Genomic DNA, 55,068 nt, shown 5'->3' on the forward strand with positions numbered 1-55,068 from the left:
TGCGCTGCGGCGCCCCATTCCTCACGGCCGTCGATGAGGTTGTTGTAGCTGCCATCTACCGTGCGAAGACCATAGGGGAGAAGATGAGGCTGCAATGCTGCGCCCGGCGCGGCATTCGGGTCAACCCCGCCAGCCTCGGCCACGAGCTTGGCCAAATCCTCGCCACCAGCATGTGCCTCGGCAATCTTGATTTGCTTGAGAATGAATTCCAGATCGTGCTTGACCAGATTGACCATTTACCTTTTCCCCCTGGCTGTTGTTAACGGGCACGCCGAAAACAAATTCGGCCATCCGAGACATGCCGCCTACTAAGTCGAAGAAAAGGGTGGTTTGATATATCGGAAGGTACTTCGATTATTCGGTACTTTGGGTCCGGCGGAGGTGAGTACTTTGAGCCGAGCATTAACAGTACTAAGGTCCGTTGGACGTCTGACTGATCCACGCCGGATGAGCCTTGCCCTGCAGTTCACTATCGTGGGCGCCATCGTCACCATTGCCGCCATGACCGTGCTCGGCCTCTGGGTGGCAGACAACACACGCAACGGCATGCTGCGCAGTTCGGCTTTTGCAAGCGCCATCCTGATGAAGAGCGTTTTTTCTCCCTATGTCTCGGCCATTGCTGCGACCGGTACGATCACGCCGGAACAGAAAGACGAACTCGATCAACTCTATGCCCAAACCCTGTCCGATGCCGGCCTGTGGTCGATCAAGCTCTGGAACCCGCAAGGCGACATCGTCTATCTCTCAAACGAAGTGCTGATCCCCGAAGAAGTTGGCCCCGGCCGTATCGCCCGGGCAGCGGCGGGTGAAATCGTCGTCAATTTCGAAGAGGGATATAACCACCCGGACCTGCGCACGCCGTTCATCGAAATCTACGTGCCGCTCTACGCTGATGGCTTCAGCTCGGTCACTGCCGTTGGCGAGTTCCACCAGGAAGCCTCGATCCTGCAATCCGCCGTCGCCGAGTCCTATGCGCGCTCCTGGATGGAGGTCGGTATCGTCGGCCTTGCGATGATCGTGACCCTTTACGCCGTGGTGCTTCGCGGCAGCCGCACCATCGTTCGCCAGCAAACCGCTCTGCAGGCGGCGGCGCGCCTTTCAGCAGACTCGGCGCGCCAGAACGAGCAATTGCGTATCGACTCCGACGAAACCCGCCTCCGCGCGGCCGAAGTCAATGAACAGCTCCTCGGTCGCGTTGGCGCCGACCTGCATGATGGCCCCATACAGGTCTTGAGCGTCCTCAACTTCAAGCTCACCCATTTGCTTTCGAGCAAAAGCAAGGGTCAGCAAGATGCCTGGAAAGACCCGGCACTGATCGAAACCAGGCTTCGCAACAGCCTCGATGGTCTGATTGGTCTGGCGAGCCAGGCGCTCGAAGAACTTCGTGGCATCTCCGCCGATCTGGTTCTGCCCGAATTGGCCGATCTGACCATCGACGGCACGATCGCCCTGGCAGTCTCCCGCCACGAGGCACTCACCGGTCTGGCCGTACAGTACTGGCCGGCCAGCGTGCCTCCGCACGCCTCGCATCTTATCAAGACCTGCATCTATCGGGTTGTGCAGGAAGCGCTAAACAATTCGGCCCGCTATGCCGGGGGCAGGGGACAAAAGGTCACCGCCGCGGCGGACGGCGCTGAAATCGTCCTCGAAATCTCGGATAGTGGACCGGGCATGGGACAGGTCAGGGTCGAGAGCGAAGATCGCCGGGGCCTTGGCCTCCTTGGCATGACCAATCGGATCAACGCTGTCGGTGGCGCCCTCGAAATTACCGCGCCCCCCGGCGGAGGCACGCTCATCCGCGCCACCATTCCCTTGGCCGGTGTCGAAACCCCCAACTGGCCTTAGTTGAAATCCTTGAGCTTTCGAGCCGCGATGACGACCTCGACCCGGTTGCGCGCATTGAGCTTGATCATCAGCGAAGACATGTAATTCTTGATAGTCTGCTCGCCTACGGACAGGGCCAACGCAATCTCCTTATTGGTCTTGGCCTCAAGCAGATGCTTGATGATCTGCTGCTCGCGCACATTGAGCCGGATTTCGCTTACTGGCCCGCGCGACTTGTCGCGTAACAGCGCCATGACCTCGCCAAAATACTTCCGCGTGACATAGAGCTCGCCCCGCAGCACAGATTGCACGGCTTCGAAGAGATCATCGAAGCTGTTCCCCTTGAGCACGAAGCCCATCGCCCCCGCATCGAGCACCTTGATCGCCGATTGCACGCTCGAATAAGCGGTCAGCACCACAACCTTGGTGGGCGCGGCCTTGGTGGTGATCTCCCTGATCGCCTGGACCACGTCCCCTGGCATGCTAAGATCGATGAATATGACATCCGGCCGATATTGCATCGCCAGCGCTGTCGCTTCATCGGCGGTCGCACCCACCCCGATAACCTCGAAATCAGTCTCGTCGGAAAAGATCGATGTCATGCCGTGGAGAACAGCAGGGTGATCGTCCACGAAGGCCAGACTGATCGGACGTTGCTTTGTTTCTGTTTCCATCAAGGCCTCCCTGACCACCCCGTGAAAAACACCTGAGACGGTAAGGCAGAGTCAATTACGAAGGTCTGACGGAATGCTCAGGATGGCGCGAAAGAACTGGTAAGAGCCGTTCCCAATTCTGTGCGGACCCGCTCACCCGCATAAGCTGAGGCCTATATTGGCTTCCTGAGGTGGCGATAAAGCCTTTGAGATACCGGATGGTGCGCAAAAACAGAGGGGCAAGGGGGGGCAGACGGTCATGTCGTCGCCAGTATGGCATCCCTGGCTATGTCGCCTCGCGTGAGAGCACTTCCTTGTGCGCGGCCATACATGCCGAAGCTGGCCGGCTTGCTGGTTTGGCGCTCCTTGCTCATCGTGCCGATCAGTTTTAGCGGCTGACGCTGACGTGTCGCGTCGAGGCGGCTGATGTTGGGCAGTTCGCAGCGAATACAGGGCTCGACCATGTGAATAGCGGCATCGGTAAATGTGAGCGCGGAGCAGCGTTCTTCAGCAAAGGCTTCGTGGTAGCCGCCCAGCACAACATTTGGTCGAAGACGCTCGACTTCGATTGGGGCATGGGCAAGCTCAGCCATGCGCTTGTTCAGTACCTCAAGAGAGCGCAGCGAAACCGTGTGTACGGGGTTGAGCCCGCCCCAGCGATGCGCCAGTCCGCCGATGCGCACCAAACGGCAGGAGTGGTTCAAGAAGGCGGAAAGCCACGCCGCCGCATCGGTGCCGGCATCGACGGAATCGAACTCATAGCCATATTGCGTGATCGCCATCGGAGTGCCCGGGTACTCGCGGTCGATGGTAATGCTGTCACCGTCCGGCTGACGTAAGGTCAGGTGGCCGCTCTCAAGTGTGGCGCTCAGCAGCGTCATGCGCGGCAGGTCGCCCTGCCACAGCATCTTGCCGTCAAGATCAACCACCAGCCACTCCCGGTCGCCGGCAAAGGAGCCGCCCTCGGTGATTGTCACCTGGCTCACCTTCATGCCGCCCAGGGACTTGACCGGGTAGATCCAGAGGTCGGCGATCGAAAAATCATTCATGCGTCAGTGACCGTAATGATCTTCCAGCGCCCTGATCTCCATGCGCAGGCCCGTCCATTCGTCGGACGGGTGATCGGCGTCGTAGATCAGGGTGAAGTTGCCCTGGTAGCCAGCGTCATCGGCGATGGTCAGCACCCGCTCGAGATCGTGCTGGTCGAGTTTGCCATCGGCAAAAACCGGGTTGAGGTAGCAGAGTTCGGCGGGGGGGAAAATGCCGGCGAGATCGGCGTATTTGCGCTCCCCCCGCCAGTTGCCCGTGTCGACATTGAGCCCCACCGCACCGTCGAGCTTGCCGAACAGCGTGTGGACATCCCCAGGACGATCAAGCAGATCGAACCAGTTCTCAACGAGGATGCGGACCGCGGAGCCGCTGTTGCGCTGCGCCAGGGTTCGCAGGTGCTGCGCGGAACGCTCCAATGCTTCAGGGCTTGCTGGCTGGCGGCCGGCGATGACGCGGGCAAATTTTGCGCCAAGCCGTTCAGCGATTTCGAGCCAGTGGCTTGTCCAGTCGAGATCGCGCTGGCCATTGACTGGGTCGGTGATGTCGCCGGCATCGATCTGCAACATCTGCAAGGCGACGTCGGAGGTGGCCAGAGAGGCTCTCAGCTCATCGAGGTAGATGGGGTCGAGGCTGCGCAGATGGAACGAACAGATATCGACCAGTCCGATGTCGAGGTGACGCCGCAGTGCCGAGGGAACGCCGAGCAGCGAATCCTCGCCTTCGCCCCAGGTTGGCTCGCCCTCGGGCACGGCCAGTGTCACCAGATCATGCGGATAGCTGACGCCAAGGTATCGATGCAGCGACCAGGTGGAAACGGCAATGCGCTCGCGGATGCTCATTTGGCGCGCTGTCCGAACAGCACTGCCTGGGCATCCTTGTCTTCGGCCAGGTTGGGGATCGACGCTTCATCGATGTTGATGGCGTAGGCGCGCTGGATGGCAGGCCGCGCATTTACCGCTTCGCGCCAGCGCATGACGTTGGGGAAGTCGGCCGGGTCCATGGTCTGGCGCTCGAGATCGTTGGCCCAGCCGATAGTGGCGATGTCTGCGATCGAGTAATCCCCGGCGATATAGTCGCGCTCTTCGAGCTGCCGATTCAGCACGCCGTAAAGCCGATGCGTCTCATTGACGTAGCGGTTGATTGCGTAAGGCACCTTTTCCGGCGCGTAATGGACGAAATGATTGTTCTGTCCCAGCATCGGGCCGAAGCCGCCGACCTGCCAGAAGAGCCACTCGTCAACTTTGGTCTTTGCGCGCAGCTCGGCAGGGTAGAATTGGCCGAACTTGCTGCCGAGATACTGAAGGATCGCCCCGGATTCAAAGATCGAGATCGGCGCGCCATCCGAGCCTTCGGGATCGACGATGGCCGGGATCTTATTGTTGGGGGAGATGGCCAAAAACTCGGGCTTCAGCTGGTCGCCCTTGCCGATATGGATGACGCGAATGGTGTAGGGAACGCCCAGTTCCTCGAGCATCATCGAGACCTTGTGGCCGTTGGGCGTGCGGAAATAATAAAGCGCGATCGGCTGGGTCTGGGTGACCATGGGAGGCGTCCTCAGCTTATTGGGCAGCGGCCTGATCGGCCAGGATTTCGGGTTTGGCGACGAGATGGATCACCGTTGCCGGCCACTCTTCGTCATAGCCGGAAGCGGCGATGATGCGGCGGAATGCTTCCCGCTTGCCCTCGCCGAGCAGGATCATGCCTGCCGCACGTGCCTTGGCAATGGTGCCGACACCCACAGAAACGCCCTGCAGCGGCACTTCGGAAAGGTCGCGGAACTGCGGAAAGGTCAGGAGATTGTCACGTCGCGTTTGTTCGGCGAGCGTCACGATGCGCGAGCCGCCATCGGCCGGACTATTGGGCGGGTTGAAGGCCACGTGGCCGTCTCCAGCGCCCGAAGCGAGGAGGAAATAGTCAACGCCACCGGCCGCTTCGATGCGGGCATCATATTGATCGGCACGATCGGGGTCGGGGAACCAGATATTTTCTTCGGTCAGCTGCCACTCAGCGGGGAGAGCGGCGTTCAGCTGGTCGGCAATATCGGCGCGCGCGAAGCGGTGGCAGGAGAAATGCGCATCCGCCGGCGCATTGGTGGGGCGGCCATCGGCTGCGGTGACGAGGTATTCGTCCATCATCACCAGCACCAGGTTGGAAATGTCTTGCGGCGCTTGAGCCAGAAGCGCGGCCATTTGATCATAAACTGGCTTGGGGGAGCGCCCCGACGGGCAGCCGAGCAGGAAACGGCGACCGTCCGCGCGTGCGTCGGCGATGCCGTTCAGAAGCTTCCGTGCCAGGTGATGGCCAAGGCTTTCGGCATCGGGGAAAATTTGCGGGGTCATGACAGTCCGTTCGTTTGGGCGGCAGGCAGGCTAGCGCAGGGAGATGGTCTTTGGCTGGCGAGTAGAGGCCACTTCATAGAGCGCAGCGATACAGGCGAAGTTGAAACGCAGGCGGTGCTGGCTCAGCGCCAAGCTTGGGCGCCCCTGCACGAGGTCGACGAAGCTATGAAGGGGCATGCTGTTCCAGGCGTCGGCTGTGCCGAGCTCGAAACGCTCAGTGGTAGCGACGGCGCGTCCCTCCGTATCGGTGTGGGTGGTGAGGCTCATCACCCGGTCATGCTGAAAGCCGACCCAGTTCCACGCTATGCTGGCCGTCGCGCCATCGAGCTCCATGATGTCGCGTTCCTGGCCGTGCAGGCCGTTGCCACGCTCATAGGCGAGGTTGAAGACGGTACCATCCTCGAGCGTCACCAGCATGCTGGCGCCGGCATGGGACTCGACGTCAAAAGGAACGTCCTGCGGGTCGAGCGCTGTGGACGGCGCCGCGATCCAGGCATTGAGAATTTCTATTTTGCTGGGGCGGATGACATCGAACAGCGTGGTGAAATCGTAGACGCCCCAATCGAGCAAGGCGCCGCCACCGCTTTTTTCGCGATGCAGGAACCACTTGCTGCTCGGCTGATATTCAACGCCCGGACGGCTGCGGCTCCGCCGATTGATCAGTGTGCCGTGGTAGATCTTGCCAAGCTGCCCCGAGCGGAGGATCTCCCGCGCCCGTTCCAGCTGCGGCTGGCCGAGGAACCGCACACTGCAATCACCCAGATGCTTGCCGGCGCGCTGCGCGGCCTCGAGCATGCTGTCGAGTTCGGCAAGATCGCGTCCCAACGGCTTTTCGCAAAGCACATGGCGGCCCGAAGCAAAGCCCTTGAGAGTCATCGGCGCATGCAGCCACGGCGGCACTGCAACCACGACAATATCGTCGGGCTCGGCCGCCATGCTCAACATCTCGTCGGCATCGGCAAAGGCCGTGGCATCGGGATTGACCGCGGTGAAAGCCTCCAACGCCTCAGCACTCGGATCGGCCACAAAGAGCACGATATCGTCTAACGCGCGCGACGCTGCGGCATGAGCCCGGGCAATGACGCCGGCGCCTATAATGAAAAGTCGTTGAGCCATCGTAGTCCCCGACGTGCCTAGAGGCGCCGTTCTGTTGCTTTGGAAAAGAGCGAAATCTGCCGGAGGTCAAAGCTCAGCGACACCTCGCGGCCCAGCCCGCGCGCTGCTTCCGGGGTGAGGCGCGCTGCCATGCGCTTGTTGGCAAGCTCGAACCAGGCCAGCGTATCGGCGCCCAGCGGTTCGACAACCAGAATAGGCGCCCTGATGGCAAAGGCCGCATCTGGCGCGTCGATAAGAACATGCTCCGGACGTATGCCGAGCACGATCTCTTCCCCATCGGCCGGGGAAGCGAGGAACGGGTAATTGTCAACCGGCACCGTGTGGCCCTCGATGGTGGCGGTGAGGCCGGCGGCAGTCTTTTGCAGCCGGGCAGGCAGCAGGTTCATTGGCGGGGAGCCGACGAAGTCAGCGACGAAGAGGCTGGCGGGGCGGTTATAGACCTCATCGGGCGAAGCATATTGTTCGATCACGCCGCCATGCATCACCGCGATGCGGGTGGCCAGCGTCATGGCTTCGACCTGGTCATGGGTCACATAGATGAAGGTTACCCCGAGCTTTTGGTGGAGGTTCTTGATCTCCACGCGCATCTCGGTGCGCAGCTTGGCATCAAGGTTGGACAGCGGCTCGTCGAAGAGAAAAAGGTCGGCCTTTCGCACCAGAGCGCGGCCGATGGCGATGCGCTGGCGCTGGCCACCGGAGAGCTGGGACGGCTTGCGATCGAGCAGTGGCTCGATCTGGAGAAGCTGGGCTGCCCATTGCACGCGCTCGACGATCTCGGCCTTGGGCGTCTTGGCGACTTCGAGCCCGAACGACATGTTCTGCCGCACGGTCATGTTGGGATAGAGCGCATAGGACTGGAACACCATGCCGATATTGCGCTCGGCCGGTTCGTAATCGGTGACGTCCTCGCCGTCGAAGAGGATGCGTCCGCTCTGCAGATCATCCAGGCCGGCGATGGAGGCGAGCAAAGTGGATTTGCCGCATCCAGATGGTCCAAGCAGCACGGCGAACTCGCCCGGCTGCACGTCGAGCGAAACGTCCTTGAGCACGGTCAGAGCGCCGTAGCTGCGGCGGACTTTGTCGATGGTTACACCAGCCATGGGATCATCCTTTCACCGCGCCAGCGGTGATGCCGCGGACGAAATAGCGTCCGGAGAAGAGGTAGAGGAGCAGCGGCGGCAGTGCCGTGAGCAGGGTCGCCGCCATGTTGACGTTGTATTCGGGCAGACCGATCCTGGTGCCGACCAAGGTGGCGAGCTCCACCGTCATCGGCAGGTTTTCGCGGCCGGCGAAGATCAGGCTCAGAAGGTAGTCGTTCCAGACGCCGGTCAGCGACAGGATCAGTGCCACGACGATGATATTCTGGCTCATCGGCAAGATGATGCGGAAGAAGATAGTGAAGAACCCGGCGCCGTCGACGCGGGCGGCCTTGATCAGCTCGGGGGGTAGCGAGACGTAGAAGTTGCGGAAGATCAGCGTCAGGATCGGCAGACCGAAGAGCACGTGGACGATGATCACCGCCGGCAGGGTGCCATAGATGCCGGCCATCGAAGCCATGCGCACTAGGGGATAGATCATGACCTGGAAGGGGATGAAGGCGCCCAGCATCAGGAGCGCCAGCATGGCGCCGCTCCATTTGATCCGCCATTGCGACAGGGCATAGCCGTTGATCGCTGCAATCAGGATCGAAAGAAAGGTCGATGGGACCATGATCTTGATCGAATTCCAGACCCCGCCGCTGATGCCGTCGCATTCGCGGCCGATACAGGCAGTGCTCCAGGCCTTCACCCAAGCTGAGAAATCGAGCGCCTGCGGCAGGTCAAAGATCGAGCCGGAGCGGATTTCCTCGGCTGTCTTGAGCGAGGTGGAGATCATGATGAAGAGCGGGATGGCGAAGAACAGCGCCGCGATGATCAGAAAGGCATAGATGCCGATCTGGCCGATCTCGGCCGAGGTCTTGCGCTTGCGGCGGCGGACGGCAATGGGGTGTCCGGTGGCTGCTGTATCGAGCGTTTGCACGGTCATGCTTCAACCACCTTGCGACGGCCGAGCAAGGCCGAGATCCCGAGAATTGCGAGAACCGACAGCAGCATCAGCACTGCAGCCGCCGAGGCGCGGCCGATATTGGCACGGTCGAAAAGATTGTCGACCACGAACTTGGCCGGAACGTCGGTGGCATAGCCTGGTCCGCCGCCGGTCATGGCGACAATCAGCTCATAGCTCTTGATGACGTCCATCGAGAGCAGCACGACGCAGGTGACGATTACGGGCTTGAGCATCGGCAGGATCACCCGGCGATACATGGTGGTCTTGGGAATGCCTTCGACCCGCGCGGCGCGCCAGATTTCTCCGTCGACCGAGCGCAGGCCGGCAAACATGATCGCCATCATCAGCCCGGCCGCGTGCCAGACGCCGGCGATCACCAGCGTATAGATGGCCATGTCCGGACGGGTCAGCCAGTCGAAAGTAAAATCGGACACGCCCATGTCACGCACGAATTGCTGCAGGCCCGTGGTGGGATTGAGGAACCACTGCCAGGCAAGGCCGGTGACGATGAAGCTAAGGGCGATCGGATAAAGGAAAATGGTCTGGAAGACGTTCTGCGCGCGGATGCCTTGATCGAGCGCTATGGCGAGGAGGGTGCCAAAGGCCAGTGAACAGGCAATGTAAAGGAAGCCGAACACGAACATATTGGTGTAGGCCGTGTGCCAGCGGTCCATGCCGAACAGTTTGATATACTGGTCGAAGCCGGCAAAGTTATATTGCGGCAGCATGCCCGACGTCGTGAACGAAATCACAAAGGTCCAGAGTATCGAGCCATAAAAGCCTATCGCGCAGAGCAGGATGGTCGGTACCAGCACGAGCTTGGCGACCGTCTGCGCGGTTAATTTCCGTTGCCTGGCCATGAATACCTCTAAGGGAACCGGCGCACCCGAAGGGCGCGCCGGCAGGGAGGAGCTTATTCTTCGGTGCCGATGATGGCAGCGAACTGCTGGGCGGCGTCTTCCGGCGTTACGCTCGGATTGGCCCAGAAGTTGGCGAGGAAGTCCTGAATCTGCCCCCAGTTGTCGGAAGACACGCTGGCGCCCATGGTGGCGAGACCGCCCTCATCGGGATTGGCCAGGGCTTCCGCCGCAATCTGGGTGCAGCTCGAGAGACCGCTGCTATCCGCATCGGCGCGCGGCGGAACGGCGCCCTTGAGGCGGGCGAACTCGGTCTGCACGGCCGGATCCATCATCACTTCGATGAAAAGATCCTGTCCGGCCAGGGCGGCGGGATCGCTGACGATGGGGAATTCGAAGCCTGCGCCTTCGACGATGACGGCGTTGCTCCCCGGGGTCAGGGCGCAATCCCATTGGGTACCCTGTTCAAGGCCCATATTCTCGAGCTCGGCACCGGCCCAGCTGCCCATGACCTGAACGGCCGCCTGGCCTTCGGCGACGAGATTGAGGGTGTCGTTCCAGGCACGGTTGGCGGAGCCAGGATCGCCGGCATCGGCGAGGCCACGCAGGGTCGTGAAGGCGGCGAGCATTTCAGGTCCGGCGGCCATTTGGGCATCGTGCTCCATCACCACGGAGCGGTAGAGATCGGCGCCACCGGCATCAAGGATGACGCTCGAGAACAGGATGCCGAGCTGCCAGCCCTGGGCGCCGGTTGCCATGGGAATAAAGCCCGCTTCGCGGATGGCGGGTGCCTGTTCGAGGAATTCGCTCCAGGTGGACGGGACTTCGAAACCCGCTGCTTCAAACACCGGCGGGGAGAACCACATCAAGTTCTGCGTTTCGAGGCCAATCGGCAGGGCGTAGAGCTTGCCATCGGCTGAGGTCGAGATGTCGACCATGACCTGGGTGACCTGGTCGAGGCCGTTGGCTGTCGCGACATCGGTGACGTCGCGCAGAGCGCCCTGGTCACCCAGCTCGAGCGCGCCCGGACCCATGGCGAGGAACGCGACGCCGGGCGGGTTGCCGCCAGCGATGCGGCTCATCATCATGGCGCTGGCGTCACCGCCGCCGCCCGGAGCCGCGGAATCGATCCATTCGCCGCCGCGGGCGGTGACTTCGTCGGCCAGAACCTTGATGGCGGCGGATTCGGCGCCGGCTGTCAGCCAGTGAACCACGTCTACCACAGGTTTATCCTGTGCCTGTGCGGTGGTGGCAGCCAGCAAGGACAGAGCCGAAACAGCGAGAACTGATTTCTTCATAGTCATACCTCCCTTTCCTCCGATCGGTTTTTTGATACGTGAGGTACGTTACCGTAGGCGGGGTATTTTGAGATGACAAGCCGACTTACGATTATTTTTTGCGCGGTCGCTGAAGCGTGAAACTCAGCCCGGCAAGGTTTCGGCGATGCTGATTTCGATGGCGGTGTGGGTGATTTGACTCACCGGCTGCAGGCGCGCCTTGAAGCGATTGAGCATCTGCAGGGCCCGCGTAACCTGGATTTCGGGATTCTGGTTGATCGCCGCATCGATGGTGCCATCACGCAGGAACGGCGCCAGCGAGCCGAAGATGTCATGCGCCACCATGGTCACATTTGCTGCGCGGCCACTTTCGCGCAGAGCACTCGCCACGCCGAGTTGACCCCCACCGGCGACATAGATGCCTGATAGGTCCTGACGCTCGGACAGCATGATCTGGGCTACTTCATAGCTATGGGCGTCGTCTTCGACATTCCACACCGAGGGCAGGGGGCGCATGGTGGGAAAACGCGCCTTGGCGACTTCGAGAAAGCCGGCCTGGCGCTGGATGATGTCGGTGTAAAGAGGGGTGCCCGCAAAGACCGCTACGTGGCCGCCGCCCGAGCCGAGAAAGCGGCCGAGCAGGGCGGCGGCGGCGCGGCCGCCGGCGTAGTTGTCGATGCCGACATAGGCCTGGCGATTGCATCCAAGGACGTCGGATACAAGCGTCACGACCGGCGTTCCCGAGGCTTCGAGCCGGTTGACTGCCTCCACAACCAAAGGATGCTGCAGGCCCAGCAGTGCGATGCCCTCCGGGCGCCCGCGCATATCGTCGAGCTGGCGCGCAAGGGAAGCCGGATCGAGTTCATCGACGATGCAGGCGCGCGGCGCCACGCGAAAGGCTTCAAAGCTTTCGCGCGCTGCGTCGACGCTTTCCACGAGGAGCGACATGAAAGGATTGGAGGGCTTTGGCAGTACTACATCGAGCGCAACGGACGCACGGCGCGACAGGGTCTGTGCGGCGGGATTGGGCTTCCAGTTCAGCCGTTCGGCGGCCTGGAGCACGCGTTCGGCAGTCTTTTGCGCCACGCCCTTGCGACCGTTGACGGCACGATCGGCCGTAGCAATGGACACACCGGCTGCGGCGGCGATGTCGAAAATGGTCGCTGGTGGCTTTGCGTCTTCGCTCATCTTGGAAGACATCCCTGATCACGGCGCCAATGTTGCGCCGGTAACGCTCTCGGTGCAAGCATGTTCAGACCCTTCGAACCGGAGTTCCCTGTGCCGAATGTTGCAGTCCTTGTCGGAAGTCTCAAGCGCGAGTCCCTCAATCTGAAGCTGGCGCGTGAAATCGGGCGGTTGGCCGGCACGCGTTTGCAGCTGGATTATCTCAAGGCTGGCGACTTGCCCATGTTCAACGAAGATCTTGAAGCGGATCGGCCACCGGCGGTCGGCGCATTCAAGCAGGCCGTCGCCGACGCCGATGCGGTTCTTGTGCTGACGCCGGAACATAACCGCTCCATGCCGGCACTGGTCAAGAATGCCATCAACTGGGGATCGCGTCCGTTCAGCGATAATTGCTAGCGCGGCAAGCCTTGCGGGCTCATCGGCATCAGCCCGAGCCGCACCGGCACTGCGGTGGCGCAGCCGCACTTACGCTCGATCATCGTCAATCTGGGCATGCTGGCAATGAGCGCGCCAGAGGCCTATCTCGTCCATCACGATGGCCTGTTCGGCACGGACGGCCAGCTGACCGATCCGCGCACGGAAAGCTTTCTCGCCCATTATGTCGACAATTTCGTCGACTCGGTCGGCCGCTTCAGCCGACGCCGAGGGGAGCGACGCCACTGGCGCTGTTTTCAGCGAAGCGTTTGAAGGACACCGGATTGTCGTGTTCCATCACTGCGATGCTTGAACGCGTCTTCTCGATCGACGGCCAGAGAGCGGCCCAGGGCATGGTGCCGTGGCCGACATCGGTCCAGCCTTGTTCTTCAGGCAGGTCATCATCGGCAGCCATGTCCTTCATGTGAATGGCAACGATGCGCTCGGCATTGCGCTCGATAAAGGCTGCCGCATCGACGCCGCCCCTGACGGCCCAGGCGACGTCCAGCTCGAGCCCGATCAGCGGACTGGCTGCGAGCAGTGCGTCAATGGGTAGGCTGCCATCGGGCAGAGAGACAAATTCGAAATCATGGTTGTGCCAGGCAAAGTGCAGGCCGGCGTGCCTAAGGCCTTCGGCGACAGGCACCAGCCGTTCTCCGAAAGCGATCCAGCCGGCGCGGTCGATCGGCCGGTCGCCCGGCACAAGATATGGCGCGATCACCAGCTGCATGTTCAACTGCCGCGCGATGTCGATGGCGCGGGGCAGGTCGTTTTCGAGCATGGAAAGATCGAAATGACCGCTCGGCGCCGCCACGCCATGTGCATCGAGCGCGGTCTTGAAAGCCTCAAGCTCGGTGTAGATGGGCCCATAGGGTTCGACATTGCGGTAGCCGAGAGCCGCCAGCGCCGCGATCTGGTCTGCAACGGGGGGAAAGTTGCGGGACGAATAAAGCTGAAACGAAAGTTTCACTGCAAGAACTCCGAAAACGCATCGTGCGACAGCGCGTGGGTATGAAAGAATTCGGCCGGGGGAAGAGTTTGGGCAAGACGGTGCTCGACGGCGGCATCGACGCTCACGTCGAGCATCTGCAGCGCGATGGTGACGGCGCCCTTGACCGGTTCGCTGCGGCTCGGCACTACCGTGATCTGCGGCATCGCGGCATGAAGCGTCTCGATGATGCGGTTGCGCAGAAGGGGCGACGGATGCCGGAACACGCCGCCTGCCAGGAGCAAGTTGATGGGCTTGCCGACGATATCCACCTTGCGCGCTGCGGCGATGGCGATCTCCGCATAGGCAGTGCCATAGTCATCGAGGAGCTTGCGCGTCGCCGCATCGCCCCCATCGGCCGCGTCGAAAATGAGCGGCATCAAACCCGCCACATAGTCCGGCTGGGTCTGGTTGCGGCCGGTAAAGGTGTGCAGCAGTTGCTCGACGCTTTTCATCCGGAAATAGCGCAAGGCGGGTTCGGTGAGGCTGGTCGGCGGGTCGATACCCATTTCGGCGCGGTAAAGCAGCTGAAGGGCGGCATGGCTCATCTCGCTGCCGCCCTGGCGCAATTGCCAGAAGCTTGAATGCCAGACATCGCCCTGTTCGTTACGGCTGCCGATGGCGGCGCCCGTGCCGCAGATGATGACGATGGCATTGCCGTCAGGTACGTCTGAACTCAACGCGCCAACCGCATCATTGACGATGCGCATGTTGGAGCCCAGCCCACGCTGGTGCAAGGCGTCGTTCCAATAGGCAAAGTCCTCCGGCCAGTCGCAGCCGCACAGGCTGAAGGCGGCGGCAGAAAGGTCCGCTGCCGTTACGTTGGCCGCGGCACAGGCACGGCTCACGGCAAGCTCCACTTCGTCGACGGCATGAGGATTGACGTAGATGTCGCAATTGCCTGCCCGGCCATAGCCGAGCACCTGGCCCCGGTCGTCGGCAATGACGGCGATGGTCTTGGTACCGCCGCCATCGACGCCGACGACAAAGCGCGCTTCCGTTTGGCTCATGCGAGGAGCCGCTCAGGAAGGTAGGCACGATGCGCATCGGCCAGGTCGTCGTAAAGGGCTTCGGCCTTGGTGAGCGACATGACCAGTGGATTGCTGGCCAGCGCCTGGATCGCCTGGTGGCGGTCGCCCTCCCAGGCCGCCCGTGCCGTGGCCGCCTGATACTCGCCCAGCATCTGGACAAGACCCGCGACCTGCGCCGGAACGGCACCCGAGGCGATCGGGGTTGCACCGTGCTTGTCGACAAAACCGGGGACCTCGACGACCATGTCATCGGGCAGGTTGGAGATTGCGCCGCGATTAGGGACATTAACAGGCCAGACCTCGCCCTTGTCGTTGAACATGGCGTCCATCACGTCGATGGCGATCTCCAGGAGCTCCATGCCGCCACGTGCCAGGTCGGGGTTGAGAACCGGTGTCCTGGAGGATGCGAGCTCCTCATAGTGCTGCCAAAAGCGCGGTACGTCGCGCATGATGTCCTGTGCCCTGGTGGTTGCAGCACTCTGCAATTCTTCGAGGATTTCGTCCTTGAAGTAATAGTACTTGAAATATTGAGCCGGGATGGAGTTCTGCGCCACGGTCATGTGCAGCAGGCGCCGTTGCTGCGCCGTGAGTTCGTTGCCGCCGCGCTTGGCTTCCCAAGCGTCCCGGACCTTTTCGATAAAGTCTTCGCCATCATAAAGGTGACGCGTCGACCAGGAGGCGTGATTGAGCCCGATCATCGTCGTATCGAGCTTTTTCGGATCGAGCCCCGCCGCCTCGGCAACTTCGGCCGGGAAAATGATCGGACCTTCACAAAGCGAGATCACCCTTTGGTCGGTAAATTGGGTCACCGCCTGGGCAACGATGTTGACCGGGTTGGTATAATTGAAAAGCATGGCCTTTGGCGCCACACGCTGCATGTCGGCGACGAGATCCTTGATCACTGCGATGGAGCGCAGGGCCATGAAGAAGCCGCCGGGACCCTGAGTTTCCTGGCCGATCACGCCGTGCTTGAGCGGAATGGATTCATCGAGATAGCGCGCCTCGAAGCCGCCGGGACGAAAACTCGACAGCACCGCGTCGCAATCGGTGAGGCCAGCGGCGCGATCCGTGGTCGCCGAAAAGCGGATGTCGACGCCCTGGTAGTCGGCCATGTTCTGAGCCAGGCGGCGAACGATATCGAGACGTTCGGCATCGATGTCGATCAGAACGATCTCGGAGCCGGCAAAATCATCGCCGTGATTGAGCCATCCCGCGATACATCCAGGCGCGCGAGTGCTGCCCCCGCCCACATATCCGATCTTAATGCCAGCCAAGTCGATCCCCTCCCGAGATAACACCGGTAACGTACCCGGTCCGGCCAATCTATTGCTAGATGGGCTTTAGTCAACTGCTGACGTCATGGCCTTAGTCCCTTGCGGAAATGAGGCCGCGTCACTGATCAGGTGCTGGACCTCATTGCACCTCACTGAGGCGCTCAGCGACCTGCCGTCTTAATCTTCGGGAATGATGTGCCCGTAACCGGAGACGTGCAATTGGACCATGTCGGCGGGGTTGATGTGATGCGCGGTCGTAAAAATGTCGATCGGTTGGTCGAGCCCTGGACAGGCGATCTTCAACCGCCAGGATGAGCCTTGGTAGAGCCGGCTCAGCACGGTGGCTTGTGGACCCTCGCTGGTGCCGGCCTCGGCAGGCGAGACGGTCAATTGCTCGGGACGAAGTAAAATGCTGGCGTGGCGCGGTTCGGTCGCAGCGACGCGGATGGCGCCCAAGACGGTGTGCGCAAAGCCGTCGCGGATATCTCCGTCGAGGACGATGGCCGAGCCCAGAAATCGTGCAGTGGCTGCGGTATTTGGACGGTCGTAGAGGCGTTGCGGCGGGCCGGCGTCGGCGACGCGGCCGGCCTGCATGACGACAAGATGGTCGGCAAAGGCCAGCGCTTCGGACTGGTCGTGCGTCACAAGGATCGAGGCGATGCCAGCCTCGCGCAACACAGTCTCGACCATGTCGCGCAAGTTTTCCCGCAGGCCGGCATCAAGTGCTGAAAACGGCTCGTCCAGCAGCATCAATGCCGGTTGCTGCGCCAGGGCGCGAGCAAGCGCGACACGCTGCTGCTGGCCCCCGGACAGCTCGTGCGGGCGACGGCTTTTCATGCTTGTGGGAAGGCCGACGCGGGCCAGGAGTTCATCGATCCGCACAAGGCGCTCGGTGGCGCGGCGTGGCATGGCAAAGCCGATATTGCCGGCGACGCTCATATGGGGAAAGAGCGCGCCTTCCTGTGCCACATAGGCAATGTTGCGCTGGTGCGGCGGAACGGTCGCGAGCGGCTGGCCATCGAGAGTGATGCTGCCGCTGTCGGGACGCTCGAAGCCGGCGATCAGGCGAAGCAGGGTGGTCTTGCCCGATCCCGATGGACCGACGATCACGGTGCGGCGGCCTGCGGGGGCCACGATGCCGATGTCGGACACGGCCTGCTGATCGCCGTAGGATTTGGAGACGCCGACAAGTTGCAGCATGGTCAGGCCTGGCTCATGTGATCGGCACCGCCATGCAGCAGCACGACAAGTGGTACCGAGAGCAGGACCATCAGCAGCGCATAGGGCGCCGCCATGGCGAGGTCGAGTTCGCTCGTATAGGCCCAAAAGCGCATGGCCAGCGTTCGCGTGCCATTGGGTGCGAGCATGAGCGTAGCGGTGAGTTCGGTGGTGATCCCCAGGCCGACAAGCGCTGCGCTGGCCAGGGCGCCCGGGGCGGCAAGGCGAATGGTCGTGTGCCAGATGGCGGAGAGGGGAGGGCGTCCGAGGCTTGTAGCTGCGCGTTCGAGCTCGACAGGCGCCTGGGCAATGCTGGTGCGGAGGCCCACAAGGGCGCGTGGCAAGAACATCAGCACATAGGCAAGGAGCAGGGTTGCAACGGTCTGGTAGAGGGGCAGCGAAATGTTCACGGTGACTGTCACCAGCGCAAGGGCGATGATGATACCGGGCAAGGCGCCAACGTAGGAATGCGATGCCTCCAGCAGCTTTTGCAGCCGGCTCGGCGCGCGCACGGTCAGCCAGGCGATGGGCAGGGCCGCAATAGTCGTCAGCGCAGCCCCGGACAGGGTAAGTAGGGCGGTTTGGCCTAGTGCCGGGAGGATGAAGTCGAAGCGCCAGATGTCGGCACCTCCTGAGGCAAGCCAGCCCAGAAGCGTCCATGCAGGAACGGCGAGAGACAAGAGGGCGAACAATCCGCATAGGGTCAGCGCGGGCCATGTCCAGCGGCCAAGCGTGCTGCGGCGCCTGCTGCGGGCGGCACCGGCACCGACGCGAGCATAGCGTTCCTGCCCACGAAGGCGGGTTTCGAGGCCGAACAGGATCAGACAGAGGAGGACGAGGACGCCGCCGAGCAGGTTGGTTGAGGGGCCGTTGCCGACCGACTGGAACTGGTCGACGATCACGGTGGCAAACGTGTCGAAGCGGGTGAGGACGAAAAGCCCATACTCGGCCAGGAGGTGCAGGCCGATCAGCAGCGCCCCGCCCATGATGGCCAGCCGCAGCTGTGGCAGCACAACGCGCAAAAAGACGTTCGGCGGCGACTTGCCCATCGACTGTGCGGTTTCTTCCAGAGCGGGATCGAGCCGACGCAGCTGGGCGGCGATCGGCAGATAGATGAAGGGCAGGTAGGCAAGAATGGAGACGAGGGCGGCGGCGGCCAGGCCATGGAAACGCGGCGCAAAAGCGCTCCATGCGTAAGAGTGAACAAAGGCGGGTACCGCCAGCGGCGCAACCATGATCCAGGACCAGAACCGTGCGAAGGGAATGTCGGTGCGCTCGATCAGCCAGGCAAAGGCCAGCGCCAGGAGCGCCGACACAGGAAGCACGATCGCCAGCAAGGCCGAGGTGTTGAGCAGGAGGGCGCCCACCTTGGGCCGGAGCACGAGGTGGGCGATCGCCTGCCAGCCGCTGGTCAGGGCGACATAGAGCACGAAGGCCAAGGGCATAAGGCTGAGGAGGCCAGTCACCACCGCGGCACAGAGGATAAATGAAGGTCCTTCCCTGCGCGCTCGCGGTGTAGGAATTGCGCGGATCGACTGCGGGTCGGTGGTGACGGTCATGACGAGGACCGCCTAGAGCAGTCCGGCAACCGTCATAAGCTCGGCGGCCTTGACCGTATCGAGCTGGGTGGGGTCGATCTGCGGCGCCCCAAGGTCGTTCAGTGGGGGTAGGGCGGCGTTGGATTCATGACCCACGCCGACCGCATATTCGTAGGAGGTGCCGTCCCGCAGCACATCCTGACCCTTGGTGGTTATGAAGCGGAGGAAAGCCTCTGCTTCCTCCTTGTGCTGGCTGGAAGCAAGCACGCCGCCGCCTGAGATGGAGACAAAGGCGCCTGGGTCGCTGTTGCCAAAATAATGCAGCGAGGTGTTGGCGCTGCTTTCGCTGGTGCCCGCCTGATCGCCGAACCAGTAATAGTGGTAGATCAGCGCGCCATCGACTTCGCCGTTGTTGGCAGCGGCCAGCGCAGCGCGATTGCCGCGGACGATGACGGCATTGGCCGCCATGCCCTGGAGCCATTCGAGCGTCGCAGCTTCCCCCTCGAGCACGAGATAGGCGGCGACGATTGCCTGAAAATCGGCGCCGCTCGGCGATGCGGCCCAGCGACCCTGCCAAGCCGCATCGGCAAGCTCGTCCATGGTCTTGGGAAGATCGGCTGCAGCGAGGCTATCCTTGTTGTAGGCAAAGACGGTGGAGCGCGCAGCGATACCGGTCCAATTGCCATTCTCGGGCCGAAACTGCGCCGGTACGGCCTCCAAGATGTCTTGAGGCAGGGGTTCGAAGAGACCGGCATTATCCACCAGCACCATGCCCGGAGAGTTTTCCGTGAGGAAAACGTCGGCGGGCGAATTAGCGCCTTCCTGAAGGATCTGGTTGGCGACTTCAAGATCGGATCCCTGCCGGATGATGACGGGAATGCCGGTTTCTTCCGTAAAACTGGTGGCCCATTCCTGCGCCAGCGTTTCGTGCTGGGCGTTATAGACAGTGATCGGCCCCTCCTGCGCGAGAGCCGAGGAAACACCGAGCGCCAGAAGCGCCACCGAAGCCAAGAAAGCCTGCCTGATCATTGTGCATCCAAGGCGCCAGACCGCCGGTCGCAAAGTTGATGCGCAGTGTCTAATTTGAAGTGGAGCAGATGTCCACGCCCAGTTGCTTTCCTAAGGTGAGAAGCGTACTCAGCTTTGCCAATTTCACCCGAGGAGTGGTTGATGCCTTCGATCGACAAGCGCTGGCTGCGCGGTCTTACCATAACTCTTGCCGTGTCGGTTTCGCCCATGGCGGTACAAGCGCAGGCGCCGGCCGATGCGGATGTGTTGAGCAATTACGCCGACCTGGCCCTTGCCGGCTACGAGGATAGCCTTGCTACCGCAAAGGCGCTCGATGTCGCGATAGACGCCTTGATTGCCGATCCGAGTGAGCAAACCCTCGAGGCTGCGCGCAATGCCTGGAAAGCGGCGCGCATTCCCTATCAGCAGACCGAGGCTTTCCGTTTCGGCAATCCGATCGTCGATGAATGGGAAGGCCGCGTGAATGCCTGGCCGCTCGACGAAGGGCTGATCGACTATGTCGCCACAAGCTATGGCACCGAAAGCGACAGCAATGCCCTTTATGTGGCCAATGTCATCGCCAACCCGGACATTACCATCGACGGAGCGGCAGTGGACGCTTCCGATATTACGCCCAAATTGCTGCGCGACGCGCTCCAGGAAGCTGCAGGCGTCGAGTCCAATGTGGCGACCGGCTACCATGCCATCGAATTTTTGCTCTGGGGCCAAGACCTCAACGGCACCGAGGCTGGCGCCGGCGAGCGCCCCTTCACCGATTACTCCAGCGCCGATCACGCCGATCGCCGCTCTGCATACCTCAAAGCGGCTTCCACCCTTCTGGTGAGCGACCTGGAAGAAATGGTGGGCAACTGGGAAGCGGGCGGAGCTGCCCGCGAGGCGCTTCCCGAGCTCGGCATTTCTGCCATCCTCACCGGCATGGGATCGCTCAGCTTTGGCGAGCTGGCCGGCGAGCGCATGAAGCTTGGCCTCCTGCTCCATGATCCGGAAGAAGAGCATGACTGCTTCTCGGACAATACGCATGTGTCCCATCTTGAGGATGCCCGCGGCATTCAGAACGTTTATCTGGGCAAGTATGTGCGCGTCGACGGATCGGTGGTTGAAGGGCCATCCTTGTCCGATGTCATCGCGGCGAAGGACGAGGCGCTCGACACCGAGATCAAGGCGCTGCTCGACGACACCATGACCAAGATGGAGGTCATGGCAGATCGTGCCGAAGCCGGTGAGGCCTATGACCAGCAGATCGGCGAAGGCAACCAGGAAGGCAATGCGGTGGTGCAGGCCGCGATCGACGGCCTGATCGCCCAGACCCGCGGCATTGAACGCGCAGTGGCCCTGCTGGAGCTGTCGGATGTCACGATCGAGGACAGCGATTCTCTTTCGGATCCCGACGCCGTGTTCCAGTAGGCGCTCTGCTCAAGAGGCCCGGGCCGCGCCCGGGTCCGCAAACTCCGGTTGCCCGCATGCATCTTCGCCTCACCCTTGCGCTGATCGCCGTTCTGGCAGGCGGACTGGTGTTTGCCGATGAGTACGGCACGCGCCCCGACCTCAGCAGCGAGGACCTGGCGCGCGTCCGATCCGTGACCGCAGCGACAACCGATTTTTCAGCGCCGGAAAAGTTCGAGACCAATCCCGCCGGCGCAGGGACAACGCGGTTCTCCGTCAATCAGGACGCGTTCAGCCATTTTCTGGACAATCTCAGCTTCGAGCAGGAAGAACAGTTCAAGCTGGGCAATGCGCTGTTTCGCAAGATCTGGGTGAGTTCTCCCAGTTCTACCCAGGCCTCGGATGGGCTCGGGCCCCTGTTCAACGCGCGCGGCTGCCAGAGCTGTCACATCAAGGACGGTCGGGGGCATCCCCCGTTTGAGGGGCAGGCCGAGAACGTTTCGATGTTCCTCCGTCTTTCCGTGCCGCCGACCGATCCCGACCCGCGCCTCGCCATGGATGGCGTCATTGCCGGGGAAGTGGGCGACCCGACCTATGGCCTGCAGCTGCAGGACTTTGCCGTGCCGGGCCTAAAGGCCGAGGGGCGCATGGTCATCGACTATGCCGACATGCCAGTGACCTTGGGCGACGGTACGGTCGTGACGCTGCGCAAGCCGAGCTATTCCGTGGCCGATCTTGCCTATGGGCCGCTGGCAGACGATGTGATGATCTCGCCGCGCATCGCCAACACGATGATCGGACTCGGTCTGGTCGAGGCTATTCCCCAGGAAGACATTCTCGCCCATGCCGATCCCGAAGATCGCGACGGCGATGGTGTTTCAGGGCGTCCGAACTGGACCGTAGCGCCCGAACGCAACGAGACCGCGCTGGGGCGTTTCGGCTGGAAGGCGGGCATGGCCACGATCCGGAGCCAGTCCGCCGCCGCCTTTGCCGGCGACATCGGCATTTCGACCCCGCTGATCGATCTACCCCATGGCGATTGCACCGAGAAGCAGCCGGAGTGCCTGGTTTTGCCCACCGGCGAGCAGCCGCGCCTAGGCGAGGGGGAGGCGCCCGATCCGGTCCTTGATCTGGTCACCTTTTATGCCGGGACCCTGGGTGTGCCGGAGCGACGGAATGTCGGTGACGAACAAATTCTGGCTGGCAAGGCGGCCTTTTACCAGGCTGGCTGCGCCAGTTGCCATGTGCCCAAATTCGTCACCAGCAAGCTTGCCGAGAATCCGGCGCATCGCTTCCAGCTGATCTGGCCCTATTCGGACTTCCTGCTCCACGACATGGGCGCAGGCCTTGCCGATGGGCGTCCCGAAGGACAGGCGGACGGCAGCGAGTGGCGCACCCCACCCCTTTGGGGCATCGGGCTCACCGAGACGGTTTCCGGCCACACATTCTTCCTCCATGATGGGAGGGCGCGAAGCCTCACCGAAGCCATCCTCTGGCATGGCGGCGAAGCGCAGGCGGCGCGCGACAGCTTTGCAGCCATGAGCGAAACGCAACGCGCCGACCTTTTGGCGTTCCTGGGATCCCTTTGATGCGCATAGTTGCCGCCATCCTCGCCGCCCTCTTGCTCATGACGCCCGCTGCCGCGCAGGTCGTTTCCCCCTCTGAAATGCTGCGCTCCAGCGTTTCCAACTTTATCCGGCCCCAGACCAAGGCTTTCGCGCTGCGCACGGCCGAGCTTTCGAAGGCCATGTATATCCTTTGCGAGAACGGTAATCTTGGCGGAGCACGGGAAGCCTTCGCATCGGCCGCGTCGGCCTATGCCCGCGTCGAATTTCTTCGGATCGGTCCGCTCATGGAGGCGAACCGCGCCGAGCGCATTTTGTTTTTCCCGGACCGAAAGGGCATCGGCCTCCGCCAAATCCAGCAACTCCTCGCGGAAAAGGAGCTTGCCGCCACCACTGTGCCGGCTCTCCAGGGCAAAAGCGTTGCCGTTCAGGGGTTGGGTGCCTTGGAGGTCGTGCTGTTCGGCACCGGCTCCGAGACAATCACCACGTCCGACGGTGCCTTCCGTTGCGCCTACGGCGCGGCCATCGCCAAGAACCTGGAAGAAATGGCCAGTGAAATCGCCGCCAGCTGGGCAGCTCCTGAGGGCATTGCCACGCGCCTGGCACAACCTGATGCGGCCTATGCCGACTACCGGACAACTACGGAATCGCTCGAGGCTGTGGTTGGCCTTGTGTCGCACGGCATCGAAAACATACGCGACACGAGGATCAATCCCGTCATTGCCAATGCGGATCGGCAGGCCAATTCGAAACAGGCCTTGTTCTGGCGTTCCGGCCTCACCATGGCCATGCTCGAGGCCAATGTTGAAGGGCTGCGCGCCTTGGTTGAGCTCTCCAGTGTCGTCACCGATCCGGCGCTGCTCGCGGAGATCACAAGCGCTTTCGATCGCGCCGAGACTGCCATAAGTGAAGTGACGTTGCCGATCGACCAGGCTGTCGCCGATCCCGAGCAGGCAGGAGCCCTCGCCGATCTGGTCGCCGCAACGCAGGATCTGCAGCGCCTTATTGGCGAAGACCTCTCGGCCACGCTCGGGCTGAGCGTCGGCTTTTCGTCGCTGGACGGAGACTGAGCATGTGGCAGCGCCGCGCCTTTCTCAAGTCTGCCGGCGCCGGCTTCATCGCCAGCCTCATGCCACGCCAGCTACTGGCCCTCGAAGGCAATGACCTGGTTTTCGCCAGCGCCATCCAGACGGCAAGCGGCGGCTATGGTGCGGTGTTGCTGGGCGAGCGTGGCGACGTCATCTCTACCATCGACCTGCCGGATCGCGGCCACGACATTACCGTAAGCCGGGACGCTGGACGCGGCGTCGTCTTTGCCCGGCAACCAGGCACGTTCGCGCTGATTTTCGATGCCAGCGGGCGTGAAGCGCCGCAAACGCTCACCAGCGCCGAAGGCCGGCACTTTTTCGGCCACGGCGTTTATTCGCCCGACGGACGCCTGCTTTATGCCACCGAAAGCGACTTCGAAGCCGCAAGGGGCGTCATCGGCGTTTACGACGCCACCGACCGCTATCGGCGTATCGGGGAATTTCCCACCTATGGCACCGGTCCCCATGAAATGCTGCTGATGCCGGACGGCGTCACATTCGTGGTGGCCAATGGCGGGATCGAAACGCATCCAGACTATGGCCGTGCCGAGCTCAACCTTGACACAATGGATCCATCCATTGCCTTCATCGACCGCCGCGACGGTGCGCTGGTGGGTCAGTTGCGGCTCGATGCCGGGTTGCATCAGCTTTCGATCCGCCACATGGCGGTGGACGGAAAAGATCGCGTCTGGTTCGGGTGTCAGTACAAGGGATCGCCCAGCGATACGCCGCAGCTGGTCGGCTATGCGACGATGGATGGCGACATCCGTCTCGTCGAACTGCCGTCTGCCGTCCTTAGCGACTTGCGCAACTATGTCGGATCGGTGGCTGTCTCGGCGGATGGCAACACAGTGGCCGTGTCATCCCCCGAGGGCGATCTACTGGTCACTTTGGACGTCGAGCAGCAGCGTCCGGCGTTGGTCGAAACGCTGCGCAATGGCTGCGGCCTCGCCCCGGACCGCACCGGTTTTGTCGCGACCAGCGGCAAGGGCGAGATGATCGGCATCGGCGGGGCAGAGCGGCAACCGCGGCAGTTCGACTTCCTTTTCGACAATCACCTCCTGCGGATATAGGCCAGACCTGACCTCCAACGCGCTGTCTTGAGCCATCCGTTTGGTTACAGATCTGCCTCTACGCGGACTTCGAATGACGCTGCTGGCGGCCCCCACCAGGCTTCGCTCACCTCACATCAGGCCTTCGGCGGCGAGGTCGGACCAGAGCGCATCGGGCACGTCCGTGTTCAGGCTCGCAAGGTTCCGCTCAAGATTGCGCGCGTTCGAGACACCTAGGAGAACCGAGGCGACCACCTCATTGCGCAGCGGAAAATGGAGGGCTGCCGTCGCCAGCGGCACTCCGTGCGACGCGCAGACGCGCTCGATGTGCTGCGCCTTGGCGATGACCTCTTCCGATGCCGGGGCGTAGTTGAACATCGCGCCCGGCTTGGGCCCCGTGGCCAAGATGCCGGAATTGAACACGCCGCCGACGACGAGGCTGGCGCCGCGCTGGCGGCAGGCTTCCAACAGCGGTGCGGCGCTGTCGTGGTCGAGCAGCGAATAGCGCCCGGCAAGGAGAAAGCAGTCGAGATCGGCGTGTTCGAACGCGTCGAGGCAGACCTGCACCTCGTTGACGCCGAGGCCGATGGCTTTGACGAGACCCTGCTCGCGCAGCTCGACCATGGCCTTGAGGCCGCCGTCGAAGGCGATCGGCTGCCAATGCGCATTGGCATCGCCATGGGTGTCGGTGCCGATGTCGTGCATGTAGAGCACGTCGATCTGGTCGAGGCCGAGCCGCTGAAGGCTGTCCTCGAAGGAGCGCATGACGCCGTCATAGCTATAGTCGTATTCCTGCTCGAAGGGCAGGGGATCGGCAAAGCCATAGTCGGTCATGGTGCGGCCGCGTAGCGGCGTCAGCAAGCGCCCGACCTTGGTCGAGAGCACATAGCTGTCGCGCGGTTTCTGCCGCAGGAAGTCGCCCAGGCGGCGTTCGCTGAGGCCATGACCATAGCGAGGCGCCGTGTCGAAGAAGCGGATGCCGGCATCCCATGAGCCATGGAGCGTCGCTTCGGCATCGTCGCGGCTGGCAGGCTTGAAGAGGTTGCCGATGCCGCCACCGCCAAAGCTGATGGCGGTGACATCGAGGCCGGTGCGGCCGAGCGGGCGGGTTTGCATGGGATCAGCCTTTGAATTCATTGGCGGCAATGGATTGGGGCTTCATCTCGATCGAGAAACCCGGCAGCTTGGGCGGCATATAGGCGGCGTTTTCGATGACGCAGGGCTCAAGAAAATGCTCATGGAGGTGATCGACATATTCGATCACGCGGCCGTCCTTGGTGCCGGAAACGACCAGGTAGTCGATCATCGAAAGGTGCTGCACATATTCGCATAGGCCCACGCCGCCGGCATGCGGCCATACCGCCTTGCCGTATTTGGCGGCCATCAGCAGCACCGAGAGCACTTCGTTCAAGCCCCCGATGCGGCAGGCATCGATCTGGACGATGTCGATGGCGTCGCGAGTGATGAACTGCTTGAAAAGAATGCGGTTCTGGCACATTTCGCCAGTCGCGACTTTGACCGGCGCGACGCCGTCGCGGATTTTTCGATGGCCCTCAACATCGTCCGGGCTGGTCGGCTCTTCGATGAAGAAGGGCTCGAAACGTTTGAGTTCGTTCACCCAATCGATGGCCTGGTCGACTTCCCAAACCTGGTTGGCGTCGATCATCAAGTATCGATCCGGACCCATGATCGAGCGCACGATTTCGAGGCGACGGATGTCATCCGCAAGATCGCGACCAACCTTCATCTTGATATGGTTGAAGCCGGCTTCGACGGCTTCGGTCGCAAGGCGGGTCAGCTTCTCGTTGGAATAGCCGAGCCAGCCGGCCGAGGTCGTGTAACAGCTATAGCCCTCGGCCCGGAGCGTTGCGATCCGCTCTGCCTTCCCGGCTTCCGCCTTGCGGAAAATGGCGAGCGCCTCCTCGGGCGTGATGGCGTCGGTGAGGTAGCGGAAGTCGATGATGGAAACGAGCTGATCGGGGCTCATCTCGGCGACATAGAGCCAGACAGGCTTGCGGACTTCCTTGGCGAGCAGGTCCCAGACGGCGTTGACGACGGCGCCGGTGGCAAGGTGCATGGCGCCCTTGTCGGGGCCGATCCAGCGCAGCTGGCTGTCGCCGGTAATGTGGCGCCAGAAGCGGCCCGGATCTTGGGCAATCCAGTCGAGATCGAGGCCGACTACGCGATCTGTCAGCGCCTTGATCGCCGCTACCACAACCTCGTTGCCGCGGCCGATAGTGAAGGTCAGCCCGTGACCCTCGAGGTCGCTATCGGTCTCCAGGATGACATAGGCGGCCGAATAGTCCGGATCGGGGTTCATGGCGTCCGAGCCATCGAGCGACGCCGAGGTCGGAAAACGCAGGTCGTGGGTCTTGATACTGGTGATCTTGGTCATGATTGCGCTTTGGGTGCCACGACCTCGTGGTTCGACAGGCTCACCATGAGGTCTACTTCGGGGTCACGATTGATTTGAAAGACCTCATCCTGAGCCTGTCGAAGGACGAGGTCTGGGTGCGATGTCACGCCGTCCATCCACCATCGATGATGTGGACCTGGCCGGTCGTATAGGTTGCTCCCGCCAGGTAGACCGCAAGGTCGGCGACCTCTTCCGGGCGGGCGATGCGGCCGATGGGCTGGCGCGCGATGAAAGCTTTTCGGGCGCCCTCGAAGTCGCCGGTCGCGGTCCAGCGCTCGTGGAGGCTCGGGCTGTCGACCGTGCCGGGGCAAATGGCGTTCACGCGAATATTGCTGGTCGTGTAGTCGGCAGCGATCGACTTGGTGAGGCCGACCACGGCGGCCTTGGAAATTGTATAGGCGGCGCGGTTGGGCACGCCTTTGATCGAAGACGCAACCGTTGCCATGTTGATGATGGCGCCATCCTTGCGCTCCAGCATCTGCGGCAGGATGGCCTTGATCGTCCTGATCTGCGCGCGGACATTAAGGTCCAATGCAAAATCGAGATCGCTGTCGCTCATGTCGAGCAGCGCGCCGTTATGCACGACGCCGGCGCAGTTGAAGAGCACGTCGATGCGGCCGATCTCCGCAACGGCCGCGCGCACAGCCTCGTCGGACAAGACATCGAGCCGGAGCGTCGTGACATTGGGCAGGCCTTCGAGCGCCGCAAGCTTTTCGGCATTGATGTCGGTGGCGATCACCTTGGCACCTGCCTCGGCGAAGGCGCGGACCGAGGCTTCGCCGATGCCTTGCGCTGCAGCGGTAATGAAGACGATTTTTCCGGTGAGGTCGGCCATGATGATCCTGGAAGAAAACCGGGCAGCGCGATGCTGCCCGGCCTTGGAGACGATATTAGTCGTAGAGAACCGCGGCGATTTCCGGGTCGGCCATGTTGGACTTGTCGTAGTAGTTGAAGCCCGAGTCGATAATGGCGGGGAGGGTTTCGCCCTTGAGCGCGCCGATCGCAGCCTTGACGGTTTCGTAGCCGATGCCGACCGGGTTCTGGGTGATGGCGCCAGCCATGGCACCGGACTCGATGAAGCCCTTCTGGGCAGCGCCCGAGTCGAAGCCGATGACGACGATGTTGCTGCCCAGTTCGGTCTTGCCGTTGACGACACCGATGGCCGAGCCTTCATTGGCGCCGAAGATGCCCTTGAGGTCGGGGTTGGCAAGGAGGATCGACTTGGTGATTTCGGTGGACTGCAGCTGGTCGCCGCCACCGTACTGAACGCTCACCACTTCGATATTGGGATGGGCTTCCTTGATGCGGTTGACGAAGCCATCGACGCGGTCGATGCCGGTGCGGCTGGTCTGGTCGTGGGCAACCACGGCAACCTTGCCTTCGTCGCCGATCAGTTCGGCCATCTTGTCGGCGGCAAGCGCTGCGGCGGCAACGTTGTCGGTGGTGACGGTGGTGACCGGGATATCGCTATCGACGCCACTATCGAAGGCGATGATCGGGATATTGGCGGACTGCGCCTGCTGCAGCTGCGGCGTTGCGGCCTGGCTGTCGAGGGCGGCAAGGCCGATGGCGTCGGGCTGGCGGGACAGGGCTGCGGCCAGCATGTCGAGCTGACGATCGACCTGGGTTTCGGTTTCCGGGCCTTCAAAGGTCACGGTCACGCCGAACTCTTCCGCCGCCTGGTCGGCGCCGGCCTTCACGGCCTGCCAGAACTGGTGCTGGAAGCCCTTGGAGATGATGGCGATGTCGTAGTTTTCCTGCGCGAAGGTCGTGCCGCTGGCGGCGGCCAGCATGGCGACGGCGCTGATGGCGCCAAGCAGGGTGCGGCGGGTGAGCATGGTTTTCCTCCCAGATGCTGCGTTGAAGCGTTTGCCTATTTTCTTGTTCTTGTTGGCGCCGGAGCGCTGTTGGTGGTTCGGCGCCTAAAGTGCGCGGCGCCGCAGTATGTCGGCATAGACGGCCAGGATGATGATGCAGCCGGTCACCACCGTCTGCCATTCCTGAGCCACCGATAGGATGCGCAGGCCATTGGCCAGCACGGAGATGATGAGCGCGCCGATCAGCGTGCCCAGAACGGTGCCGCGGCCGCCCGACAGCGAGGTGCCGCCGATAACCACGGCCGCGATGGCATCGAGCTCATAGCCTTGGCCGAGCGCAGGCTGCGCCGAATTGAGGCGGCTGGCGATCAGGAGACCGGCAACGCCGCAGATGGCGCCGGTCACCGAATAAACCGCGATCTTCCACCGATCGATGTTGACGCCGGAAAGACGCACCGCCTCTTCATTGCTGCCGAGCGCAAAGGTGTAGCGGCCGAGCGCGGTCTTGGAGAGCACAAAGGCGGCGATCAGCGCCACGGCAAAAAGCACCAGCACGCCATTGGGCAGCGGCACGGCGGGGAAGATCTGCCCGATAAAGGAGCCCAGGGCGATCTGGTTGAAGCCGGGCGTGTCGTTGAAATAGATGGGCTTGGTGCCCGAGATCACCAGCGACAGGCCCTTGAGGATCAGCATCATGCCCAGGGTGGCGATAAAGGGCGGCACCTTGAGCTTGGCGATGATGGTGCCCGAAACGAGGCCGCTGGCAGCGCCGGCAAGGATTGCGCCCAAAATGCCCACCGGCAGCGGCAGGCCCCAATAGGTGAGGATGACACCCGCAACGACCGCGCAAAAGGTCATCAGCGTACCGACCGAAAGATCGATGCCACCGGTGATGATCACCAGCGTCGCGGCGATAGCAAGCACGCCATTGACCGAGGTCGCCTGCAGGATCGCGAGGATATTCTGCGTCTGCAGGAAGTTCGGAGAGGCTAGCGAGAAGGCGACGATCAGCGCGATCAGGCCCGAAAAGGCGAGCAGCCGATGGAAGGCGCCGGAAATGCGGGGACCGGTCTTGGCGGCCGGGGCGGGGGCGGTGGTGTCGGTCATGCTGGTGCTCCCGAAAGGCGGACGGCGGCAAGAAGGGTGAGACGGCTAGCTGGCATGACGCACCGCCATTGCCGGTTCGCGCAGGGTCGCAAGACCCATGATTTCTTCCTGGCTGGCGCCGCCGGGCAGGATGCCGGTGAGGCGGCCCTCGCACATGACGGCGATGCGGTGCGACAGGCGCAGCACTTCGGGCAGCTCGGAGGAGATCACGATGATGGCCTTGCCCTGGGCGGCCAGAGCATTGAGCAGCTTGTAGATTTCCGACTTGGCGCCGACGTCGATGCCGCGCGTCGGTTCGTCGAAAATCAGGATGTCGCAGTCGCGCAGGAGCCACTTGGCGATCACGACCTTCTGCTGGTTGCCGCCCGAAAGGAGCCGCGCTTCCTGCGTGTCGCTAGGCGTCTTGATCGCGAGCTGGCGGATATAGCTCACCGCCTCGCGCTGCATGCCGGCTTCATCGAGCACGCCAATGGGGCTGGTGAAGCGCTCGAGACTGGCCAGCGCCACATTGTTGCGAACGTCGAGGCCGGTGGCGAGGCCGAAGTGCTTGCGATCCTCGGAAAGGTAGCCGATGCCGGCGGCGACGGCATCCTTGGGCGTCGAAATGCTGGCCCGCTGCCCATGCACGAAAATCTCGCCGCTTTCGCGCCGGTCGGCTCCGAAAATAGCGCGCGCGACCTCGGTGCGACCCGCGCCCATCAGACCGGCAAAACCGAGGATTTCGCCCTTCCGCACGGCAAAACTGACGTCACGGATTTCTCGGCCGCGGTTGAGGTTGCGCACTTCGAGCGCCACCGGCTGGCTTGCCGTATCGGGGATCACCAGGGCGTCGTTGGAAAGCGTTCTGCCCACCATCATCGAGATGATGGTTTCGATCGGCGTTTCGGCGCCCGGCACGGTGCCGACATATTCGCCGTCGCGCATGATGGTGACGCGGTCGGAGATGCGCTTGATCTCGTCCATCTTGTGGGAAATGTAGACGACGCCCACACCCTCGGCCTTGAGGCGGTTGATGATGGCAAAAAGCTCGGCAATTTCGGCGTCGTTCAGCGCCGCCGTCGGCTCGTCCATGATCAGGACGCGCGAGCGATAGGACAGGGCCTTGGCAATCTCGACCATCTGCTGCTTGGCAATGGTCAGCGTCTCGACCTTGACCGTCGGCTCGAGCTTCAGATTCATCGACTGGAAGATCGCGGCGGCGTCGCGATTGAGCTGGCCTTCATCGAGGATGCCGAAGCGGCGCGGCTCGCGGCCGATAAAAATGTTCTGCGCCGCCGTCAGGTCGCGCATCAGCGCCAGTTCCTGATGGATGATGCCTATCCCTAAGTCCTGTGCCTGGCGCGGTGAGCTGATCTCCACCGGCTGCCCGTTCAGAAGAACCGTGCCGGCATCGCGGGAGTAGACGCCCGAGAGGATCTTCATCAGCGTCGACTTGCCGGCGCCGTTCTCGCCCATCAGGGCGTGCACTTCGCCGGGCAGGAGTTCGAAACGGGCTTTGGACAGCGCGCGGACGCCGGGGAAGGATTTGTCGATCTCGGTCATCACGACCAGCGGCTGCACACCGGCATCCGTGGACATGGATCGCTCCTGACCTGACATCCTATCCTCCCAAGGTCCGCGGCATCTCTTATGGAGCCGTCTTGACGTTTCCGAGTGAATTTCAAATCGATCAGGCTGTCAAGTGGTCATACCAGTAGACCAGCGCGAAACTCTGCGCTAAGGTTTGGGAGAGACGGCAACGACTGTCTCGGGGGAGCAATGAAACTTCAAGCCGTTTCCAACCGCAAACTTTATATCCAGATCGCCGACCAGATCCGGGACCAGATCCTCTTGGGTGCGGTCGAAGCTGGCCAGCAATTGCCGTCCGAGCGTGATCTCGCCACGAGCCTTAACGTGTCGCGGCCGACGGTGCGCGAGGCGCTGATCGCGCTGGAAGTTGCCGGTTTTGTCGAGGTGCGGGTCGGCGTCGGTGCCTTTGTGCGCGACCAGGGCAAGGCCGGTGCGGCCCTCCCGGACGAAAACCATTCTCCCCTCGAAATCATGAAGGTGCGGCGCTTGCTCGAGCCGGAAGCGGCGGTGCTCGCCAGCCAGCATATCTCGGCCGAGGGCAAGGCTCGCCTAAACTTGAGCATCGAGCGCCTGGGCGCCGACAAGGCCAAAGGTCTTTGGTCCACCGAAAGCGACCGCATGATGCACATGACCATTGCCGACGCGTCCGGCAATTCCGTGCTGCGCGAGATGCTGGACCTGCTCTGGAATTCCCGCTCCGAAGTGGTCGACACGCGCTTTCATGAACATCTGGGCGCCATGGCCGAGGTGCGCGAACAAATCTTTATCGACCACAGCAAGGTGGTCGAGGCCATCGTTCACGGCGACGCCGATGCGGCGCGGGATGCCATGGCCGACCACCTCGATTTTGTCACCGCCGCAATGATGAAGGCGTGGGACTGAGCTTAGACGAAAGAGTTTTGCCATGCAGGCGCTACGCATCACCAAGCCCGGACTGGCGGAAATCGCCGAGATCGACGTGCCCGTTCCTGCTCAAGGCGAAGTGGCCATCGACGTGGCCTATGTCGGCTATTGCGGCTCGGACCTCACTTCCTATCGCGGCCTCAACCCGCTGGTGAGCTATCCGCGCGTTCCTGGGCACGAGATTGCCGGCACGGTCGCTGCAGTCGGATCGGGCGTCGACGGGCTCTCCGTCGGCCAGTCGGTGACGGTGATCCCCTATTTTAATTGCGGCCAGTGCAAAGCCTGCCGCGGCGGAAAGCCCAATGCCTGCGCCAACAACCAGACCATGGGCGTGCAGCGCGAAGGCGCCATGACCGGCCGCGTCGTCGTTCCCGCCGGCAAGGTCCTGCCCGTCTATGGCATGGCGCTGCGGGACCTCGCGCTGATTGAACCCTGTGCCGTCGGTTTTCACGCCGTGCGCCGCGCCGCTGTGACGAATGGCGAGACCGTCTTGGTGCTGGGCTGTGGCATGATCGGGCTCGGCATCATCATGGGTGCCCTGCGCGCCGGGGCGACCGTCATCGCCGCCGACCTCAGCCCCGGCAAGCTCGAAACTGCCAAGGCGCTGGGCGCCGCTCATGTGTTGGAAGGTGGCCCGGGCCTTGGCGACCGCTTGCGTGCCCTGGTGCCGGAAGGGCCGGACGTGGTCATTGAAGCCGTCGGCGCCGAGGCGACTTTTCTTCAGGCTGTGGACCTCGTCGCCTCAACGGGACGGGTCGTTTATGTCGGCTATGCCAAGGCGCCGATCGCTTATGACACCAAGGTGTTTTTGACCAAGGAGCTCGACATCCGCGGCTCGCGCAACGCCTTGCCCGTGGATTTCCAAGCCGTCATCGAATGGCTCAGCGCCCATCCTGGTGCCGGCGATCTCGTGGTTTCGGAGACGGTAAGCCTTGAGGATGCCCCCCGCGCCCTTGAAGCCTGGCATCAGGCGCCGGGCGACTTTACCAAGGTCATGGTCAAGCTCGGCGGCGCATAGCGGCTGGCACATCTCTCTGAGTGGCTGTAGCGTAGCGACACGCACGGGGGAGGATCCATGCTGGACGTTGCGGCTATCGAGAAAACAGGCATTGCCGTTGCGGCGCTGCCCTATGACGTGGGGCTCGATCCAGACGATCCGGCGTCGGTGTTCACGCTGCTCTCATTGGGCTTCGAACAAGGCGTACCCGGCGCGCTCCTCACCATTATCGACATTTCCGGTGGCGCGCCGCGCGGGCTCGGGGCGCAGATGGCGGTTCTGGCCGATGGCCGCTATTGCGGCTACGTTTCGGGCGGCTGTGTAGAAGCGGCGGTCGCGGCCGAAGCCATACGCGCCATCGAAGCCGGGAGAGACGAAATCCTGCGCTTCGGTACGGGTTCGAAGTTCATCGACATTCGCCTGCCCTGCGGCGGCAGCATCGATGTCCATGTCCATGTACGGCCTGATGCGGAGATCATCGCAGAAGCGCTGAAGCTCCTTGCCGCGCGCAAGACCTTTTCGCTTCGTCTCGACACCGCTTCGAGTAGCGCCAAGCTCGTGCCGCATTCGGCGCCGCGGGCGCGTAGCGAATGGCAGGCGCCCGTCTTCGTTCGCCACTACCATCCGCTGACGCAGCTTTTGCTGATTGGCGAAGGACACGAACTGGTGGCGCTGGCCCGTCTTGGCTGCGCCGCCGGGCTGCCGGTTTGCGCCTATATGACGGCGGCAGCCGGCTCGGATCAGGTTCGAGCTTTTGGCTCTACTGTCACGTTTCTCGATGGCGCCGACCTGCCCGAGCTGCCTGCCGATCCCTTCACCGCCATCGTCTTTCTGCTGCACGACCGGTTCAAGGAAATGCGGCTTCTCGAAAGCGCGCTCGGCTACGATCCCTTCTATGTCGGCGCCCTGGGCAGCCGCCGCACCCATGCCGCACGGGTGTCACGGCTCGAGGCCGCTGGCGTCAGCGACAGCCGCATCGCAGCACTCAATGGCCCCATCGGACTTTTCGGGCCGACCCGCACCGCCTCAGCCCTGGCAATTTCGGTGCTGGGCGAAATCACCGATGCCCGCGTGCGGCTGGATGGTTGAGCCAAGCCAGGGCGCCGTCGTGGTCCTCGCGGCCGGCCTCTCCCGCCGCTTCGGAGCCGACGACAAGCTCCTGGCCGATCTCGATGGCCGGCCTCTCGCCCAGCATTGCGCGGAAACCCTTTCCCGCCTCGCTTTCGCTCACCACATCGCCGTCTGCCAGGATAGTACGCCGATCACCACCCTTTTCGCCGAGAGCGGCTTTACCGTCGTCATCAACCCCGACAGTGCCCAGGGACAGGCCTCATCCCTTGCAGTCGGTGTTGCAGAAGCTGCCAGTCATGGTGCCAGTTTCGTGCTGATCTGCCTCGCCGACATGCCCTTCATCACCGCCGAGCACCTGCTCCGCCTGCTTGACGCCCTGGACCAAAGCCCCAGTGGCATCGCCGCGTCGGCTCACCCAGACCTCGCGCCCACCCCACCGGCGATCTTCGCCGCACAGCATTTCCCGGAACTGACGGCCCTCACTGGCGACCAGGGCGCCCGCGACCTCTTGCGCAAGGCTCAAATCGTCATCGCCGGAGAAGGCGAACTTGCCGACTTCGACACCCCAGCCGACTTCGGCTAGCGCCGCACAGCCGGGGTCTCGATCGTCAGCCCGTTGCTGCGCCAGCGTTCGAAGACTTCGAGGTCGATATAGTCCTGCGATCCCGCCGCATAAGGCTCGGCGCGCACCGCCTCGTTGCACCAGGCGAACATGCGGTGGGTCGATCCCATGGTCTGCCAGAGATTGCGGTAGATGGGAAAACCATTGGTCTGCCCCTCGCTGATCGGCTCGGCCCGCAAATGGTTGCCGACATTGTCTTCGTGGCAATTGGCGCAGGAAAGGTTGAGCTGTCCGCGGCGCTGGTAGAAGAACGCTCGCCCACGCTCCAGGGACTCGGCGGCCGGCCCGACAACCGCAAGCGAAATCGGCAGACCTGCAGATTGGTTGGAGACAAAGGCCGTCAGCGACAGCAGGTCTTCGGACTCGTAAGGAAGGGGCTCGGCTCCCTGCCGCGCCGAGCGGCACTGGTTGATCTGCCCTTCGATATTGACCATGCGGCCAAGTTCTTCGGAATAGGCAGGATAGCGCGGCGCCACCCCGCGCATCGAGACGCTCGCGTCGCCATGGCAATCGGCGCAGGACCGGTTGCTGGTTCCCGCCGCCGTCTCCCAGAGCGTTGCGCCCTGGTCCACCCAAAGGAGGCCGGGATTGGCAAAATCATCGTCCTGCAGCTGCTGCAATTCCGGGGTCAGGAACGAATAGCCCGAGCGTGGCTCACTGTGCGGCGCTGCATCGACCAGGCCGATAGCGGCAACAAGACCCACAGCAAGCGCGATCGCCGGGACGAAGTTCATGTCACTTCCAGCGTCTCGCTGGCTTCCGTCACCGTGCCATGCTGGTCCTGCCACCAGAAATCGACCGGGCCGGTCTTTGTCGCTTTGAGGTAAAACGAAAAATACGGATTGGCCGACAGCCCCGGCTCGAGCTGGACGCGGAAAATCTCCTGCCCGTCATAGGTGCAAGCAAATTCAGTGACGATGTCGACCGGGATCGCGGTGCCTTGCGAGTTGAGCCGAAAGCCGTTTTCCATCGGATGCTGGATAATGGCGCGGATCTCGATGATGTCGCCGGCCTTGGCCGTCTTGGGAACGCGAATGCGGGTATTGGGCATCGTGCCTCCTAGAACCGGATCTGGAGGGTGTCGCAGGCACCCACCGTGACGAGGACGCGCGATTGCGCCTGCCACACCGAGCCGTCGCTCATTTCCGCCATGACCAGCACATCCTGCGTGCCGTTGAGGCGAATATTGGTGCTGAATTGCGCCTTGGGCGCGGCGGGGCCGAAGTTCATGGTGGCCAGCAACGCGCGCGGATTGCGGGTCGAGAGCATGACCACGCGCCTGACCCGGTCGGTCTCCGTCATGGGGCTATCGACCAGGACCTGGATCGGCACCGTATTGCCGGTTTCAGCCAGCGGCGGCAGCACCATGGTGATGCGCCCGTCCTGGCGCGGCGCGTCGCCGAATAGCTCGCTGACCGCTTGTGCCACCAATTCGTCATCGGCGCGCACCGGCACAGCAACAAGCGCCAGGGTGGCAACCAGTCCGGTCAGCACGGTGCGGCGGTTCGGGGCGGGGCTCATGACGGGCGGCTCATTTCAAGGTCAGCAAAAAGGCGATGAGGTCTTCGACCTCTTGCGCATCAAGGATCGGCTTGCCCGCATATCGTGGATCGACGCGGGTAAAGCCCTCAGTAGAATGATAGGCGGGCATAAGCGTGTCCGGCGCAATCACCCGCGGATCAACAATGCGTTGACGCAGCTCGCCTTCGCTCAGCCGCGAGCCCACGCCATCGAGCGAGGGCCCAATGTCGCCGGACGAGCCCGGCGTCAGCTCCGGAATGGTCACGTCATGGCAGATCAGGCAATTGCCCATGTCGGAATTGACCGCCACCGCCTTGCCCCGCGCCGCATCGCCCGGCACCGCGGTCAGCGGCTCGGCGATCTCCTGCGCCCCGGCAGAAGCGCCGAGTGCTGTCAGCATCAAAATGGCTAGCCGAACATTTCGGCGGTGATGGTGTCGTACCATGCGTGCGTGTACTCTGCCTCCAGCGCGTGCTGCTCCAGCGAAGCCTCCAGTGGGGTGGTGCGCCCATCGGTATAGACCCCGGTGAGCGCTCCGTCGGTCACGGCAAAAACATCCGAGATCGAAAAGCCGTAATCGGCATCGGCGAGGCTATAGCAGACATTGATCAGCTTGCTCGGCACCGGCTCAGTCCCCGCAATCGCGGCAAGAATGGCCGCCCCACAGGCCTTGGCCTGGCTGTTGGCGCTGAACCCCGACTTGGGCATGCCGCCAGCGATCGAGGCGTCGCCCAGAACATAGATGTCCGGATGAACCGCCGACTCGAATGTCACCGGATCCACCGTGCAATAGCCCTGTCCGGCATCGAGCCCCGAGCTGATGGCGATCTCGCCGGCGCGCTGGGCGGGGATAATGTTCGCGACGTCGGGCTGGTAATCGTCGAAGCTGGTCGAGACGGTCATCGTCGAAGGATCGACGCTCATCACGAGGCCCGATTGCGAACCGGGGATCCATTCCACCATGCCGGGATAAAGGCGCTCCCAGGCCTCCTCAAACAAGGGCTGCTTGGAGAAGGTCTCGTTGGCGTCGAGGATCAGGACCTTCGACTTCGGCTTGTTGCGCGACAGGTAATCGGCGATCAGCGAAGCGCGCTCGTAAGGCCCCGGCGGGCAGCGGAAGGGTGGCGCCGGCACGCCGATCACCACGACGCCGCCGTCATCCATGGCTTCAAGCTGCGACCGCAAAAGCGTGGTCTGCGCCCCGGCCTGCCAGGCATGCGGCATGATCTGCGCTGCCTCTTGGTCATAGCCTTCCACGCTCCCCCAGATCATCTGCACGCCCGGCGAGACCACGAGGAAATCGTAGGACAGCACATCCCCACCCGTGAGGGTAACGCTCTTGCCCTCCGGATCGATCGAGGCCGCCGTGTCATGCACGACCTCGACCCCGGCGGCGCGAACGCCATCATAGCCGAAGGTGATCTGGTCCATGTCCCAGAGTCCGGCAATGACGCCATTGCTCGAGGGGCAGGTGACGAATTCGGTATCCCGCTCCACCAGCGTTACCGCAAGATCGGGACTGTGGCGCTTGAGATAGCGCACCAGCGACGTGCCGCCAAAGCCACCGCCGATGACCACGATCCTGGCCGCGCTGGCGCCGTGGGCCGGTCCGATCAAGGCTGGCATGGCAAGGAGGGCAGATGCGCCCGAAACGAACTGGCGACGGGAGAGCGTCATGGCGTTTCCAATCCACCGAAATAGTTGGCCAAGGCGGCGATCTCGTCATCGCTATAGCCGCGCGCCAGACGGTTCATGATGGTTGCCGGTGCCTTCTGCTCACGAAAGGCCAGCATCTGCGCCACAAAATCATCGGGGTCGCGGACCGCAATAGCGGGGATCGCGCCGCCGCCGCGCCCGCCGAGTCCGTGGCAGGAGGAGCAGGCATCCGCCAGGCGTTCCCCATTCACTGCCTCGTCAGCGATAGCCAGGCTTGGCGAAGCCAATGCCATGGCCAACACGATCCAAAGCACAAGTCGGCTATACATGCGAACGGTCCTCCACCTCGCGCCATGCTACGTCCGTCTCGACGGATGCGCCAGCGCCTGAATGGATCAAATCTAGCGATATGTTCGCGAAGAAATATCGGCAGGTGAGTAGAGTAAAATTTGCTCTATACTTGTTCTGCACTTTGTTTGCGCCAGCGCATTTTTCACTCGCACACTAGATTCGTTCTCAGAACGCTTCTAATCTACTCGTGCAAACCGCCGCATAACGGCGACCTGTTGAGGAGGTGCAAAATGGCTGTTTCATTATCTATTAATGGCGAAATCAAAGAGGTCGACGCCGACCCGCAGACCCCGCTGCTTTGGGTACTTCGAGATCATCTTAACATGACCGGCACCAAGTTCGGCTGCGGCATCGCCCAGTGCGGCGCCTGCACTGTTCATGTCGATGGCGCGGCCGTTCGCTCGTGCCAATATCCGCTCGAAGCCGCGGTCGGAAGCGAGATCAAGACCATCGAGGGCCTCAGCCCCGACAGCTCCCATCCGCTCCAGAAATATTGGGTGGAAATGAACGTGCCGCAATGCGGCTATTGCCAATCCGGCATGCTGATGGCTGCTGCGGCTTTGCTCGAAGAGATCCCCGAGCCGACCGACGAAGACATCGAGGCCTATGTCGACAATATCTGCCGCTGCGGGACCTATACGCGCGTTCGCGCGGCGATCCACAAGGCAGCTGCAGACATGAAGGCGTGAGGAGGCTTGTCATGAACGAGATCGTCAAACTCAACCGCCGCAAATTCCTGATTTCCTCCGCCGCGCTCGGCGGCGCCATGGTCATCGGCACCAAGGCCATGGCCGCTTCGGTCGACTCTCAGCCCTGGGACAAGGCCAATGCCTCAGGCTCCGCAGAATTTACCCCCTGGCTCACCATCAATGCCGATGGCTCGGTGGTGGTCCGTGTCACCGCCGTCGATATCGGGCAGGGGACGCTGACGCAGGTCGCCGGCTATGTTTATGAAGAGCTGTCCCCGGCCTGGGACATGATCAAGCCGGAATACGCCTCGACCAATCGCGACTTCCTCGAGAACAATGTCTACTCGACCCCCGGCGGCGCCCTGGCCTATTTCAGCGGTCGCTCCACCGGCCCGGCACGCATGGACACCTATCTCCAGGTTGCCGCCAGCGCCCGCGAGCGCCTCAAGGCTGCCGCTGCCGCCAAGTGGGGCGTCGATGCTGGCGAGATCACCGTCAAGGATGGCGTCATCAGCCATGCCGGCTCAAGCAACAGCGCCCAAATGGGCGAGTTAATCGCCGAGGCAGCCGAGATCGAGCTCGAAGCCGAGCCCGCGATCAAGGACCAGAGCGAATGGACGTTCCTGGGCAAGAAGGCTCCCGCCAAGGTGCAACTGCCCAAGATCGTCAATGGTACCCTCACCTATGGCATCGACGTTCGCCCCGAAGGCATGGTCTATGCGGCCATTCGCCAGTCGCCGGTCATGGGTGGCAAGCTCGTTAGCTATGACGAAGCCGCGATCAAGGACATGCCCGGCGTTCTGGCCGTGGTGACGGTCGATCCGGGCGAAAACGTTCCGACCGATCTCACCCCACCGTTCCCGTTCGGCGTCTCGACCGCCCAGCATGCCGTGGCAGTCATAGCCGAGCATTACTGGCAGGCGCGCACGGCGCTCGATGCCCTGCCGATCGTTTGGGATGACGGTCCGGGTGCCCAGTGGAAGACCACCGAGCAGATGAACGAGGCCGCCATGGCCGCCGTTCAGCAGACCGGCGCCAAGATCGAGACCAGCGTCGGCGACTTTGAAGCGGTTTTCGCCGATGCCGACGATGCCGACATGATCGAAGCGGATTACCTGACGCCCTATTGCGAACAGGCCCCGCTCGAGCCGCTCAACGGCACCTGCCTCGTCACGCCCGATCGGGTCGACTTCTGGCACCCGTCGCAGCATTCGCAGATGGCCTACATGGTGGCCGCGGACGAAACCGGCGTCGCGCCGGAAAACGTCTTCTTCCACCAGACCTTTGTGGGCGGCGGCTTTGGCCGGCGCGTCTTCTCGGACGATGCCCGCATGGTCGTCGCCGTCGCCAAGAAATATCCCGGCAAGCCGGTGCAGGTCATCTGGTCGCGCGAGGAAGCCACCCGCCAGGGTCGCTATCGCCCGCTGATGGCGGCAAAGCTCAAGGCGTCGCTAGGCGCAGACGGCATGCCGACCGCACTTCTGGGCCGCATGTCGGGTGGTCCAGGCTTCTTCGTATCGGGCATGCCCGACACGGCGCTGACCGGCATCATGAAGAATGTGCAGATCGAATCTCAGACGGTGCCGTTCCACATTCTGACCGGCCCCTATCGCGGCCCGGGCTACAACTCCAACGCCTTCTTCGTCGAAACCTTTATCGATGAATGCGCGGTCAAGGCCGGCATTGATCCGATGGAATACCGGATCAAGCTTTACGGCCAGTGGCCCGATGTCGGCTGGGTCAAGTGCCTCGAAGAGGTCAAGGCCAAGTCCGGCTGGGGCGAAACCCTGCCCAAGGGCCAGGGCCGCGGCGTTGCCATCGGCAATTGGGGCATGGGCGGCAAGCCTGACGAAGGCACGACGGTCGCAACCGTCGCCAAGGTCGAAGTCAGCCAGGACGGCGAGCTCAAGATCCTGCAGCTCGACGTTGCTTTTGATACCGGCCGCATCGTCAATGAAGACGCGGTGCGCACCGAGCTCGAGGGCGGCACCATGTTCGGCCTCAACATGTCGGTAAACGAAGGGCTCAACATCGAGGATGGCCGCATCGTCGAAGGTAATTTCGACGAGTACCCGATGATCCGCATGGCCGACCTGCCGACGCAGATCAACGTGCACTTTGGTGGCCTCACCAATGCGCCGCGCTTCTTCGAAATCGGCGAACCGCCCACCGGCGTTGTCGGTCCTGCGGTTGGCAATGCGATCTTCCAGGCAACCGGCAAGCGCATTCGCAGCACGCCGTTCCGCCTGCACGATCTGAGCTGGAGCTAAGCGCTCTCAAAGTATTAGGCCGGCAGCATCGTGCTGCCGGCTTTTTCATGACCTGACTTTGTGCTGGAACCTCGCGGTCACCGGGCAATTGTCCAAGCAACGCAACTTTCATTCCGAGGTCTGCAAATGCTTGTCGCACGAAACGCCATGTTCGCCGTCAGTCTTGGTTTGATGCTGGCCGGCCTTCCTCAACTGGCGATCGCCCAGGTCGACCCCAATACACCTGCCGGTGTTCAGGACGCTGCTCCCGCCGGCGGCCTCACCGTCCAGGAAGGCGTCACCACCGAAGCCACCAAATGCCCGGATGGCTCCGAGCCGGTTCTCAACGACGGCATGGCCGGCACCACGGAGTCGCCCGCAGAGCCCACGGCGGAAGCCGATCAAGCACCGACCGAAACCTCCGTGACCGTTCCCGCTAGCGAAACCCTGGCGGAGGACGAAAACCCGGCCGGTGAAAACGAGCCCTATCTTTGCCCCGACACGGACTCGCAAACCACTGGCGCTGACGCCGACAGCGAAGACGCGGTAAAAGGCCCGGTGACCCCCTCGACCAACTAGCGGCGCCTCCGACGCGAGCAGACCTCCGGCCCATCATTGACGGGCCGGAGTGAATCGACCAACGCTGCCGCCCTGATGGCAAACCTCGTCTACTACTCGTCCAGCTCTGAAAACACGCATCGCTTCGTGCAAAAGCTCGGTATGCCGAGCACGCGGCTGCCGGTCGATGCCGCGTCGGAGCCGCCGATGGTCGACGAACCCTTCGTCCTCGTGCTGCCCACCTATGGGGGCGGCGACGGTAAGGGCGCGGTGCCCAAGCCGGTTATCCGCTTTCTCAACAACAAGACCAATCGCGAGTTGATCCGCGGCGTCATCGCGGCCGGCAACACCAATTTCGGCACCGGCTATGCCCTAGCCGGCGACATCGTGGCGCAAAAATGCGCCGTGCCGCTGCTTTATCGCTTCGAGCTTTTGGGTACGGCGGAAGACGTCGTCGCGGTCAGGGACGGGCTCGCCCGTTTCTGGGCTCAGACCGGCTCGGGCACGATGGTTGCGACGATGGACGCATCCAAGGCCTCGTAATCGGCCAGGCCGATCTTTTCGTAAAGCTCGGCACGGGTCTGCATTTCTCCGACTATGGCCTGGGTCGAGCCATCGCGGGCCAGCGTTGCATAAAGCTTTTCCTGCGCCTTGTTGGCGACGCGCAGCGACGACACCGGCCAGATCACCATGCGATAGCCCATGGCTTCGAATTCGCTGGCGGTAAAGAACGGCGTGCGGCCGAACTCGGTCATATTGGCAAGGAGCGGGACGCCGGGCATGCGGGCGGCAAATTCGCGGAACATGTCGGCCGTAGTCAGCGCCTCGGGGAAGATCGCGTCGGCGCCCGCTTCCATATACATCTTGGCGCGGGCAACGGCGCCGTCCATGCCTTCGCTCGCTGCCGCATCGGTACGAGCGACGATATAAAGATGACGGCGCGCCCGGGCGGCAGCGGCGACCTTGGCGGCCATGTCATGGGCCGTCGCGAGCTTCTTATCGTTGAGATGGCCGCATTTTTTGGGCAGCAACTGGTCTTCGATATGGACGGCGCCGGCGCCGGCATCCTCAAATGTGCGCACCATATGCATGACGTTGAGCGCTTCGCCATAACCGGTATCGCCATCGACAAGCAGCGGCAGTCCGCTCGACCGTGCGATCTGGCGGATGAAGAAGCTCACTTCATCGACGGTGATGATCCCAAGATCGGGCAGGCCCATCGAGGCGGTCATCGCGGCGCCCGAAAGGTAGAGCGCCTCGAAGCCCGCCGCCTTGGCCTGGAGGCTTGCCATGCCATTATGGGCGCCGGGAAGCTTCAAGATGCCGCCGCGTTCAATCAGGGCGCGGAAACGTTCGCCGGCTGGGGCGGTGGGGAGGTCAGCGGAAACGAGATAGGGCATCGGTGTGTCTCAGCGGCGATCGATTGGAATGAATTCGAGGTCTTCGGGGCCGGTATAATTGGCCGAGGGGCGGATGATCTTATTGTCCTCGCGCTGCTCGATCACATGCGCGGCCCAGCCTGCGGTGCGGGCGATGACGAAGAGCGGGGTGAACATGGCGGTCGGCACGCCCATGGCATTGTAGGAAACGGCGCTGAACCAATCGAGATTGGGGAACATCTTCTTGGCATCGGCCATCGTCGTCTCGATGCGCTCGGCAATGTCGAACAGCCTTGTCGTGCCTGCGGTTTCCGAAAGCGAACGCGCCACGTCCTTGATCACTACGTTGCGGGGGTCCGAGATCGTATAGACCGGATGGCCGAAGCCGATGATGACTTCCCTGGCCTCGACCCGGGCGCGGATGTCGGCCTCGGCTTCGTCGGCCGTCCTGTAGCGTTTCTGGATATCGAAGGCGACTTCGTTGGCGCCGCCATGCTTGGGGCCGCGCAGCGCGCCGATGGCGCCGGCGATCGCCGAATACATGTCCGAGCCGGTGCCGGCGATGGTGCGGGCGGTGAAGGTCGAGGCGTTGAACTCGTGCTCGGCATAAAGGATCAGCGAGACGTTCATAGCCTGTTCATGCGAGGGGTCCTGGACCCCTCCATGCAAGAGCGTCAGAAAATGCCCGCCGATGGTTTTGTCGACAGTTTCTGTTTCGATGCGCCGGCCGTTATGGGCGAAGTGGTACCAGTAGAGCAGCATCGAGCCGGTCGACGCCAGGAGCTTGTCGGCAATGTCGCGGGCGCCGCTGCCGTTATGGTCATGCGCCTCAGGCAGCACGCAACCGAGAACCGAGACCCCGGTGCGCAAGACATCCATCGGATGCGTCGCCGCCGGCAAGACTTCGAGCGCACGCTTGACCACGTCCGGCAGGCCACGCAGAGCCTGCAATTTGCGCTCGTAAGCCGCCAATTCTTGCCGGTTTGGCAGGGTTCCGTGCACCAGAAGATGGGCGACTTCCTCGAAACTGCATTGCCGCGCCAGGTCCAGGATGTCGTAGCCGCGATAGTGAAGATCGTTGCCGCTGCGGCCAACGGTGCAGAGCGCCGTGTTGCCGGCAACGACGCCGGAGAGGGCCACCGATTTCTTGGGCTTGAACGCAGTCATGGACACCGATCCTCGCACATTTTTTGTCAACAGAACGATTGAACTCAGGCTCTAACTTATCATAGGCTAGCCGACAAGACGGGATTATGTCGACAAAAGACCCGTTCGCAAGGAGGATTCAATGAAGATCAAGACAGCCCTGGCGTCCCTGGCGCTATTCGGCGCCCTCGCCACCGGCGCCGCGCAGGCCCAGGTCAATGTGATGCTGCCGGCCAATCCGGGCGGTGGCTGGGACGGCCTCGGCCGCCAAGCTTTCCAGGCCATGAACGATGCCGGCATCTATACAGAAGGCGTCAACTTCACCAATACTGGTGGCGCCGGCGGCACGGTCGGTCTTGCCGAGTTCCTGGGCACCTCGTCGGGCCAGCCCGATGCGCTGGCCGTGTTCGGCGCCATCACCGTGGGCGCGATCGAGCTCAACAATTCGCCGATCAACCTCGCCGAATTCAAGCCGGTCGCTCGCATGACCGCCGAATATCTCGTGGTCGCCGTAGCGGCTGACTCGCCCTACAACACGCTCGCAGACCTCGTCGAAGCCATCAAGGCCGATCCCGGCGCGCATCCACTCGGCGGCGGCTCTGCCGGTGGCGTCGACCACATCGCGCTGGCGCTTCTTGCGCAGGAAGGCGGCATTTCGGTCGCCGACCTCAACTACATCCCGCAGACTTCGGGCGCCGAAACGGTCACCGCCATTGTCAACGGCACGCTGACTGCCGGCGTTTCGGGCACTTCCGAATTCGGCCAGTTCGCCGAACAGGGCCGCATCAAGATCCTCGCCGTGACCTCGGCCGAGCGTCGCGAAAACCTGCCTGACGTGCCGACCTTCACCGAAGCCGGCTACCCGGTGGAACTCGCCAACTGGCGCGGCATCCTTGCGGCTCCCGGCGCTCCGGAAGAAAACACCGCTCTTTGGGTCGATCGTTTCACCCAGCTGTCGCAGAGCGACGCCTGGAAGCAGGTTCTCGCCACCCAGGGTTGGGAAGACTTCTTCCTCGCCGGTGACGAGTTCGGTGCCTTCATTGCCGAAGAAACCGAGACCCAGGGCCAGATCCTGAAGGACGCCGGTCTTGTCCAATAACGGCAACCCGACGCCGAACACTCTGGAAGGGGGCAGCCATCAGGCTGCCCCTGCTCCCTCCCGTCCGTACTGGATCGGCATTGGCCTCATGGTCATAGGCGCGGTCTGGCTGGTCAACGCTTATGGCCTGCCGCAAGGCGCGCGTTATGCCGCCGTTGGTCCTGGCCTCTTCGTGACCATTTCGGGAGCAGCACTGCTGGTCCTCGGCGCCGTCCTCGTTCTTCAGATCTGGCGCGGCGAAAGCTTTCAGCCGCAGGACGCCGAAGACGCCGTAGCCGATGCCAAGATGGACAAGCGCGCATTTTTGACGGCGCTGGTCGCCGTTGCTGTTCCCGTCGCCACGATGGGCCCGCTCGGCATGCCCTTCACAGCGACCCTCTCCTTCGTCCTCGTTGCTAACGCCTTCGGGTCGCGCCGCTGGTGGCTGGACCTGATTTGCGGCGCCATTCTTGCCTGCGCGTCCTGGTTCCTGTTCAGCCAGCTCGGCCTGCAGCTCGGGCGCTTTTTCCCGCCACTGGGGTTCTAGGTTATGGATACTCTCGGGCTTCTTCTGCAAGGCTTCGGCGTTGCGCTTCAGCCGGTTAACCTCATGTGGGCGCTGGTCGGCTCGGTGCTCGGCACCGCCATCGGCATCCTGCCAGGCATCGGTCCGGCGCTGACCATTGCGTTGCTTTTGCCGGTGACGACGGCGCTGGCGCCGACATCGGCCTTCATTATGTTCGCCGGCATTTTGTATGGCGCGATGTATGGCGGCTCGACCACCTCGATCCTGCTCAACACGCCAGGCGAAGCCGGCTCGATGATGACGGCGCTCGAGGGGAACAAGATGGCCCGCGCCGGCCGCGGCGCCGCGGCGCTTGCGACCGCTGCCATCGGCTCCTTTGTTGCCGGCACCTTTGCGACGCTGGCGCTGACCTTTGCTGCGCCCTTCGTTGCCGAACTGGCCTTCTACTTTAAGCCGACCGACTATTTCGCCATCACCGCACTGGCCTTCTGTTCGGTCGCCGTGGTGATGGGCGCCTCGCGCACGCGCGGCTTCATCTCGCTGTTTTTGGGCATTGCCATCGGGGTCATCGGCATCGACGCCATGACCGGTCAGCCGCGCCTCACCTTTGGCAATATGCAGCTGTTGCGCGGCATTGCGCTTACCGTCGTGCTGGTTTCGCTCTTTGCCGTCGGCGAAATTCTCTATGTCGCCAGCCGCTATCGCAGCGTTCCCGGCGTCATGGCGCCGGTCAAGGGCAAGCTCTGGATGACGCGGGAAGATTTCGCTCGCTCCTGGAAGCCGTGGCTGCGTGGCACCGCAATCGGCTTTCCGATGGGCGCGCTGCCCGGCAGTGGCTCGGAAATCCCGACCATGCTGAGCTATACGCTCGAGCGAAAGCTCTCCAAGCACCCCGAACAGTTCGGTAAAGGTGCCATTGAGGGCGTTGCCGGGCCGGAAGCGACCAACAATGCCGCTGCCGCCGGCATCCTCGTGCCCCTCCTGACGCTGGGCCTGCCGACGTCCGCAACCGCCGCCGTGTTGCTGGCCGCTTTCCAGAACTATGGCCTCCAGCCCGGCCCCTTCCTCTTCACCTCGAACCCGGCGCTAATCTGGGGCCTCATTGCCTCGCTCTATGTGGGCAATGTCATGCTCCTGGTGCTCAATCTGCCGCTGGTCGGCATTTGGGTGCAGCTGCTGCGCATCCCGCGACCGCAGCTTTATGCCGGCATCCTCGTCTTCGCCATGATCGGCGTCTGGGGCCTGGCCGGATCCTGGGTAGACCTGGCCATCATGTTCGTGGTCGGTCTCGCCGGCTATGTCATGCGCGTCTACGACTTCCCCATCGCCCCGGTACTGATCGGGTTGATCCTCGGCCCCATGGCCGAAAACCAGCTGCGTACGGCGCTTGCGGCAGGCCAAGGCAATCCGATGGTGCTGGTCTCGACCCCGCTCTCGGCCATCCTTCTCACCATCGCCGTGCTGCTTCTGGCGCTGCCGATCTTCCTCAAGCGCTTGCGCGCACACGCCTGATCTTTCTCCCAAGGACAACGACCCAATGAAGACCTACGACGTCAAGGTTCATCCCTCAGCCGCCAACCTGCCCCGCGAAGAGCAACTGGCCTGGCACATTGCCGAGTTTGCGGCCAATTGCGGCCCACTCGATGCGGATGTGTCCGAGATGATCGCCTGCCGTATCGTCGACAATGCCAGTGTCGCGCTTGCCGCGATCAATCGCGCTCCAGTCGCCGCAGCCCGTGCCATGGCGCTGGCTCATCCGCGCAAGGGTGGCGCAACGCTTTATGGTCTTTCAGGCGTTCGCGTCGATGCCGAATGGGCGGCCTGGGCCAATGCCACGGCGGTGCGCGAGCTCGACTATCACGACACCTTCCTTGCCGCCGACTACTCGCACCCGGGCGACGCCATTTCGCCACTGATCGCGGTGGCGCAGCAGATGGGTCTTGATGGCGCAGCTTTGGCGCGCGGCATCGCCGTGACCTATGAAGTGCATGTGGCGCTGGTGAAGGCCATTTCGCTGCACAAATACAAGAAGGACCACGTCGCGCACCTGGCGCCTGCCACCACCGCCGCGATCGGCGCCATGCTCGGATTGTCGACAGAAGTGATCTTCCAGGCCGTCAACCAGGCCGTGCACCTTTCCTTCTCCACCCGCCAATCCCGGAAAGGCGAGATCAGCTCCTGGAAAGCCTATGTTCCGGGCTTTTCGGGCAAGCTCGCCATCGAATGCGTCGACCGCGCCATGCGGGGCGAGAAGTCGCCCTCGCCGATTTATGAGGGCGAAGATTCCGTCATCGCTTGGATGCTGGGCGGCAAGAACGATGCCTACCAGGTATCACTCCCCGCACCCGGCGAAAGCCCGCGCGGCATCATGGAGACTTATACCAAGGCTCATTCCGCCGAATACCAGGCGCAGGCACTGATCGATCTTGCGATCGATCTTTCCAGCCAGATCGGCGATCTCGGCCAGGTCAAGGACATCCTCCTCGAAACCAGCCACCACACGCACAACGTCATCGGCACCGGCGCCAACGATCCGCAGAAGATGGATCCGGAAGCCAGCCGCGAAACGCTTGATCACTCGATCATGTATATTCTCGCGGTCGCGCTCGAAGACCGCAAATGGCACCATGTCGACAGCTATACCCGCGAGCGTGCCCGCACGCCTTCGACCGTAGCCCTCTGGCACAAGATTCGCACGGTTGAAGAACCCACCTGGACCACGCGCTACCTCGATCCCGATCCGGACAAGCGAGCCTTCGGCGGCAAGATCATCGTCACGCTTGAGGATGGCCGCGTCATAACCGGCGAGCGCGGCGTGGCCGACGCGCATCCCAATGGCAACCATCCCTGGACCTGGCCGGACTATGCCGGCAAGTTCGAGAGCCTGACGCGCGACGAGCTCGGCGACGCCGAACGGCAGAGCTTCCTCGACGCCGCCAAGGGCTATGCCGGCCTCCCCGCCGGTGGTCTTGATGCGCTGCTTCCGGTCCTCAAGTCCGGTGCGGTGACGCCGTCCCAGCCCACCGGCCAGGGCATTTTCGACCACGGACTTTAAGTGCTGCACAAAATGCCTCCAGGTGCCGCAGATTTGGACATGGACGCTAGCAGTTTGCTAGCCGACAGCCTCTTCAAGCAGCTCTGCGAGGCCATCGTTACCGGGCAGATCGCGCCCGGTAGCAAGCTCAGCGAACCGCGGCTGGCCACCCAATATGGCGTCAGCCGCGGACCATTGCGCGAGGCGATAAGGCGGCTCGAAGAACGCAAGCTCGTCACCCGCCTGCCGCGGCAAGGCGTGCGCGTTATCGTTCCAACACGCGAGGCGGCCGACGAGCTATTTCGAATTCGCGAGGTTCTGGAAGGGCTTGCGGCACGGGAAGCCGCGCGTCACGCGACTGCCGAAGACATCGTCGAAGTCCGTGCCATGCTCGCCAAGCATGCCAGGGCGCTCGACCGGCCCGATGCCATGCTTTATTGGCAGGATACCGCTAATTCGGACTTTCATTTCCTGATCGCCCGCATCGCTCGCAGCCAGTCGCTGTTCGACCTTCTATGTGGCGAATATTACACGCTTTTTCGTCTTTTTCGCATGCGCCACCAGATCGTCCCCGGTCGGGCGCAGCGCGCGCTGGTGGAGCATGAGCGCATCGTTGACGCCATCGCGGACGGTGATGAGGAGCTGGCGGAAATGCTGATGCGTCGGCACATCGCCACGGCCCGCAATGGCCTCGCTGCCAACCCCGAAGCGCTCTAGCCCCGGCCGATAAAGGGCATGTTGGTGGCCATAACGGTCATGAACTGCACATTGGCTTCGAGCGGCAGGCCGGCCATGTAGAGGACGGCATCAACGACGTGGCGAAGCTCGAAAGTGGGCTCGGGCATGGTGCGTCCGTCCGGCTGCAAGACGCCGCCGGTCATGGCCGCCGTCATATCGGTCGCGACATTACCGATATCGATCTGGCCGCAGGCGATGGAACAGGCTCGGCCATCCAGGGAGATGGCCTTGGTGAGGCCGGTGATGGCGTGCTTGCTCACCGTATAGGCGGCAGCGTGCGGACGCGGCACATGGGCCGAGATCGAGCCGTTGTTGATGATGCGCCCGCCTTGCGGGTTCTGGTCGCGCATGGCCCGAAAGGCGGCATGGGCTATGTTGAAGGCGCCGGTGAGGTTGACGTCGATGACGCCATCCCAGTCGTGGGGGTCGATGTCCCCAAAATTGGCAGTAGGTGCCGACCGCCCCGCATTGTTGAAGACCACGTCGAGGCGACCAAGCGCTTGCTGCATGGCGGCAAAGTAGCGGGCGACATCCTTTCGGTCGGTCACGTCGCAGGCCTGAGCAAATGCAATCGGATGATCTGAGGCAAGGCTTTGCAGAGCATCATCCCGGCGTCCAAGCGCAGCAACGCGATAGCCCGCTGCAGCAAGACCGATGACGGTCGCCCTACCGATGCCGGACGTGGCGCCGGTGACAAGCGCGACGCGACCGCTCATCGTGGCACCGGTCTTGTGTTGAGGTAGACCGCATAAAGCGAGGTGGTGGCAGCGATAAAGAGCCGGTTGCGCTTGAGTCCGCCGAATTCGACATTGGCGACGACTTCCGGGATCAGGATGCGTCCGAGGCGCGTGCCGTCGGGCGCATAGCAGTGGACGCCATCGCCGGCGCTTGTCCAGACATTGCCGTGTTGATCGACGCGAAAACCGTCGAAGCCGCCGATCTCGCAGGTGGCGAAAACCTGGGAATGGCCCAGCATCTTGCCGTCTTCATCAACGCTGAGGGCGCGGAGGTGGCTCGGGCTCACGCCGGTGTCGCTGATGTAGAGCACGCTTTCATCCGGCGAAAAGGCGAGACCGTTGGGTCGCACGAAGTCGGTCGCCACGGCAGCCAGCGTTCCGTCGGGATCGATGCGATAGACGTAGCAGCCATCCTGTTCGCTCGCGGCCTGATCGCCTTCATAGTCGGTGTCGATGCCGTAGCTGGGGTCGGTAAACCAGATCGAGCCGTCGGACTTGACGACGACATCGTTCGGAGAATTGAGCTTTTTGCCGTTGAAGTGGTCGGCTAGGACGATGCGCGTGCCGTCATGGTCGATCATGGACACGCAGCGACCCAGATGTTCGCAGGAGATCAGCCGGCCTTGGGTATCGACCGTGTGGCCATTTTGATGATTGGAGGGCTGCTGGAAAACGGAAACCGAGTTGTCCGTCTCGTCGAAGCGGAGCAAGCGGTTGTTCGGGATGTCGGACCAGAGCAGGTATCTGCCAGCAGCAAAATAGGCCGGCCCCTCGGCCCAGCGAGACCCGGTATAGAGCCTTTCGACAGCGACATTGCCCAAGACCAGTCGCTCGAAGCGAGGGTCTTCGACCACGAAATCCTTGGCGAGCATGATGCCTCTGTTTTAGCCGACGGCCAGCAATTGGGGCTTGGCGAGCTTGTTGTCGCCGAAGTAGCGAAGCGGGCGGATCTCATAGGAGCCGACACCCGGATTAGCGACGGCGAGTTGTTTGGCGAAGTCGAGCGCTTCATCCATGTTGTCGCAGTCGGCGACGTAGAAGCCCAAGAACTGTTCTTTGGTTTCGGCAAAGGGGCCATCGAAGACGACGTGCTCGCCGTTCATCTTGCGCAGCGTCATGGCTTCGTCGGTGTTGACGAGGCGGACGACAGGTCCGAGCTTGCCCTTGGCGCTCATGCCCTGCTGCACAGCGGCGAGACGCTTCATGCAGGCCGCGTCTTCAGCCGGAGTCCAGCTGGAGACAACTTTTTCCTCGTTGTAGCACAGGATGGCGTAGAGCATGTCGACCCCTCAATCGTTTGCGGCGGTGACTATGCTCCGCTCTTGCTCTAATTCCAAGATGTCAGCTGCGGCGCGCGATGGTGAGCGTTGCGCCGATTGAAGCTGCAATGATGGCAGCGATACCTGCGATCTGCAGCACCGAGAGTGTTTCGCCCAGGACGATAAGGCCCGTAAGGGCAGCCAAAGCGGGTTGCCCGCTCATCAGGATACCGAATAGACGCGCTGGAATATGGGGCAAGGCGACCATGTCGAGTGCATAGGGAATGGCGCTCGACAGAAGAGCGACCGCAAATCCGAGCGGCAAGACAGCAGGATCGAACAAAGCAGGCCCGGTGGTAATAATGCCCAGAGGCAAGGCAATTGTTGCCGCTGCCGTGACGCCGAGCGCCGCGATATGAGGGCCGCCACCTATCCCGGCGCGCTGCCCATAGATAATGTAACCCGCCCAGCAAGCGCCGGCGCAAAGGGCCAGGGCTATGCCGAAGGGCGAGATGTCACCGGACGTCTGCGACCACGGCAAGAGCGAGGCGAAGCCCAAAAGAGCCAAGGCGATCCAGAAGAAGTCCAAGGGCTTTCGTGCTCCGAACAGAGCAACGGAAAGCGGACCGGTAAATTCGAGCGCCACGGCAACGCCGAGCGGAATATGCTCGATGGCAGCATAGAAGAAGAGGTTCATGGCGCCCATCATGCCGCCATAGAGTAGCACGCTGCGGATCTGCAGGCGGGTCAACTTGAAGCGCCATGGCCGAAAGACGAGGAGCAGCACTATCGCCGCAAGCGTCAGCCTCAGGGCGGTCGCTCCGAAAGCGCCGACGAGCGGAAACAGGAGCTTGGCGAAGCTCGAGCCGGTCGCCGTGAAGACCATGCCGAAGGTGACGAGAAGGATGGGCAAGAGAATGGAAGTCGGACGCAAAGGGCGCGCTTTCGAAGAGGTCGGCACCCTGTAGCAGAAGCGAGCGCGAAACGGTGAAGTTCTGTTGACCGCCACGAAGACAAGCTTTAGCCCTTGAGCGCCAAGAACAAAGGAGGAATCTCGTGGAATATCGATTGCTGGGACGATCAGGCCTCAAGGTCTCGGTAATGACCATGGGAACCATGACCTTTGGCGGCAGCGAGCGGATCGGCAACACCGATCAAGCGAGTGCGGCGCGGCAGGTCGACATGTGCCTTGACGCCGGCATCAATTTCTACGACACCGCCAATGTCTACAATGCCGGCGTTTCTGAAGAAATTTTGGGCGAGGTGCTGAGCGAGAATGGGCGGCGGGAACGCGCGCTGGTCGCCACCAAGGTGCGCTTCAAGATGGGCGAGGGCCCCAACCAGATCGGGCTCAGCCGCCATCACATCATCGAGCAGTGCAAGGCCAGCCTCAAGCGGCTCAAGACCGACCATATCGACCTTTATCAGGTGCATGAATGGGACGGGCAGACGCCGATCGAAGAAACCATGGAAGCGCTCGATACGCTCGTGCGCCATGGGCATGTCCGCTATATCGGCTGCTCGAACTATTCGGGCTGGCATATCATGAAGGCGCTGATGGCGGCCGGTGCGCGACACGGCGAGCGCTTTGTCAGCCAGCAGATCCACTATTCGCTGCATTCCCGCGATGCCGAATTCGAACTGGTGCCGATTGGGCAGGACCAGGGACTTGGCATACTCGTCTGGTCGCCGCTGGCCGGTGGCCTGCTTTCGGGCAAATACCGTCGCGACAGCCAGCCGGATAGCGGCCGGCATGTCGGAGGCTTCCGCGAACCGCCGGTCTACGATTGGGATAAGCTCTATGACATCATCGATGTTGTGGTGGAGATTGCCGAAGCGCGTGGCGTGTCCGGCGCGCAGGTAGCGCTGAGCTGGCTCCTGGGTCGACCGGGCGTGACCTCGGTGATCATCGGCGGTCGCAATGAGAAGCAGTTCGCCGACAACATTGCTGCTGCCGACCTGGTGTTGAGCGACGAAGAACGGGCGCGTCTCGACGCCGTGAGCCGTCCGCCGCTGCTCTACCCGTATTGGCACCAGTCGTTCACCGCGCAGGACCGGCTGAGCAAGGTCGATCTCGACCTCATCGCCCCCTATGCCGAGGAGTTCAAGCGTGGCTGATTTTCTGTTCGAGCCGCAGGCTCCAGTCGCCATTCCGATCGCACGGGGTGGGCAATTTGCGGTACGGCGCATCTATTGCGTCGGGCGCAACTATGCCGAGCACATCCGTGAGATGGGCAATGACGAACGCGATCCGCCCTTCTTTTTCAGCAAGCCTGCGGATGCCGTGATCACCGGCGGCGCACCTATGCCCTATCCGCCGCAAACGGCCGATCTTCATCACGAGATCGAACTGGTCGTAGCGATCGGCAAGGACGGGAGCGACATCGCCGTCGAGGATGCCTTGGAGCATGTTTATGGCTATGCCGTCGGGCTCGACATGACCCGACGCGACTTGCAAGCTACTGCTAAGAAGGCCGGGCGCCCGTGGGAGATGGCCAAGGCTTTCGATTATTCGGCACCCGTTGGTGAGATCGAACCGGCCGAGTTTATCGGCCATCCGTCTCAGGGCGCCATCACGCTGCGGGTCAATGGTGACGAGCGCCAGCGCGGCGACCTCGGGGACCAGATCTGGAACGTTTCCGAGACCATTGCCGAACTCAGCCGCTTCGTGACGCTGCGGGCCGGCGACCTGATCATGACCGGTACACCTGCAGGGGT

Annotated in this window: 58 protein-coding genes (2 of these 58 running past the window's edge); 22 read left to right on the forward strand and 36 right to left on the reverse strand. The window is 62.6% G+C overall.

What is annotated here, in order from left to right:
* A protein-coding gene (locus JI748_RS16285; RefSeq protein WP_201633109.1) for a peroxidase family protein crosses the window boundary here: on the reverse strand, positions 1 to 236 show its 5' end (the start). Its footprint begins 6,883 nt before the window's first position; only the first 236 of its 7,119 coding nucleotides appear in the window; it begins with the start codon at positions 234 to 236; its stop codon lies off the left edge, out of view.
* Positions 237 to 447: 211 nt separating this feature from the next.
* Here JI748_RS16285 and JI748_RS16290 point away from each other — a divergent pair, with 211 nt between their 5' ends.
* Positions 448 to 1,845, forward strand: coding sequence for a sensor histidine kinase (locus JI748_RS16290; RefSeq protein WP_201633112.1), 1,398 nt, complete (start codon positions 448 to 450; stop codon positions 1,843 to 1,845).
* Here JI748_RS16290 and JI748_RS16295 read toward each other — a convergent pair.
* From JI748_RS16295 to JI748_RS16345, 11 genes are all read right to left on the reverse strand, one after another.
* The gene (locus JI748_RS16295; protein ID WP_201633114.1) at positions 1,842 to 2,498 is read right to left on the reverse strand and encodes a response regulator transcription factor; all 657 of its coding nucleotides are present in this window, start codon (positions 2,496 to 2,498) and stop codon (positions 1,842 to 1,844) included. The two genes, JI748_RS16290 and JI748_RS16295, sit on opposite strands and share 4 nt — an antisense overlap.
* A 236-nt stretch (positions 2,499 to 2,734) precedes the next feature.
* The gene (locus JI748_RS16300) at positions 2,735 to 3,526 is read right to left on the reverse strand and encodes an MOSC domain-containing protein (RefSeq protein ID WP_201633117.1); all 792 of its coding nucleotides are present in this window, start codon (positions 3,524 to 3,526) and stop codon (positions 2,735 to 2,737) included.
* Between the two features lie 3 nt (positions 3,527 to 3,529).
* Complete coding sequence (locus tag JI748_RS16305; protein ID WP_201633120.1) at positions 3,530 to 4,366, reverse strand: sugar phosphate isomerase/epimerase family protein; 837 nt, start codon at positions 4,364 to 4,366, stop codon at positions 3,530 to 3,532.
* The gene (locus tag JI748_RS16310) at positions 4,363 to 5,070 is read right to left on the reverse strand and encodes a glutathione S-transferase N-terminal domain-containing protein (protein ID WP_201633123.1); all 708 of its coding nucleotides are present in this window, start codon (positions 5,068 to 5,070) and stop codon (positions 4,363 to 4,365) included. Before JI748_RS16310 ends, JI748_RS16305 begins: the two co-directional genes overlap by 4 nt.
* 16 nt (positions 5,071 to 5,086) lie before the next feature.
* Positions 5,087 to 5,866: a 6-phosphogluconolactonase gene (locus JI748_RS16315; protein ID WP_201633126.1), complete on the reverse strand. Its 780-nt coding sequence runs from the start codon at positions 5,864 to 5,866 to the stop codon at positions 5,087 to 5,089.
* Positions 5,867 to 5,896: 30 nt separating this feature from the next.
* On the reverse strand, positions 5,897 to 6,982 hold the full coding sequence (locus JI748_RS16320) for a Gfo/Idh/MocA family protein (protein WP_201633128.1): 1,086 nt from the start codon (positions 6,980 to 6,982) through the stop codon (positions 5,897 to 5,899).
* A 17-nt stretch (positions 6,983 to 6,999) separates the two neighbouring features.
* Positions 7,000 to 8,082, reverse strand: coding sequence for an ABC transporter ATP-binding protein (locus JI748_RS16325; protein WP_201633131.1), 1,083 nt, complete (start codon positions 8,080 to 8,082; stop codon positions 7,000 to 7,002).
* A 4-nt stretch (positions 8,083 to 8,086) separates the two neighbouring features.
* Entirely contained in the window at positions 8,087 to 9,007 is a 921-nt protein-coding gene (locus JI748_RS16330; protein ID WP_201633134.1) for a carbohydrate ABC transporter permease, read from the reverse strand.
* Positions 9,004 to 9,888, reverse strand: coding sequence for a carbohydrate ABC transporter permease (locus JI748_RS16335; protein WP_201633137.1), 885 nt, complete (start codon positions 9,886 to 9,888; stop codon positions 9,004 to 9,006). The genes JI748_RS16330 and JI748_RS16335 overlap by 4 nt, the downstream gene beginning before the upstream one ends.
* Positions 9,889 to 9,941: 53 nt before the next feature.
* Positions 9,942 to 11,183: an ABC transporter substrate-binding protein gene (locus tag JI748_RS16340; RefSeq protein WP_201633140.1), complete on the reverse strand. Its 1,242-nt coding sequence runs from the start codon at positions 11,181 to 11,183 to the stop codon at positions 9,942 to 9,944.
* Between the two features lie 123 nt (positions 11,184 to 11,306).
* The gene (locus JI748_RS16345) at positions 11,307 to 12,350 is read right to left on the reverse strand and encodes a LacI family DNA-binding transcriptional regulator (RefSeq protein WP_201633144.1); all 1,044 of its coding nucleotides are present in this window, start codon (positions 12,348 to 12,350) and stop codon (positions 11,307 to 11,309) included.
* Positions 12,351 to 12,440: 90 nt separating this feature from the next.
* On the opposite strand from JI748_RS16345, the gene JI748_RS16350 reads away from it, so the two are divergent.
* Together JI748_RS16350 and JI748_RS16355 are read left to right on the forward strand one after the other, a co-directional pair.
* The gene (locus JI748_RS16350; RefSeq protein ID WP_201633147.1) at positions 12,441 to 12,743 is read left to right on the forward strand and encodes an NADPH-dependent FMN reductase; all 303 of its coding nucleotides are present in this window, start codon (positions 12,441 to 12,443) and stop codon (positions 12,741 to 12,743) included.
* Between the two features lie 54 nt (positions 12,744 to 12,797).
* Entirely contained in the window at positions 12,798 to 13,034 is a 237-nt protein-coding gene (locus tag JI748_RS16355; protein ID WP_201633149.1) for a hypothetical protein, read from the forward strand.
* Here JI748_RS16355 and JI748_RS16360 read toward each other — a convergent pair.
* From JI748_RS16360 to JI748_RS16385, 6 genes are all read right to left on the reverse strand, one after another.
* Complete coding sequence (locus JI748_RS16360; protein ID WP_201633152.1) at positions 12,979 to 13,731, reverse strand: sugar phosphate isomerase/epimerase family protein; 753 nt, start codon at positions 13,729 to 13,731, stop codon at positions 12,979 to 12,981. The genes JI748_RS16355 and JI748_RS16360 overlap by 56 nt on opposite strands.
* Positions 13,728 to 14,759, reverse strand: a complete 1,032-nt coding sequence (locus JI748_RS16365) for an N-acetylglucosamine kinase (protein ID WP_201633155.1) — start codon at positions 14,757 to 14,759, stop codon at positions 13,728 to 13,730. The genes JI748_RS16360 and JI748_RS16365 overlap by 4 nt, the downstream gene beginning before the upstream one ends.
* Positions 14,756 to 16,054, reverse strand: a complete 1,299-nt coding sequence (locus JI748_RS16370; protein ID WP_201633158.1) for a family 4 glycosyl hydrolase — start codon at positions 16,052 to 16,054, stop codon at positions 14,756 to 14,758. The genes JI748_RS16365 and JI748_RS16370 overlap by 4 nt, the downstream gene beginning before the upstream one ends.
* Positions 16,055 to 16,231: 177 nt before the next feature.
* The gene (locus JI748_RS16375; protein WP_201637451.1) at positions 16,232 to 17,260 is read right to left on the reverse strand and encodes an ABC transporter ATP-binding protein; all 1,029 of its coding nucleotides are present in this window, start codon (positions 17,258 to 17,260) and stop codon (positions 16,232 to 16,234) included.
* Positions 17,257 to 18,831 (reverse strand): ABC transporter permease, encoded by a 1,575-nt coding sequence (locus JI748_RS16380; RefSeq protein WP_201633161.1) that lies wholly within the window; start codon positions 18,829 to 18,831, stop codon positions 17,257 to 17,259. The genes JI748_RS16375 and JI748_RS16380 overlap by 4 nt, the downstream gene beginning before the upstream one ends.
* Before the next feature lie 12 nt (positions 18,832 to 18,843).
* On the reverse strand, positions 18,844 to 19,839 hold the full coding sequence (locus JI748_RS16385; protein WP_201633164.1) for an extracellular solute-binding protein: 996 nt from the start codon (positions 19,837 to 19,839) through the stop codon (positions 18,844 to 18,846).
* A gap of 150 nt (positions 19,840 to 19,989) precedes the next feature.
* On the opposite strand from JI748_RS16385, the gene JI748_RS16390 reads away from it, so the two are divergent.
* From JI748_RS16390 to JI748_RS16405, 4 genes are read left to right on the forward strand one after another with little or no spacing between them, the layout of a single operon-like run.
* Positions 19,990 to 21,243, forward strand: a complete 1,254-nt coding sequence (locus JI748_RS16390) for an imelysin family protein (protein WP_407644956.1) — start codon at positions 19,990 to 19,992, stop codon at positions 21,241 to 21,243.
* Between the two features lie 56 nt (positions 21,244 to 21,299).
* Complete coding sequence (locus JI748_RS16395) at positions 21,300 to 22,811, forward strand: di-heme oxidoreductase family protein (RefSeq protein WP_201633169.1); 1,512 nt, start codon at positions 21,300 to 21,302, stop codon at positions 22,809 to 22,811.
* The gene (locus tag JI748_RS16400; protein WP_201633172.1) at positions 22,811 to 23,857 is read left to right on the forward strand and encodes an imelysin family protein; all 1,047 of its coding nucleotides are present in this window, start codon (positions 22,811 to 22,813) and stop codon (positions 23,855 to 23,857) included. Before JI748_RS16395 ends, JI748_RS16400 begins: the two co-directional genes overlap by 1 nt.
* Before the next feature lie 2 nt (positions 23,858 to 23,859).
* A complete protein-coding gene (locus JI748_RS16405) occupies positions 23,860 to 24,948 on the forward strand; it encodes a DUF1513 domain-containing protein (RefSeq protein WP_201633175.1) in 1,089 nt (362 codons plus the stop codon).
* A gap of 111 nt (positions 24,949 to 25,059) precedes the next feature.
* Here the strand turns inward: JI748_RS16405 and JI748_RS16410 are convergent, their stop codons facing one another.
* The 6 genes from JI748_RS16410 to JI748_RS16435 all read right to left on the reverse strand — a co-directional run bounded on the left by JI748_RS16410 (position 25,060) and on the right by JI748_RS16435 (position 31,845).
* Positions 25,060 to 26,043 (reverse strand): aldo/keto reductase, encoded by a 984-nt coding sequence (locus JI748_RS16410; protein ID WP_201633178.1) that lies wholly within the window; start codon positions 26,041 to 26,043, stop codon positions 25,060 to 25,062.
* 4 nt (positions 26,044 to 26,047) lie between these two features.
* Positions 26,048 to 27,322 carry an L-fuconate dehydratase gene (locus tag JI748_RS16415; protein ID WP_201633181.1) on the reverse strand — a complete coding sequence of 425 codons (1,275 nt, stop codon included), beginning with the start codon at positions 27,320 to 27,322 and terminating at the stop codon, positions 26,048 to 26,050.
* A gap of 124 nt (positions 27,323 to 27,446) precedes the next feature.
* Entirely contained in the window at positions 27,447 to 28,178 is a 732-nt protein-coding gene (locus JI748_RS16420; RefSeq protein WP_201633184.1) for an SDR family oxidoreductase, read from the reverse strand.
* Positions 28,179 to 28,233: 55 nt separating this feature from the next.
* Entirely contained in the window at positions 28,234 to 29,181 is a 948-nt protein-coding gene (locus tag JI748_RS16425; RefSeq protein WP_201633187.1) for an ABC transporter substrate-binding protein, read from the reverse strand.
* Between the two features lie 84 nt (positions 29,182 to 29,265).
* A complete protein-coding gene (locus JI748_RS16430; protein WP_164532692.1) occupies positions 29,266 to 30,267 on the reverse strand; it encodes an ABC transporter permease in 1,002 nt (333 codons plus the stop codon).
* Between the two features lie 45 nt (positions 30,268 to 30,312).
* Entirely contained in the window at positions 30,313 to 31,845 is a 1,533-nt protein-coding gene (locus JI748_RS16435) for a sugar ABC transporter ATP-binding protein (protein WP_210338811.1), read from the reverse strand.
* Between the two features lie 180 nt (positions 31,846 to 32,025).
* Between JI748_RS16435 and JI748_RS16440 the strand changes: the two genes are divergently transcribed.
* The 4 genes from JI748_RS16440 to JI748_RS16455 are packed head-to-tail and all read left to right on the forward strand — an operon-like array spanning position 32,026 to position 35,390.
* Positions 32,026 to 32,718, forward strand: coding sequence for a FadR/GntR family transcriptional regulator (locus JI748_RS16440; protein ID WP_201633190.1), 693 nt, complete (start codon positions 32,026 to 32,028; stop codon positions 32,716 to 32,718).
* Between the two features lie 22 nt (positions 32,719 to 32,740).
* A complete protein-coding gene (locus tag JI748_RS16445) occupies positions 32,741 to 33,757 on the forward strand; it encodes a zinc-binding alcohol dehydrogenase family protein (protein ID WP_201633193.1) in 1,017 nt (338 codons plus the stop codon).
* A gap of 57 nt (positions 33,758 to 33,814) precedes the next feature.
* The gene (locus tag JI748_RS16450) at positions 33,815 to 34,825 is read left to right on the forward strand and encodes an XdhC family protein (protein WP_201633196.1); all 1,011 of its coding nucleotides are present in this window, start codon (positions 33,815 to 33,817) and stop codon (positions 34,823 to 34,825) included.
* Positions 34,818 to 35,390: a nucleotidyltransferase family protein gene (locus JI748_RS16455; protein ID WP_201633199.1), complete on the forward strand. Its 573-nt coding sequence runs from the start codon at positions 34,818 to 34,820 to the stop codon at positions 35,388 to 35,390. The genes JI748_RS16450 and JI748_RS16455 overlap by 8 nt, the downstream gene beginning before the upstream one ends.
* Here the strand turns inward: JI748_RS16455 and soxA are convergent.
* Genes soxA through JI748_RS16485 form a run of 6 tightly spaced genes read right to left on the reverse strand, consistent with a single transcriptional unit; the run spans position 35,387 to position 38,935 of the window.
* A complete protein-coding gene (soxA, locus tag JI748_RS16460; protein WP_201633202.1) occupies positions 35,387 to 36,163 on the reverse strand; it encodes a sulfur oxidation c-type cytochrome SoxA in 777 nt (258 codons plus the stop codon). The genes JI748_RS16455 and soxA overlap by 4 nt on opposite strands.
* A complete protein-coding gene (soxZ, locus tag JI748_RS16465) occupies positions 36,160 to 36,480 on the reverse strand; it encodes a thiosulfate oxidation carrier complex protein SoxZ (protein ID WP_201633204.1) in 321 nt (106 codons plus the stop codon). The genes soxA and soxZ overlap by 4 nt, the downstream gene beginning before the upstream one ends.
* An 8-nt stretch (positions 36,481 to 36,488) precedes the next feature.
* Positions 36,489 to 36,950 carry a thiosulfate oxidation carrier protein SoxY gene (locus tag JI748_RS16470; RefSeq protein ID WP_201633207.1) on the reverse strand — a complete coding sequence of 154 codons (462 nt, stop codon included), beginning with the start codon at positions 36,948 to 36,950 and terminating at the stop codon, positions 36,489 to 36,491.
* 10 nt (positions 36,951 to 36,960) lie between these two features.
* Complete coding sequence (soxX, locus tag JI748_RS16475) at positions 36,961 to 37,350, reverse strand: sulfur oxidation c-type cytochrome SoxX (RefSeq protein WP_201633210.1); 390 nt, start codon at positions 37,348 to 37,350, stop codon at positions 36,961 to 36,963.
* Between the two features lie 8 nt (positions 37,351 to 37,358).
* The gene (locus JI748_RS16480; RefSeq protein ID WP_201633213.1) at positions 37,359 to 38,627 is read right to left on the reverse strand and encodes an NAD(P)/FAD-dependent oxidoreductase; all 1,269 of its coding nucleotides are present in this window, start codon (positions 38,625 to 38,627) and stop codon (positions 37,359 to 37,361) included.
* Positions 38,624 to 38,935 carry a c-type cytochrome gene (locus JI748_RS16485; RefSeq protein ID WP_201633217.1) on the reverse strand — a complete coding sequence of 104 codons (312 nt, stop codon included), beginning with the start codon at positions 38,933 to 38,935 and terminating at the stop codon, positions 38,624 to 38,626. The genes JI748_RS16480 and JI748_RS16485 overlap by 4 nt, the downstream gene beginning before the upstream one ends.
* Before the next feature lie 252 nt (positions 38,936 to 39,187).
* On the opposite strand from JI748_RS16485, the gene JI748_RS16490 reads away from it, so the two are divergent.
* From JI748_RS16490 to nrdI, 4 genes are all read left to right on the forward strand, one after another.
* Positions 39,188 to 39,646 (forward strand): (2Fe-2S)-binding protein, encoded by a 459-nt coding sequence (locus JI748_RS16490; RefSeq protein WP_201633220.1) that lies wholly within the window; start codon positions 39,188 to 39,190, stop codon positions 39,644 to 39,646.
* Between the two features lie 11 nt (positions 39,647 to 39,657).
* Entirely contained in the window at positions 39,658 to 41,916 is a 2,259-nt protein-coding gene (locus JI748_RS16495; protein WP_201633222.1) for a xanthine dehydrogenase family protein molybdopterin-binding subunit, read from the forward strand.
* A gap of 126 nt (positions 41,917 to 42,042) precedes the next feature.
* Complete coding sequence (locus tag JI748_RS16500; protein WP_201633225.1) at positions 42,043 to 42,474, forward strand: hypothetical protein; 432 nt, start codon at positions 42,043 to 42,045, stop codon at positions 42,472 to 42,474.
* A 75-nt stretch (positions 42,475 to 42,549) separates the two neighbouring features.
* On the forward strand, positions 42,550 to 42,996 hold the full coding sequence (nrdI, locus tag JI748_RS16505; protein ID WP_201633228.1) for a class Ib ribonucleoside-diphosphate reductase assembly flavoprotein NrdI: 447 nt from the start codon (positions 42,550 to 42,552) through the stop codon (positions 42,994 to 42,996).
* On the opposite strand, the gene prpB is transcribed toward nrdI, so the two are convergent.
* Together prpB and prpC are read right to left on the reverse strand one after the other, a co-directional pair.
* Complete coding sequence (prpB, locus tag JI748_RS16510) at positions 42,942 to 43,853, reverse strand: methylisocitrate lyase (protein ID WP_201633231.1); 912 nt, start codon at positions 43,851 to 43,853, stop codon at positions 42,942 to 42,944. The two genes, nrdI and prpB, sit on opposite strands and share 55 nt — an antisense overlap.
* A gap of 9 nt (positions 43,854 to 43,862) precedes the next feature.
* Positions 43,863 to 44,999 carry a bifunctional 2-methylcitrate synthase/citrate synthase gene (prpC, locus tag JI748_RS16515; RefSeq protein ID WP_201633234.1) on the reverse strand — a complete coding sequence of 379 codons (1,137 nt, stop codon included), beginning with the start codon at positions 44,997 to 44,999 and terminating at the stop codon, positions 43,863 to 43,865.
* Between the two features lie 121 nt (positions 45,000 to 45,120).
* On the opposite strand from prpC, the gene JI748_RS16520 reads away from it, so the two are divergent.
* Genes JI748_RS16520 through JI748_RS16540 form a run of 5 tightly spaced genes read left to right on the forward strand, consistent with a single transcriptional unit; the run spans position 45,121 to position 50,333 of the window.
* Positions 45,121 to 46,077, forward strand: coding sequence for a Bug family tripartite tricarboxylate transporter substrate binding protein (locus tag JI748_RS16520; protein WP_164532688.1), 957 nt, complete (start codon positions 45,121 to 45,123; stop codon positions 46,075 to 46,077).
* The gene (locus tag JI748_RS16525; protein WP_233280561.1) at positions 46,067 to 46,603 is read left to right on the forward strand and encodes a tripartite tricarboxylate transporter TctB family protein; all 537 of its coding nucleotides are present in this window, start codon (positions 46,067 to 46,069) and stop codon (positions 46,601 to 46,603) included. Before JI748_RS16520 ends, JI748_RS16525 begins: the two co-directional genes overlap by 11 nt.
* Before the next feature lie 3 nt (positions 46,604 to 46,606).
* Positions 46,607 to 48,094 carry a tripartite tricarboxylate transporter permease gene (locus JI748_RS16530; RefSeq protein WP_201633238.1) on the forward strand — a complete coding sequence of 496 codons (1,488 nt, stop codon included), beginning with the start codon at positions 46,607 to 46,609 and terminating at the stop codon, positions 48,092 to 48,094.
* Positions 48,095 to 48,119: 25 nt separating this feature from the next.
* A complete protein-coding gene (locus tag JI748_RS16535) occupies positions 48,120 to 49,637 on the forward strand; it encodes an MmgE/PrpD family protein (RefSeq protein WP_201633241.1) in 1,518 nt (505 codons plus the stop codon).
* A 39-nt stretch (positions 49,638 to 49,676) separates the two neighbouring features.
* Complete coding sequence (locus JI748_RS16540; RefSeq protein ID WP_233280562.1) at positions 49,677 to 50,333, forward strand: GntR family transcriptional regulator; 657 nt, start codon at positions 49,677 to 49,679, stop codon at positions 50,331 to 50,333.
* Here the strand turns inward: JI748_RS16540 and JI748_RS16545 are convergent.
* From JI748_RS16545 to JI748_RS16560, 4 genes are all read right to left on the reverse strand, one after another.
* The gene (locus JI748_RS16545) at positions 50,330 to 51,070 is read right to left on the reverse strand and encodes an SDR family oxidoreductase (RefSeq protein ID WP_201633243.1); all 741 of its coding nucleotides are present in this window, start codon (positions 51,068 to 51,070) and stop codon (positions 50,330 to 50,332) included. The genes JI748_RS16540 and JI748_RS16545 overlap by 4 nt on opposite strands.
* Entirely contained in the window at positions 51,067 to 51,963 is an 897-nt protein-coding gene (locus JI748_RS16550) for an SMP-30/gluconolactonase/LRE family protein (protein ID WP_201633246.1), read from the reverse strand. The genes JI748_RS16545 and JI748_RS16550 overlap by 4 nt, the downstream gene beginning before the upstream one ends.
* A 12-nt stretch (positions 51,964 to 51,975) precedes the next feature.
* On the reverse strand, positions 51,976 to 52,371 hold the full coding sequence (locus JI748_RS16555; protein WP_201633250.1) for a YciI family protein: 396 nt from the start codon (positions 52,369 to 52,371) through the stop codon (positions 51,976 to 51,978).
* Between the two features lie 61 nt (positions 52,372 to 52,432).
* Positions 52,433 to 53,284: an EamA family transporter gene (locus tag JI748_RS16560; RefSeq protein ID WP_233280563.1), complete on the reverse strand. Its 852-nt coding sequence runs from the start codon at positions 53,282 to 53,284 to the stop codon at positions 52,433 to 52,435.
* A gap of 122 nt (positions 53,285 to 53,406) precedes the next feature.
* Here JI748_RS16560 and JI748_RS16565 point away from each other — a divergent pair, with 122 nt between their 5' ends.
* Both JI748_RS16565 and JI748_RS16570 read left to right on the forward strand, forming a co-directional pair.
* On the forward strand, positions 53,407 to 54,468 hold the full coding sequence (locus tag JI748_RS16565; protein ID WP_201633251.1) for an aldo/keto reductase: 1,062 nt from the start codon (positions 53,407 to 53,409) through the stop codon (positions 54,466 to 54,468).
* Positions 54,461 to 55,068, forward strand: partial view of a fumarylacetoacetate hydrolase family protein gene (locus JI748_RS16570; protein ID WP_233280564.1) — the 5' portion only. 76 nt of this gene lie beyond the right edge of the window; 608 of the gene's 684 nt are visible here — the first part of the coding sequence; the start codon lies at positions 54,461 to 54,463; its stop codon lies beyond the right edge, outside the window. Before JI748_RS16565 ends, JI748_RS16570 begins: the two co-directional genes overlap by 8 nt.

Origin of the sequence: Devosia rhizoryzae (genome assembly GCF_016698665.1) — a bacterium.
GTDB classification, from domain to species: domain Bacteria; phylum Pseudomonadota; class Alphaproteobacteria; order Rhizobiales; family Devosiaceae; genus Devosia; species Devosia rhizoryzae.

What these genes read in the sequence shown, in the direction of transcription:
- JI748_RS16550 (WP_201633246.1), bottom strand. Translation starts at nt 51,963, where the DNA reads ATGCTCGCCAAGGATTTCGTGGTCGAAGACCCTCGCTTCGAGCGACTG.
- JI748_RS16430 (WP_164532692.1), bottom strand. Translation starts at nt 30,267, where the DNA reads ATGACCGACACCACCGCCCCCGCCCCGGCCGCCAAGACCGGTCCCCGC.
- JI748_RS16435 (WP_210338811.1), bottom strand. Translation starts at nt 31,845, where the DNA reads ATGTCCACGGATGCCGGTGTGCAGCCGCTGGTCGTGATGACCGAGATC.
- JI748_RS16545 (WP_201633243.1), bottom strand. Translation starts at nt 51,070, where the DNA reads ATGAGCGGTCGCGTCGCGCTTGTCACCGGCGCCACGTCCGGCATCGGT.
- soxX (WP_201633210.1), bottom strand. Translation starts at nt 37,350, where the DNA reads ATGCTGACAGCACTCGGCGCTTCTGCCGGGGCGCAGGAGATCGCCGAG.
- JI748_RS16500 (WP_201633225.1), top strand. Translation starts at nt 42,043, where the DNA reads ATGCTTGTCGCACGAAACGCCATGTTCGCCGTCAGTCTTGGTTTGATG.
- JI748_RS16315 (WP_201633126.1), bottom strand. Translation starts at nt 5,866, where the DNA reads ATGACCCCGCAAATTTTCCCCGATGCCGAAAGCCTTGGCCATCACCTG.
- JI748_RS16340 (WP_201633140.1), bottom strand. Translation starts at nt 11,183, where the DNA reads ATGAAGAAATCAGTTCTCGCTGTTTCGGCTCTGTCCTTGCTGGCTGCC.
- JI748_RS16320 (WP_201633128.1), bottom strand. Translation starts at nt 6,982, where the DNA reads ATGGCTCAACGACTTTTCATTATAGGCGCCGGCGTCATTGCCCGGGCT.
- JI748_RS16485 (WP_201633217.1), bottom strand. Translation starts at nt 38,935, where the DNA reads ATGTATAGCCGACTTGTGCTTTGGATCGTGTTGGCCATGGCATTGGCT.
- JI748_RS16410 (WP_201633178.1), bottom strand. Translation starts at nt 26,043, where the DNA reads ATGCAAACCCGCCCGCTCGGCCGCACCGGCCTCGATGTCACCGCCATC.
- JI748_RS16535 (WP_201633241.1), top strand. Translation starts at nt 48,120, where the DNA reads ATGAAGACCTACGACGTCAAGGTTCATCCCTCAGCCGCCAACCTGCCC.
- JI748_RS16455 (WP_201633199.1), top strand. Translation starts at nt 34,818, where the DNA reads ATGGTTGAGCCAAGCCAGGGCGCCGTCGTGGTCCTCGCGGCCGGCCTC.
- JI748_RS16445 (WP_201633193.1), top strand. Translation starts at nt 32,741, where the DNA reads ATGCAGGCGCTACGCATCACCAAGCCCGGACTGGCGGAAATCGCCGAG.
- JI748_RS16300 (WP_201633117.1), bottom strand. Translation starts at nt 3,526, where the DNA reads ATGAATGATTTTTCGATCGCCGACCTCTGGATCTACCCGGTCAAGTCC.
- JI748_RS16425 (WP_201633187.1), bottom strand. Translation starts at nt 29,181, where the DNA reads ATGCTCACCCGCCGCACCCTGCTTGGCGCCATCAGCGCCGTCGCCATG.
- JI748_RS16380 (WP_201633161.1), bottom strand. Translation starts at nt 18,831, where the DNA reads ATGACCGTCACCACCGACCCGCAGTCGATCCGCGCAATTCCTACACCG.
- JI748_RS16295 (WP_201633114.1), bottom strand. Translation starts at nt 2,498, where the DNA reads ATGGAAACAGAAACAAAGCAACGTCCGATCAGTCTGGCCTTCGTGGAC.
- JI748_RS16305 (WP_201633120.1), bottom strand. Translation starts at nt 4,366, where the DNA reads ATGAGCATCCGCGAGCGCATTGCCGTTTCCACCTGGTCGCTGCATCGA.
- soxA (WP_201633202.1), bottom strand. Translation starts at nt 36,163, where the DNA reads ATGAACTTCGTCCCGGCGATCGCGCTTGCTGTGGGTCTTGTTGCCGCT.
- JI748_RS16490 (WP_201633220.1), top strand. Translation starts at nt 39,188, where the DNA reads ATGGCTGTTTCATTATCTATTAATGGCGAAATCAAAGAGGTCGACGCC.
- prpB (WP_201633231.1), bottom strand. Translation starts at nt 43,853, where the DNA reads ATGCCCTATCTCGTTTCCGCTGACCTCCCCACCGCCCCAGCCGGCGAA.
- JI748_RS16400 (WP_201633172.1), top strand. Translation starts at nt 22,811, where the DNA reads ATGCGCATAGTTGCCGCCATCCTCGCCGCCCTCTTGCTCATGACGCCC.
- JI748_RS16365 (WP_201633155.1), bottom strand. Translation starts at nt 14,759, where the DNA reads ATGAGCCAAACGGAAGCGCGCTTTGTCGTCGGCGTCGATGGCGGCGGT.
- JI748_RS16345 (WP_201633144.1), bottom strand. Translation starts at nt 12,350, where the DNA reads ATGAGCGAAGACGCAAAGCCACCAGCGACCATTTTCGACATCGCCGCC.
- nrdI (WP_201633228.1), top strand. Translation starts at nt 42,550, where the DNA reads ATGGCAAACCTCGTCTACTACTCGTCCAGCTCTGAAAACACGCATCGC.
- JI748_RS16555 (WP_201633250.1), bottom strand. Translation starts at nt 52,371, where the DNA reads ATGCTCTACGCCATCCTGTGCTACAACGAGGAAAAAGTTGTCTCCAGC.
- JI748_RS16395 (WP_201633169.1), top strand. Translation starts at nt 21,300, where the DNA reads ATGCATCTTCGCCTCACCCTTGCGCTGATCGCCGTTCTGGCAGGCGGA.
- JI748_RS16415 (WP_201633181.1), bottom strand. Translation starts at nt 27,322, where the DNA reads ATGACCAAGATCACCAGTATCAAGACCCACGACCTGCGTTTTCCGACC.
- JI748_RS16385 (WP_201633164.1), bottom strand. Translation starts at nt 19,839, where the DNA reads ATGATCAGGCAGGCTTTCTTGGCTTCGGTGGCGCTTCTGGCGCTCGGT.
- JI748_RS16330 (WP_201633134.1), bottom strand. Translation starts at nt 9,007, where the DNA reads ATGACCGTGCAAACGCTCGATACAGCAGCCACCGGACACCCCATTGCC.
- JI748_RS16420 (WP_201633184.1), bottom strand. Translation starts at nt 28,178, where the DNA reads ATGGCCGACCTCACCGGAAAAATCGTCTTCATTACCGCTGCAGCGCAA.
- JI748_RS16325 (WP_201633131.1), bottom strand. Translation starts at nt 8,082, where the DNA reads ATGGCTGGTGTAACCATCGACAAAGTCCGCCGCAGCTACGGCGCTCTG.
- soxZ (WP_201633204.1), bottom strand. Translation starts at nt 36,480, where the DNA reads ATGCCCAATACCCGCATTCGCGTTCCCAAGACGGCCAAGGCCGGCGAC.
- JI748_RS16335 (WP_201633137.1), bottom strand. Translation starts at nt 9,888, where the DNA reads ATGGCCAGGCAACGGAAATTAACCGCGCAGACGGTCGCCAAGCTCGTG.
- JI748_RS16540 (WP_233280562.1), top strand. Translation starts at nt 49,677, where the DNA reads ATGGACGCTAGCAGTTTGCTAGCCGACAGCCTCTTCAAGCAGCTCTGC.
- JI748_RS16310 (WP_201633123.1), bottom strand. Translation starts at nt 5,070, where the DNA reads ATGGTCACCCAGACCCAGCCGATCGCGCTTTATTATTTCCGCACGCCC.
- JI748_RS16450 (WP_201633196.1), top strand. Translation starts at nt 33,815, where the DNA reads ATGCTGGACGTTGCGGCTATCGAGAAAACAGGCATTGCCGTTGCGGCG.
- JI748_RS16470 (WP_201633207.1), bottom strand. Translation starts at nt 36,950, where the DNA reads ATGAGCCCCGCCCCGAACCGCCGCACCGTGCTGACCGGACTGGTTGCC.
- JI748_RS16480 (WP_201633213.1), bottom strand. Translation starts at nt 38,627, where the DNA reads ATGACGCTCTCCCGTCGCCAGTTCGTTTCGGGCGCATCTGCCCTCCTT.
- JI748_RS16495 (WP_201633222.1), top strand. Translation starts at nt 39,658, where the DNA reads ATGAACGAGATCGTCAAACTCAACCGCCGCAAATTCCTGATTTCCTCC.
- JI748_RS16520 (WP_164532688.1), top strand. Translation starts at nt 45,121, where the DNA reads ATGAAGATCAAGACAGCCCTGGCGTCCCTGGCGCTATTCGGCGCCCTC.
- JI748_RS16530 (WP_201633238.1), top strand. Translation starts at nt 46,607, where the DNA reads ATGGATACTCTCGGGCTTCTTCTGCAAGGCTTCGGCGTTGCGCTTCAG.
- prpC (WP_201633234.1), bottom strand. Translation starts at nt 44,999, where the DNA reads ATGACTGCGTTCAAGCCCAAGAAATCGGTGGCCCTCTCCGGCGTCGTT.
- JI748_RS16440 (WP_201633190.1), top strand. Translation starts at nt 32,026, where the DNA reads ATGAAACTTCAAGCCGTTTCCAACCGCAAACTTTATATCCAGATCGCC.
- JI748_RS16290 (WP_201633112.1), top strand. Translation starts at nt 448, where the DNA reads ATGAGCCTTGCCCTGCAGTTCACTATCGTGGGCGCCATCGTCACCATT.
- JI748_RS16405 (WP_201633175.1), top strand. Translation starts at nt 23,860, where the DNA reads ATGTGGCAGCGCCGCGCCTTTCTCAAGTCTGCCGGCGCCGGCTTCATC.